Annotated in this window: 46 protein-coding genes and 1 other annotated feature; of the genes, 20 read left to right on the top strand and 26 right to left on the bottom strand. The window is 52.2% G+C overall.

Annotated elements, in window-relative coordinates; genetic code table 11:
• The 7 genes from G462_RS23085 to G462_RS0116250 all read right to left on the bottom strand — a co-directional run.
• On the bottom strand, window positions 1–214 hold a 214-nt coding region (locus G462_RS23085; RefSeq protein ID WP_035478045.1), incomplete at its 3' end, for an IS4/Tn5 family transposase DNA-binding protein.
• A gap of 140 nt (window positions 215–354) precedes the next feature.
• Window positions 355–1,080 carry an amino acid ABC transporter ATP-binding protein gene (locus G462_RS0116225; protein WP_035478046.1) on the bottom strand — a complete coding sequence of 242 codons (726 nt, stop codon included), beginning with the start codon at window positions 1,078–1,080 and terminating at the stop codon, window positions 355–357.
• Between the two features lie 19 nt (window positions 1,081–1,099).
• Window positions 1,100–2,047 (bottom strand): amino acid ABC transporter permease, encoded by a 948-nt coding sequence (locus tag G462_RS0116230; RefSeq protein ID WP_026959928.1) that lies wholly within the window; start codon window positions 2,045–2,047, stop codon window positions 1,100–1,102.
• A 72-nt stretch (window positions 2,048–2,119) separates the two neighbouring features.
• Complete coding sequence (locus G462_RS0116235; protein ID WP_026959929.1) at window positions 2,120–2,914, bottom strand: transporter substrate-binding domain-containing protein; 795 nt, start codon at window positions 2,912–2,914, stop codon at window positions 2,120–2,122.
• A gap of 402 nt (window positions 2,915–3,316) precedes the next feature.
• Entirely contained in the window at window positions 3,317–4,978 is a 1,662-nt protein-coding gene (gene asnB, locus G462_RS0116240) for an asparagine synthase B (RefSeq protein WP_026959930.1), read from the bottom strand.
• 143 nt (window positions 4,979–5,121) lie between these two features.
• Window positions 5,122–6,753 (bottom strand): cation:proton antiporter family protein, encoded by a 1,632-nt coding sequence (locus G462_RS23090; protein ID WP_051326805.1) that lies wholly within the window; start codon window positions 6,751–6,753, stop codon window positions 5,122–5,124.
• Between the two features lie 14 nt (window positions 6,754–6,767).
• Window positions 6,768–7,517 carry an HAD-IIA family hydrolase gene (locus G462_RS0116250; RefSeq protein WP_026959931.1) on the bottom strand — a complete coding sequence of 250 codons (750 nt, stop codon included), beginning with the start codon at window positions 7,515–7,517 and terminating at the stop codon, window positions 6,768–6,770.
• Window positions 7,518–7,642: 125 nt separating this feature from the next.
• Between G462_RS0116250 and G462_RS0116255 the strand changes: the two genes are divergently transcribed.
• From G462_RS0116255 to lpxM, 3 genes are all read left to right on the top strand, one after another.
• Window positions 7,643–8,650: an adenosine deaminase gene (locus G462_RS0116255; protein WP_211234232.1), complete on the top strand. Its 1,008-nt coding sequence runs from the start codon at window positions 7,643–7,645 to the stop codon at window positions 8,648–8,650.
• A gap of 57 nt (window positions 8,651–8,707) precedes the next feature.
• A complete protein-coding gene (locus G462_RS0116260) occupies window positions 8,708–9,037 on the top strand; it encodes an antibiotic biosynthesis monooxygenase family protein (RefSeq protein ID WP_026959933.1) in 330 nt (109 codons plus the stop codon).
• Between the two features lie 158 nt (window positions 9,038–9,195).
• Window positions 9,196–10,143 carry a lauroyl-Kdo(2)-lipid IV(A) myristoyltransferase gene (lpxM, locus tag G462_RS0116270; RefSeq protein ID WP_035478050.1) on the top strand — a complete coding sequence of 316 codons (948 nt, stop codon included), beginning with the start codon at window positions 9,196–9,198 and terminating at the stop codon, window positions 10,141–10,143.
• 27 nt (window positions 10,144–10,170) lie between these two features.
• Here lpxM and G462_RS0116275 read toward each other — a convergent pair whose 3' ends face one another.
• The 3 genes from G462_RS0116275 to G462_RS0116285 form a co-directional block, all read right to left on the bottom strand.
• On the bottom strand, window positions 10,171–10,860 hold the full coding sequence (locus G462_RS0116275; protein WP_035478053.1) for a DUF2982 domain-containing protein: 690 nt from the start codon (window positions 10,858–10,860) through the stop codon (window positions 10,171–10,173).
• Between the two features lie 70 nt (window positions 10,861–10,930).
• Window positions 10,931–11,224: a DUF1244 domain-containing protein gene (locus tag G462_RS0116280; protein WP_026959936.1), complete on the bottom strand. Its 294-nt coding sequence runs from the start codon at window positions 11,222–11,224 to the stop codon at window positions 10,931–10,933.
• Between the two features lie 5 nt (window positions 11,225–11,229).
• Window positions 11,230–12,219, bottom strand: a complete 990-nt coding sequence (locus G462_RS0116285) for a DUF2333 family protein (RefSeq protein WP_026959937.1) — start codon at window positions 12,217–12,219, stop codon at window positions 11,230–11,232.
• Window positions 12,220–12,498: 279 nt separating this feature from the next.
• On the opposite strand from G462_RS0116285, the gene G462_RS0116290 reads away from it, so the two are divergent.
• Window positions 12,499–13,035 carry a hypothetical protein gene (locus G462_RS0116290; RefSeq protein WP_157378654.1) on the top strand — a complete coding sequence of 179 codons (537 nt, stop codon included), beginning with the start codon at window positions 12,499–12,501 and terminating at the stop codon, window positions 13,033–13,035.
• 53 nt (window positions 13,036–13,088) lie between these two features.
• Window positions 13,089–13,499 (top strand): hypothetical protein, encoded by a 411-nt coding sequence (locus G462_RS0116295; RefSeq protein ID WP_026959939.1) that lies wholly within the window; start codon window positions 13,089–13,091, stop codon window positions 13,497–13,499.
• Between the two features lie 31 nt (window positions 13,500–13,530).
• On the opposite strand, the gene G462_RS0116300 is transcribed toward G462_RS0116295, so the two are convergent.
• Window positions 13,531–14,853, bottom strand: coding sequence for an MFS transporter (locus G462_RS0116300; protein ID WP_026959940.1), 1,323 nt, complete (start codon window positions 14,851–14,853; stop codon window positions 13,531–13,533).
• Between the two features lie 270 nt (window positions 14,854–15,123).
• On the opposite strand from G462_RS0116300, the gene G462_RS0116305 reads away from it, so the two are divergent.
• A complete protein-coding gene (locus G462_RS0116305) occupies window positions 15,124–22,104 on the top strand; it encodes an Ig-like domain-containing protein (protein ID WP_026959941.1) in 6,981 nt (2,326 codons plus the stop codon).
• A 210-nt stretch (window positions 22,105–22,314) separates the two neighbouring features.
• Here the strand turns inward: G462_RS0116305 and hisIE are convergent, their stop codons facing one another.
• From hisIE to hisG, 8 genes are all read right to left on the bottom strand, one after another.
• Window positions 22,315–22,932: a bifunctional phosphoribosyl-AMP cyclohydrolase/phosphoribosyl-ATP diphosphatase HisIE gene (hisIE, locus tag G462_RS0116310; protein WP_026959942.1), complete on the bottom strand. Its 618-nt coding sequence runs from the start codon at window positions 22,930–22,932 to the stop codon at window positions 22,315–22,317.
• Window positions 22,929–23,702, bottom strand: coding sequence for an imidazole glycerol phosphate synthase subunit HisF (hisF, locus tag G462_RS0116315; protein ID WP_026959943.1), 774 nt, complete (start codon window positions 23,700–23,702; stop codon window positions 22,929–22,931). The genes hisIE and hisF overlap by 4 nt, the downstream gene beginning before the upstream one ends.
• The gene (gene hisA / locus G462_RS23095; RefSeq protein ID WP_051326806.1) at window positions 23,702–24,460 is read right to left on the bottom strand and encodes a 1-(5-phosphoribosyl)-5-[(5-phosphoribosylamino)methylideneamino]imidazole-4-carboxamide isomerase; all 759 of its coding nucleotides are present in this window, start codon (window positions 24,458–24,460) and stop codon (window positions 23,702–23,704) included. The genes hisF and hisA overlap by 1 nt, the downstream gene beginning before the upstream one ends.
• A 1-nt stretch (window position 24,461) precedes the next feature.
• Window positions 24,462–25,070: an imidazole glycerol phosphate synthase subunit HisH gene (gene hisH / locus G462_RS0116325; RefSeq protein WP_026959944.1), complete on the bottom strand. Its 609-nt coding sequence runs from the start codon at window positions 25,068–25,070 to the stop codon at window positions 24,462–24,464.
• 8 nt (window positions 25,071–25,078) lie between these two features.
• Window positions 25,079–26,149, bottom strand: a complete 1,071-nt coding sequence (gene hisB, locus G462_RS0116330; RefSeq protein ID WP_026959945.1) for a bifunctional histidinol-phosphatase/imidazoleglycerol-phosphate dehydratase HisB — start codon at window positions 26,147–26,149, stop codon at window positions 25,079–25,081.
• Window positions 26,150–26,214: 65 nt separating this feature from the next.
• Entirely contained in the window at window positions 26,215–27,273 is a 1,059-nt protein-coding gene (gene hisC, locus G462_RS0116335; protein ID WP_026959946.1) for a histidinol-phosphate transaminase, read from the bottom strand.
• Window positions 27,273–28,559, bottom strand: coding sequence for a histidinol dehydrogenase (gene hisD / locus G462_RS0116340; RefSeq protein WP_026959947.1), 1,287 nt, complete (start codon window positions 28,557–28,559; stop codon window positions 27,273–27,275). Before hisD ends, hisC begins: the two co-directional genes overlap by 1 nt.
• Window positions 28,560–28,561: 2 nt before the next feature.
• Entirely contained in the window at window positions 28,562–29,461 is a 900-nt protein-coding gene (hisG, locus tag G462_RS0116345) for an ATP phosphoribosyltransferase (protein ID WP_026959948.1), read from the bottom strand.
• A gap of 18 nt (window positions 29,462–29,479) precedes the next feature.
• Window positions 29,480–29,608: a sequence feature (His leader region), on the bottom strand.
• A 172-nt stretch (window positions 29,609–29,780) separates the two neighbouring features.
• Between hisG and G462_RS0116350 the strand changes: the two genes are divergently transcribed.
• The 7 genes from G462_RS0116350 (at window position 29,781) to rnd (ending at window position 36,884) form a co-directional block, all read left to right on the top strand.
• Window positions 29,781–29,987 (top strand): hypothetical protein, encoded by a 207-nt coding sequence (locus tag G462_RS0116350; protein WP_026959949.1) that lies wholly within the window; start codon window positions 29,781–29,783, stop codon window positions 29,985–29,987.
• Between the two features lie 75 nt (window positions 29,988–30,062).
• Entirely contained in the window at window positions 30,063–31,973 is a 1,911-nt protein-coding gene (gene yoaA / locus G462_RS0116355; RefSeq protein WP_026959950.1) for a DNA repair helicase YoaA, read from the top strand.
• A complete protein-coding gene (gene tsaB / locus G462_RS0116360) occupies window positions 31,960–32,652 on the top strand; it encodes a tRNA (adenosine(37)-N6)-threonylcarbamoyltransferase complex dimerization subunit type 1 TsaB (RefSeq protein ID WP_026959951.1) in 693 nt (230 codons plus the stop codon). The genes yoaA and tsaB overlap by 14 nt, the downstream gene beginning before the upstream one ends.
• Before the next feature lie 63 nt (window positions 32,653–32,715).
• Window positions 32,716–32,988, top strand: a complete 273-nt coding sequence (locus G462_RS23100; RefSeq protein ID WP_035478060.1) for a hypothetical protein — start codon at window positions 32,716–32,718, stop codon at window positions 32,986–32,988.
• Window positions 32,989–33,005: 17 nt separating this feature from the next.
• Window positions 33,006–33,881: an alpha/beta fold hydrolase gene (locus G462_RS23105; RefSeq protein WP_084405099.1), complete on the top strand. Its 876-nt coding sequence runs from the start codon at window positions 33,006–33,008 to the stop codon at window positions 33,879–33,881.
• 176 nt (window positions 33,882–34,057) lie between these two features.
• On the top strand, window positions 34,058–35,719 hold the full coding sequence (fadD, locus tag G462_RS0116375; protein ID WP_026959952.1) for a long-chain-fatty-acid--CoA ligase FadD: 1,662 nt from the start codon (window positions 34,058–34,060) through the stop codon (window positions 35,717–35,719).
• A gap of 46 nt (window positions 35,720–35,765) precedes the next feature.
• Window positions 35,766–36,884 carry a ribonuclease D gene (rnd, locus tag G462_RS0116380; protein ID WP_051326808.1) on the top strand — a complete coding sequence of 373 codons (1,119 nt, stop codon included), beginning with the start codon at window positions 35,766–35,768 and terminating at the stop codon, window positions 36,882–36,884.
• A gap of 1 nt (window position 36,885) precedes the next feature.
• On the opposite strand, the gene minE is transcribed toward rnd, so the two are convergent.
• From minE to minC, 3 genes are read right to left on the bottom strand one after another with little or no spacing between them, the layout of a single operon-like run.
• The gene (gene minE / locus G462_RS0116385) at window positions 36,886–37,146 is read right to left on the bottom strand and encodes a cell division topological specificity factor MinE (protein ID WP_026959954.1); all 261 of its coding nucleotides are present in this window, start codon (window positions 37,144–37,146) and stop codon (window positions 36,886–36,888) included.
• A 3-nt stretch (window positions 37,147–37,149) separates the two neighbouring features.
• Window positions 37,150–37,962 (bottom strand): septum site-determining protein MinD, encoded by an 813-nt coding sequence (minD, locus tag G462_RS0116390; RefSeq protein WP_026959955.1) that lies wholly within the window; start codon window positions 37,960–37,962, stop codon window positions 37,150–37,152.
• Window positions 37,963–37,987: 25 nt separating this feature from the next.
• Window positions 37,988–38,680: a septum site-determining protein MinC gene (minC, locus tag G462_RS0116395; RefSeq protein WP_026959956.1), complete on the bottom strand. Its 693-nt coding sequence runs from the start codon at window positions 38,678–38,680 to the stop codon at window positions 37,988–37,990.
• Window positions 38,681–38,790: 110 nt separating this feature from the next.
• Between minC and G462_RS23110 the strand changes: the two genes are divergently transcribed.
• Genes G462_RS23110 through G462_RS0116415 form a run of 4 tightly spaced genes read left to right on the top strand, consistent with a single transcriptional unit; the run spans window position 38,791 to window position 41,181 of the window.
• A complete protein-coding gene (locus tag G462_RS23110; protein ID WP_035478065.1) occupies window positions 38,791–39,087 on the top strand; it encodes a YcgL domain-containing protein in 297 nt (98 codons plus the stop codon).
• On the top strand, window positions 39,084–40,052 hold the full coding sequence (locus G462_RS0116405) for a lytic murein transglycosylase (protein ID WP_211234233.1): 969 nt from the start codon (window positions 39,084–39,086) through the stop codon (window positions 40,050–40,052). Before G462_RS23110 ends, G462_RS0116405 begins: the two co-directional genes overlap by 4 nt.
• 1 nt (window position 40,053) lies before the next feature.
• Window positions 40,054–40,725, top strand: a complete 672-nt coding sequence (locus G462_RS0116410; protein ID WP_026959958.1) for a fumarylacetoacetate hydrolase family protein — start codon at window positions 40,054–40,056, stop codon at window positions 40,723–40,725.
• Complete coding sequence (locus tag G462_RS0116415; protein ID WP_026959959.1) at window positions 40,726–41,181, top strand: YcgN family cysteine cluster protein; 456 nt, start codon at window positions 40,726–40,728, stop codon at window positions 41,179–41,181.
• A gap of 74 nt (window positions 41,182–41,255) precedes the next feature.
• Here the strand turns inward: G462_RS0116415 and dsbB are convergent, their stop codons facing one another.
• The gene (dsbB, locus tag G462_RS0116420) at window positions 41,256–41,774 is read right to left on the bottom strand and encodes a disulfide bond formation protein DsbB (protein ID WP_026959960.1); all 519 of its coding nucleotides are present in this window, start codon (window positions 41,772–41,774) and stop codon (window positions 41,256–41,258) included.
• Window positions 41,775–41,997: 223 nt separating this feature from the next.
• On the opposite strand from dsbB, the gene fadR reads away from it, so the two are divergent.
• Window positions 41,998–42,711, top strand: coding sequence for a fatty acid metabolism transcriptional regulator FadR (gene fadR, locus G462_RS0116425; protein ID WP_026959961.1), 714 nt, complete (start codon window positions 41,998–42,000; stop codon window positions 42,709–42,711).
• Between the two features lie 7 nt (window positions 42,712–42,718).
• On the opposite strand, the gene G462_RS0116430 is transcribed toward fadR, so the two are convergent.
• From G462_RS0116430 to G462_RS0116440, 3 genes are read right to left on the bottom strand one after another with little or no spacing between them, the layout of a single operon-like run.
• Complete coding sequence (locus G462_RS0116430; RefSeq protein ID WP_026959962.1) at window positions 42,719–44,218, bottom strand: SpoVR family protein; 1,500 nt, start codon at window positions 44,216–44,218, stop codon at window positions 42,719–42,721.
• 7 nt (window positions 44,219–44,225) lie between these two features.
• Window positions 44,226–45,494: a YeaH/YhbH family protein gene (locus G462_RS0116435; protein WP_026959963.1), complete on the bottom strand. Its 1,269-nt coding sequence runs from the start codon at window positions 45,492–45,494 to the stop codon at window positions 44,226–44,228.
• An 18-nt stretch (window positions 45,495–45,512) separates the two neighbouring features.
• Window positions 45,513–47,435, bottom strand: a complete 1,923-nt coding sequence (locus G462_RS0116440; RefSeq protein WP_026959964.1) for a PrkA family serine protein kinase — start codon at window positions 47,433–47,435, stop codon at window positions 45,513–45,515.
• Window positions 47,436–48,120: 685 nt separating this feature from the next.
• Here G462_RS0116440 and G462_RS0116450 point away from each other — a divergent pair.
• Together G462_RS0116450 and G462_RS0116455 are read left to right on the top strand one after the other, a co-directional pair.
• A complete protein-coding gene (locus G462_RS0116450) occupies window positions 48,121–48,387 on the top strand; it encodes a DUF4212 domain-containing protein (RefSeq protein WP_026959965.1) in 267 nt (88 codons plus the stop codon).
• 12 nt (window positions 48,388–48,399) lie between these two features.
• Complete coding sequence (locus G462_RS0116455; protein ID WP_026959966.1) at window positions 48,400–50,106, top strand: sodium:solute symporter family protein; 1,707 nt, start codon at window positions 48,400–48,402, stop codon at window positions 50,104–50,106.
• Window positions 50,107–50,452 lie beyond the last annotated feature (346 nt).

Here is a 50,452-nt window from a genome sequence, read left to right on the forward strand (position 1 = left end):
CTGCGATAGCATCAGGGGATATGCGGTCATTACGAATGAAGCGGTAAGCCCCTTCCATATCGGCGGGTGAAATAGCCAGTTTAGACACAGCGACTCCGGGTTGGCTGGCAAGTGAAGCAGCTAGCGATATAAGCCTTTGAGTACGTCTGGGGTCATTGAGCTCTGCCTGACTAAACTGCGCTTGTGCCCACTCCATTGGGTTTGAACTGTCCATCGTAACCATCTCATTGAGAAATCTAAATGATCTGATCACAAGGTGAGGATTGAGTTCAAAAAAAATCCCCGAACGATGTTCGGGGATTTGTGTATAAGAGACAGCCGTTACGGTGGCTTTTTCAATCCTTTTAGGTGGCTTTACAGCACCATCGACAGGAACTGGCGCAGGCGTGGGTTCTCTGGGTCATCAAAGAACGCCTCTGGCGTTTCATTCACCAACAGCTCGCCGTCTTCCATAAACAGTACCCGGTCGGCCACTTCACGGGCAAAGCCCATTTCGTGGGTCACCACCACCATGGTCATGCCTTCAGCGGCTAAGCCTTTCATAACGTCCAATACCTCGCCAACCATCTCGGGGTCGAGCGCCGACGTGGGTTCATCGAACAACATGATGTTTGGCTTCATGGCCAAGGCGCGGGCGATTGCTACACGCTGCTGCTGACCACCGGAGAGGTGCGAGGGGTAGTTGTCCATGCGATCGCTTAGGCCAACGCGTTTTAGTAGATCACGGGCATCAGTTTCGGCAGTGGCGGCATCGCGCTTTGCAACTTTAAGTGGCGCCAACATCACGTTACCCAAGGCGGTCTTGTGCGGGAACAGGTTGAAGTTTTGGAACACCATGCCCACTTCTTCACGCAGCTTGTTGATATCGGTGCTTTTGGCGTACATATCGGTGCCATCGACGGTGATACTACCGCTGCTGATGGTCTCTAACTGGTTGAGCGCCCGCAAAAAGGTTGACTTGCCCGAGCCAGAGGGGCCGACGATAACCACCACCTCACCGCGGTGCACGGTGGCACTCACGTCTTTAAGTGCATGACAGCCATTGGGGTAAATCTTGTTGATCTTGTCGGCAACGATCATGTCATTGCCTTGATAATCTCTAGTCACTGGCTGACAACCTCTTTTCTAGTCGTTGAATGGCCCAAGACAAGCTACTGGTCAGCAGCAAGTAGAGCAGGGCGACGGTAAACCACACCTCGAAGGGGGCAAAGCTGCCGCTAACTACTTCGCGACCGGCTTTGGTCAAATCGGTAATCGAGATCACCGATACCAGTGATGAATCCTTGATCAGGTTGATAAACTGACCGGCCAATGGCGGCAGGGTGCGCTTGAATGCCTGCGGTAGGATCACGTAGATCATCGCTTTCGGGTAGCTCATACCCAGCGAGCGGGCCGCTTCCATCTGGCCTTTGGGTATCGACTGAATACCGGCACGGACAATCTCTGCCACATAGGCAGCGGTAAACAGTGAAAGGGCAATCACACCGGCAACGAAACGCTCAAGGTCGAACACGGTGCCAATGAAGAAGTAAACGATAAAGATCTGAACCAGCAGTGGGGTACCACGGATAAGCTCGACATAGGCGATGGAGAGCTTCTTAACCGCCGGATTCGACGAGATGCGCATCAGGCCGATAATCAGGCCGAGTACGATGGCAAACAGCAGTGACCACAGCGAGATCTTAATGGTGACTATCAGGCCTTCGGTGAGCGGGCCAATGCGCCACTCTTCCAGCGATGCTAAGCGATCGCCTTCGAAGATCAGGTCGCCTTCATAGACCAGCAAGTCTTCGTATTCGCTGAGATCGACCAGCACATCACCGGCCAGCGATTCGAGTACTAAGTCGCCCTCGGCATTGCTGACAATGTTGCCGTCTTCGGGGGCGGTAACCGCCGATGCTTGGTTATTAACGATGTAAGGAACGACGCGTTGCCAGTTCCAGTTGTAATCAATCTTCTTGCCGGAGAGAAACACCAAGCCGCCAAGGGCAACCAGGATCAGGACAAAAAGGGCGTTCCAGCCAAGGTTTTTGTATTGGGTCTGCATATATGACTCTGGTAAAACACGTGCTGGCGAACCGTACAACACGCTCCGGTTCGCCGTAGAAGGTCAATGGGTTTATTGAACCTGCTCTAGCCACGCATCATCTTTGAACCACTTATCATAGATGCGATCGTAGGTTCCGTCGCCGCGGATTTGGCGCAGGTAACCGTTCAGGAAGTTCAGCATGTCAGGATCGCCCTGACGGATTGCCCAGCCAAGAGGCTCGAAGGTGAATGGCTGATCAAGGTGAACCAGCTGACCTTTGTTCTCAGCATCATAGATGGCGTTGTAGGGAAGGTCATACACGAAGGCATCGGCCTTACCGTTAATCACTTCCAATACCGCTTCTGACTGAGTCTCATAAAGGTTTAGTGTAGCTTTTGGAATGTAACGCTTAATCGCGCCTTCACCGGTGGTACCCAGCTTGGTCACAATGGTGTACTCATCGCTGTTCAGGTCGCGGTAGCTGGTGATTTTGCCTTCCAATTTAGGGCTAAGTAGGATGGTTTGGCCGATGGTTACGTAAGGGTCGGCGAAGTTCACCTGCATGTTACGTTGTGGGGTAATGGTCATACCGCCCATGATCATGTGACACTTACCGGTAAGTAGGGTTGGAATAATGCCATCCCAAGCGGTGTTAACCGGTACGTACTTCACGCCCATCGCGCGTGCCATTTGGCGGCCCAGGTCGATATCGAAACCGATGTATTGGCCGTTTTTCGCAGTCATCTCGAAAGGCATGTAACCGGCGTCAAAACATACGCGCAGTTCGCCTTCTTTGGTGATTTCTTGAAGTAGGGTGTCTTGTGCGAAGCTGCTGGCACTGATCAACGCCAGCGCAGCCGCTGCGGTGCGGATAAATCCTTTCATAATAATCCTTGTTTTTACTCTTTTTTTTGTTGTACCTAAAGCTCTGCAAAGGCCTGCTGAGACAGTGGTAACATGTTGTGTTGCGTGACTTTTATAGCAGAATTAGTCGTTGCTGGGTAGGGTTATCAGGGCATGCGAGTGTTAATTGAATGTAAAGTGCGCAAAGAGATTCAGTAATGTAGCTTGTCAGTAGCTTGTGGTGTCTTCGTTTAGCTTTTATCGAGGTGTTGCAAGGGTGTTAATGCGCTTCGACAGCAATTATTCAAGATGCTGCCTACTTACCACGAGCGAGAGTTCAGATAGCTAAAAGCAGGGCGGCTCGCCGCGGTTTACCTTCGGCAATCACTGAAAGTAAAAAACCAGCCCGTAGGCTGGTTTTTGCATGCTAACTCGATGCTTAGTCTAGTAAGCGTCGTTGTGTACGGAGGCTGCGCGACCTGAAGGGTCAGCGTTGTTTTGGAAGGCTTCATCCCACGCCAATGCTTCTGGCGTCGAACAGGCCACAGACTTGCCGTGCGGCACACACTTAGCGGCAGAGTCTTGCGGGAAGTGCTCTTCGAAGATAGCACGGTAAAAGTAGGCTTCCTTGGTGTCAGGTGTGTTGATTGGGAAGCGGAATGCCGCATTCTCCAGCTCAAGGTCTGACACTTCCAGCTCAACCAACTCTTTCAAGCTGTCAATCCACGAGTAGCCCACGCCGTCAGAGAACTGCTCTTTCTGGCGCCAAGCCACGCTGTGTGGCAGGTACTGCTCGAAGGCTTCGCGCAGGATGTGTTTCTCAATCTTGCCGTTGCTACACATCTTCGCTTCAGGGTTGAGGCGCATTGCCACGTCCAAGAACTCTTTGTCGAGGAAAGGTACACGACCTTCGATGCCCCAAGCTGCCAGCGACTTGTTGGCGCGCGCACAGTCAAACATGTTTAGTTTGCTTAGCTTACGCAGGGTTTCCTCGTGGAACTCTTTCGCGTTCGGTGCTTTGTGGAAGTACAGGTAGCCGCCGAATACTTCATCGGAACCTTCGCCAGAGAGTACCATCTTGATGCCCATCGCTTTGATCTTACGCGCCATCAGGTACATCGGGGTGGATGCACGGATGGTGGTCACATCGTAGGTTTCGATGTGGTAGATCACGTCGCGCAGTGCATCGATACCTTCTTGCACGGTAAAGTGGATCTCGTGGTGTACGGTACCCAAATGCTGAGCCACTTCTTGTGCAGCAATAAGATCGGGTGAGCCTACCAGGCCAACTGCAAACGAGTGCAGTTGTGGCCACCAAGCGCCGCTTTGGTCGTCGTCTTCAACACGCTTGTCGGCGTAGATCTTGGTAATTGCCGAGATAACGGATGAATCCAGGCCGCCAGATAGCAATACGCCGTAGGGTACGTCACACATCAGCTGGCGCTTCACGGCGGCTTCCAGCGAGTCGCGTAGCTCGTCTACTGAGGCTTCGTTGTCTTTAACGGCATCGTAAGACATCCAGTCACGCGCGTAGTAGCTGGTGACTTCGCCATCTTTGCTGTACAGGTAGTGGCCCGGAGGGAACTCCGTGATGGTTTTACAGATAGGCGACAGCGCCTTCATCTCTGAGGCAACGTAGAAGTTACCGTGCTCATCGTAGCCAGTGTATAGCGGGATAATACCGATGTGGTCGCGGCCAATCAGGTAGGCGTCTTCTTCGGCATCGTACAGGCAGAAGGCGAAGATACCGTTGAGATCATCTAAGAAGGCAGGGCCTTTCTCTTTGTACAAGGCCAAGATGATTTCACAGTCAGACTCGGTGGCAAACTGGAAGTCTACATTCAGATTCTTCTTTAGGTCCTTGTGATTATAAATCTCGCCATTTACCGCCAGTGCGTGGGTCTTTTCTGGATTGTAGAGGGGCTGAGCACCGTTATTCACGTCGACGATAGACAGTCGCTCGTGAACCAGAATTGCATTCTGGGAGGTGTAAATCCCTGACCAGTCAGGCCCGCGGTGGCGCAAGCGTTTGGACATTTCCAGCGCCTGCTTACGCAGCTCGCTGAGGTCGCTTTTTATATCAAGAACACCAAAGATGGAGCACATAGAAATCCTTTTTTACTCTAATTTTTACAACTAAACGAAGGTGCATCACTGCACCATTCGTTGGAACCTTTCAATTTGCCAAGATTTGCAGATTTTGCAAGCTTTAGCGCGATAAAAATGGGGTTTTTACTGATTTCAGTCAGTTAAGCCCGAAAGCGTACGTTTTCACCGGCTTGCTTGTCCCCTTGGGGGCTTTTTTCGGAGGATAACAGTTCGTTATAGACGTGCTCAGCAAAGCCCGCACCCGCCTCGTTGTAAAGGTTGAATACTTCGTCGGCCCCTAAGCGCCGTAATTTTTTAGCTTCATCCGCAAACTGACATATCGCCGCAATTTTCGCATTGAAATTGCCTTTTTTGAGCTGTTTCAGCGCATATTCGTTACCGTGGTGGTGAGGCATGGCGAGTAGTACTAGCTTCAACTCTGAGCTGGGGTGAAGCTTTTCCCAGAAGTCGGAGTCGGTTGCGTCCCCCTGAATCACTGCGCGGCCTTGATTGATCTGTCGCTCGATTTTGTCCAGATCGGTGTCAATACCGATCACCAGATCAGGGTAGTGTTGCTGCATCAGATCGTAGGCACCTTCACCGATGCGCCCCATCCCAAGAATAACGACCTGCATCTGGCCCAGTTCAATCGGCTGATCTTCAATGTTCAGGCGCTTACGTTGCAAGCGGCGCAGCACCGGCAACAGCCATTGGTAGACCTTATCGGCGTTCTTGTGGATTGGCGCAGAGATCATAAAGCTGATACTCACCGCCATCGCCAGAGCCGCCATCCACTCGCCCGGTAGCCAACCCAGTTTCACGGCAATCGCACTGACAATCAGGCCAAACTCGCTAAAGTTACCGAGGCTTGCAGCCCCGAGGAAGGCGGTACGCGAGCGCAGGCGGAAGAACATCAGCAGCAGCATATACGCGGTGTTTTTTACAAATAGCAGCGCACACAAGATCAAGGCAATACCGAAGGCATCCCAGCTCGGTGGGTAGCTCAATCCAATCGACAGGAAGAAGGCAACCAGCATGATCTCTTTAAAGCTGAACAAGGCCTTAGCCATGTAGTTGGCGCCAGAGTGGCTCGCCAGCAACATGCCCATGACCAGCGCACCGATGTCTGATTTGATGCCCACCAACTCAAACAGTTGCGCACCCACCACCAACGCCAAGAAAAAGCCCAAAACGATTTGCAGCTCGCCGTGGCCGACCCGATCAAGCAGCCGATAAAACAGCGGCCTTAGTGGCCACAAGAACAGCAACAGCGGCGCGTAAAGGGTGGGTAGCTTACCGGTACTGGCAGCCAAGAACACCACAGCAAAGATATCCTGAATAATCAGGATGCCAATGGCGACCCGCCCATACAGCGCGTTCATCTCACTTTTATCTTCCAGCGCTTTTACCGCAAATACGGTCGAGGAGAAGCCCAAGGCAAACGCCAGTAGGTAGATGGAATGCTGTTCTAATCCGCTGGTCAACGGTAGCTCAGCAAAGCGAAACGCCATGAGGCACAAACTAAAGAATACCAAGCTGCCGAGCATATGAAGACTGGCAGTGCCGATCACCTCTTTCTTAAACAGTGAGCGGATGTCGAGTTTCAGGCCAACCGTGAACAGCAGCAGAGTTACGCCTAAATCGGCGGCGCTGTTCACCAACTCCATCTCGCTGAAGCCTGCATAGTGCAAGATAAAACCAGCGCTTAGAAAACCGATTAGTGGTGGTAGGTGGAGCAAGTGGGCAGCATAGCCCGCTAAAAAGGTGATAGTGATAAGTAGAGAGACTTCCATTCGCGTGCGGCTACCTACAGAAAATCAATGGCAGCTACGTTGGGTAGCACGTGGTTGGGGCGGAAGGGGACCGCTTCGATATCAGCTTCATTGCTGACACCGGATAGCACCAGAATAGTCTCAAGACCTGCCTGAAAACCTGCCAGGATATCGGTTCGCAGGTTGTCGCCGATGATCACAGTTTGCTCGGCGTGGGCGCCCATCTTATTCAAGGCGGCGCGGATGATCCAGGCACTAGGCTTGCCGACATAAAAAGGCTTGCGGCCGGTGATCCGCTCAATGGGCGCACACAGCGCGCCGCAGGCTGGGCTCATATTTGGCCCATGGGTATCGGGGTTGGTGGCAATAAACTGCGCCCCCTCTGCAACGAACTTGGCAGCCAACTGAATCATATTCCAATTGTAGTTGCGGGTTTCGCCCACCACGACAAAGTCAGGGTTGATATCGGTAATCGTGAAGCCGGCGCTGTAAAGCTCGTGGATAAGCGCGCCTTCACCGATCACATAGGCTTTGTTGCCCGGTTGGCGTTTAAGAAAATCAGCGGTCGCCATTGCCGAGGTATAAAAACACGAGTCGGGGATCTCAAGGCCAGCGCTGGCAAAGCGATTATGCAGGTCCTGCGGGGTTTGTGCGGGGTAGTTGGTGAGTATCACTAACTTGACCTGCCGCTCGAGCAGGCCTTGTATAAATTGGTCTGCTCCCTTAATCAATTGGTTGTCGTGGAGCAACACTCCATCGATGTCGCAGATGACCGATTTCGTCATGGCTTTATCCTAGAACCTTAGCTGTTAACATTAGAGTAACGTAGCGCAATGCAATTGAGCCAGTGAAAGTTTGTGAAAGCCCCGCACAATACGCGGCGATCTCACTGATTTTAAAGGAGTGGATTATGCAACTGGAAGCGTTTATCAAGCAACTGCCAAAAGTTGAACTGCACGTTCATCTCGAAGGTACCCTCGAGCCTGAGCTGATGTTTGAGCTCGCCAAGCGCAACAACATTAAGCTGCCCTATGCCTCGGTGGAAGAGGTCAAACAGGCCTATCAGTTCACCGACTTGCAGAGCTTTTTAGATATCTACTATCAATCTGCTCAAGTACTTTGCACCGAGCAAGACTTCTTTGACTTGGCCATGGCTTACTATCAGCGCTGCCATGAGCAAGGCATTGTTCACACTGAAGTGTTTTTCGACCCGCAAACGCATCTACCTCGAGGTGTGGCTATCGAAACGCTGTTTGCAGGCCTGTCTCGTGCAAAGCAGGTGGCTGCCCAGCAGCTGGGCGTAAGCGTCGAGTACATCCTGTGCTTTCTGCGCCACCTTAGTGAGGAGGATGCCATCGATTGCATGGAGCAGGCTCTGCCTCACGGAGAACACTTTATTGGCGTGGGCCTCGATTCGTCCGAGTCGGGTAACCCACCCGAGAAGTTTGCCCGTGTATTCGCCATGGCGCGCGAGCAGGGGTTTAAGTGTGTCGCCCACGCCGGAGAGGAAGGGCCTGCGGAGTACATTAAAACTGCGCTGGATATGCTGAAGGTCGAGCGTATCGATCACGGTGTGCGTTGTATCGACGATAGCAAGGTGCTCGCTGAGTTGGTTGCCAAGCAAGTGCCCCTGACGGTCTGCCCCTTATCGAATGTTGCGCTCAAGGTGGTCGACAAGCTCGAAGACCATCCTTTGCCACAGATGATAGAGCAGGGCTTGCTGGTCACCATCAACAGCGATGATCCTGCTTATTTCGGTGGGCAACTAGAGCAGAACTTAACCGCCTGTGCCCGCGCATTTGGCTGGGATAAACAAATGTTAGCAAAATTGAGTATCAACGCAGTTATTTCCAGTTGGGCAAGGTTAGAACAAAAAATTCTATATATTCAACAAATTAATCGCCTGCTTACAATCTAAAGCAGCTAGACTTACAACAAATGCTTAATCTGTTATTAACAAAGTCAGGAGCGACATATGTTTGTTGTATTTTTCAGATGGAAACTGCGCGAAGAGATGATCAAGGAGTTCAAAGAGGGCTGGTCTGAGGTCATCCATGTGAATATTGATAAGTTTGGCGCGCTGGGTTCGCGCCTTCACAAGGCCTCCGATGGCACCTGGGTCAGCTACTCGCAGTGGCCTACCAAGGACCATTGGCTTCGCTCCAAGGAGAGCGAAACCTTGGTACAAGACGCCCGCGCCAAGATGCGCAAAGCCATTCTGTGGCAAGACGAACCTCTGTTAATGGCACCACAGATCGACCACTTCGTCTCCAGTAAACTCGAAGCAAACGGCTCGTTCGCTTAATTCTTTAGTACACGTTGTTTCCGCGTTTGGCTAAACCCGTTCACAGGTTTAGCCAAACGCGGCTGTGCGACTAGGTGTTGCTTTGCCTCCGATAATCTTGCTTTCGTGCTGCGCTGAAGTAAACTGTGCGGCTTGTTCAAGCAGTGCAAAGCACAACGATGATAAAATATAAGCACCCTGTTTTTACACTTCCTTTCGACTGGCGCTGGCTAGCTCCCAAGTTCTGGGGCACTTGGCTGACCGGTGGTCTGATTATCCTATTGGCGTTTGTTCCCCCTAAAGTGCGTGATCGCATCGCGGTGGTCATAGCTAACCAACTGTTTGAACGTAAGTTCCTTAAAAAGCGTCGCGCGATTGCCGACACCAATCTTAGCCTGTGTTTTCCCGAGATGAGCAGCGAACAGCGGGTTGAGTTGATGCGCAAAAACACCCACATTTTTGTGCAGTTAATCTTAGGGATTGGCGAGTTGATAGCCCGATCGCCAAAGCACCTGCATCGCCGCATCCGGGTTGAGGGCGAAGAGAATGTCCGCGAGATCCTCGATAACAACGAGCATTTTGTGGTGTTACTGCCGCACACCTACCCGGTTGATTATGCGGGGCTGTATTTTGCTTCCCAAGGTATTCCGATGTGCACCATGTTCAAGAAAAGTCGTAACCCGGTGGTCGATTGGGCGATGCTCAAGCAACGCACCCAATATGGAGGCTTAATCTTTGAACGCAGTGCCGGGCTTAAAGCATTGATGAAAGCGATCCGCGAAGGTTACGGCTGTATCTACCTGCCCGATGAGGACTTGGGCCCTGATGCTAGCATCATGACCCCGTTTTTTGCGGCTGATAAAGCGACCATTCCGGTGCTGGGCAAGGTCGCTAAAACCACTAATGCTAAGGTCCTTCCGGTTTACGCTGGGTATGATGGCGAGAAGCATGAGGTAGTGCTGTACATCCACCCGCATATTTCAAACTATCCAACTGGTGACATTGAGCAAGACACTCTATTGATGAATCAGGAGATTGAGAAGTTGGTACAACGTTCACCCGAGCAGTACATGTGGACGCTTAAGTTACTAAAAACGATGCGCGGTACTGATAAGCGACGCTATTAACCTCCACTGGAACTTACTTTTTACTAATTACTGGGCCTCTTCTCTGAGTGCTTCGTTGCGGTAGCGATTGAGCATCGCCACGAAGTCTTTGGCATCCCGGTCCAACGAGCCTTGGTCGATGAGCAAATCGTAGCCGGTTAGCCGGCGCATCTTGTTCATACGATGGGCAAACATGGCGGTCAGTCCGGTGTAGATCTTACCATTAGCGGCAGTGAAGTAATCATCCTCGAGCAGTTGGTCGCTAAGCGATGCCTTCGAGCAGTTCAAGCACTCGTTTCGCAGCGCAGCCAACAAGGCGCTGCGTTGTTCGGTGAGAAGGTGCGCGATTAAGCGCGGTGAGATGGTGTCGAGTAGCACCTGGTTGTCTTTCAAACGAAGACCCACGTAATGCATTTCCTTCCAGTCCAAGCCTTGTTGCAACTTAGGTATGTCTGCGCGCTGCAGGTTGTCCCACTTAACCACCCAGCCACCATATCGATGATGGAACTGCATATGATCAAAACACATGATTACTGAGTAGCGTGGTTGGTAGATTTTGTCGGCGCCTACCCGAATAGCCAGGTAAGCGGCAAAGAACAGGAGTGACGCAACCAGCGATACCATCATCAGCTCTTGATAGAGAATAATAATACCGCTGGTAAACAGTAGGGCACTGCCCCAAATTAACGTTTTAGCGTGGTTCGACGCAAAACTTCGAACGCGAACAGTTTTTGGCATACTCAGGCCTCCGTTTAACACTGCTTACGCAAGGCAATAATGTTAAGACTAGACCGAGACTGAATAAAAACTACTCCTTTTCTGACTGTCGCTTCTCAAAAGCGGCAAGTTGCTCAGCGGTTGCGGGGCGTTGAAATCTGTCTTTCCACTCGGAGTAGGGCATGCCATACACATGCTCGCGCGCTTGCTCGTAGTCCAGCGCTACGCCGCGCTCTTTGGCTTCGGCGACCATCCACTTGGCCAGACAGTTGCGACAAAAATCTGCCAGTATCATCAACTCGATGTTTTGCACCTCTTTATGGTTGTCTAAATGACTGAGTAGGCGTCGAAAGGTGGCGGCTTCGATGGCTTGTTGTTGGTCCATGATACCTATCCTCGGGTAAGCAGGTTGTTGAGGTTGATGATGGCAGCGTTGGCGCGGGAGATGTAGTTGGCCATAACCAGGCTATGATTGGCCATTAGACCAAAGCCGGTGCCGTTGAGGATCATCGGACTCCAAACCGTGTCTTGGGTTGCTTCTAGTTCGCGCACGATTTGGCGTACCGCTACCGTGGCGTTTTTCTTCTCTAACACGCCACCAAAGTCTTGCTCAATAGCTTTGAAAAAGTGGATCAACGCCCAAGCCTCACCGCGCGCTTCGTAAAATACGTTGTCAATTTGCCACCACGAGGTCTTGATCACCTCTTCGCTTGGCGCGAAGGTGCTTTGGGTGGCGCCTTGCTCACCCGCCAAGCTAGTGTTTACCCGACTGCGGCCAACTGCTGCGGCAAGGCGTTGCGACATACTTCCCAAACGTGACTGTACCTCACCTAGCCATACCACCAAGTTATCAGCGCGGGCATAAAACTGGGCGTTGGGGTCGTTGGGATCGGCCAGCTGGGTGCGATAGGCGCGTAGCGCCTCGATGCCGTCGCGGTACTCCGCTTCTGCTGACGGGAACTGCCAGCTACTATGGTCAATGTTGAACTTAGGCTGAGCAATTTTTAGCTGAGCATGTTCGGTGGACTGGGCCTGTGAGCGGCTGAAGTCTTTGCGCATAATTAACGCTAGATCTCGGACCTGATTAAGTGCGCCTAGCTCCCAGCTGGGCATATTGTCCATTAGTACACTCGGAGGCATCACATCATTACTGAGGTAGCCGCCGGGCTTGCCCAGCAAGGTCTCGGAGACATGAATCAGTGCCGTCACCGTGGCATAGCCGGTAACTGGATCAAAGCCTTCTTCTGACGCTTGTTGTTGGCTCAGCGTCTTAATATCGGTGATGTCGGGCTCGATACTCCAGTAAACCGCCAGTAGGTAGTTAAACAGGAAGATAGCTAGCACGATGCCAATGATTTTGCGCTTGGTTAGATGGAACATTCAGGCGTCCTTGTGTTGCATCATAGGGGATACGGTGGTGAAACAGACCGTGGAACAGCTTCAAGTGTAATCAAAGGCTTAAGGCATAGCCAACGTAGAACTTGCGGTTGTGTACATGCCGAGCACTGGTGAGCGATGCCAGCCTGCTCCTACAGCGTAGATCAATTTTTGCTTAATTTGTTAATCAGTCTTGAAGCTGACATCTGAGTCGCTTATTCTCTGGGGCGCGATGAAAGGATGCATCATTATTTTTGGGCTGTAGATAATGGTGGATTAACAGTGAACTGCAGAAAAACACTACTTGCTTTACCTTTTTTGGCTTTGGCGCTTTGCCAATCCGGCTTTGCTTCCGCAACCAGCGACAACTATGACCCTTATGTGGGGCTGCTAATCGATTACCAACTTGCCGATCAAGATATGCTGGGCGTAACGCTAGCGGTTAGCCACTTTGATCGCAACTTTCCGCGTTGGGGCTACTATGCGGGTTATGCCAGAGGCAAAGATGAGAAGATTGATCATTCTGATTACGATGATTATAAGATCAAGAATCAGATGTATCGCTTTGGCTTAAGCTACTCGGTTCACCCCAGAATCACCGCATTTGGTGGGCCGGTATTGCATCAATACTCCCATCACTACCGCGACAAATACACCGCGCTTTGTACTGATTGCGAGGCTCGTAGCTACCATGATAAGTACAAGGCTTGGAGCGGCGAAACCGGCATTCGGGTAAACATTAGCGATAGCGTGCTACTATCTGCGAGCTATAACTGGGCAGTGGACAATGTGATGCTAAGTATTGGCTTTCGCAACTAAGCTACCGATGCCCTTGGTTGGATATCTCAAAGCATAAGTTTAAAGAGGATTGGATGAACGGATTGAAGTGGCTGTGTGCTTTGGGATTGGTGGTTGGCAGTAGTGCGCTGGCTAAACCAATAGAAGAGGACCTGTGTCGCCACCTGAGCGGTGATTGGCACGGTAGCGCCAGCTATCCCGAGCTAGACATGCAGCAAACCTGGCAGGCAAGCTACCACCCAGACGGTCGTTTGGTATTAGTCTTTACCAGCGAGCATCAAGGGGCAGTGAGTGAATCTCAAGAAGTTGGGGTTTGGCATTGCTATCGAAACCTGCTGCGTAGTATTCATGCGCCGGAGGGTTCAGAAGATGGCATGGAGCCCATGTACTACCATCTGCGTCGCGCCAATCAACAGCAAATCCACTATGTGAGCGTCAGCGACAACGTGTTTTTCGGCAAATACTTCGTGGCGTATCGCGACTGAGCAGCTGTGCGCCACTTAGTCGATGTACAAGCTACTGGGCGTTGGTCGAGGGCTGGCGGCTATCGAAGGGAACCCGCAGCAGAAGTAGTGCTCCTATGACAAAGAAGGCCAGTACTAGGAGTATGCCTTGCTGTCTTCCCAGCGCATCTGAGACCAGTCCAAAGCTCATCCCCAGCAGTGTTGCTACCCGGCTAAACATGCCCCAGAAGCCAAACATCGCAGCGCTTTGGCCTTTTGGAGACAGCAGTCCCACCACCGCGCGGCTGGCACTCTGGGTGCTGCCGATACCGCCGCCAGCAACCAATGCAATCACAAAGAACAGCTGTTGCTCGCTGACCGAGAACAGCCCACTTAGTGGGGTGAGGAAGTAGATCCCCAACACGCCTGCCATCCACCATAACAGCGTTGCCAACACCGTGTTTTTAGGGCCGATAAAAGCTTCCAGATAACCAAACGCAATGGCGCCACCCAGAGCACTGAACTGTAGCAAGATAAACAGTTGGGTAAGCGCCGCTGGGCTGAGCTCGACCACATCCACTGCGTAAATCCCGACAAACTTAATAATCACAGCGACGCCCGCCGAGTAAACAGTAAAGGCCATGAAGAACTTAAACAGCTGTGGCGCATCTTCAATCACTTCGCGGTAGTGGCGCAGTCGCTGGGTCGATAAGGCTAATAGCTGCTTCCAGCTCATCTTTTCGAACTCAGGGTGGGGGTGATAGCGGTCTTTTACCAACAGAAAAGTGGGTAGTGAGAAGATCACGTAGTAAAGCGCAATCGCTACCATCGCCCATTGAACTTGGCTGACATAGCTGGCGGTCGCGCTGTCTGGATCGGCGGTAACAATCCCAAAGTTAACCAAGATGATGCTAAGCAGCCCGCCTAGGTAGCCAATCCCCCAGCCAATCCCCGACAGGCGCGAGATATTCTTGTCGTTCGAGATATCGGTTAGTAGCGCCCCGCAAAAGGCTTCGCTCATCATCCATGGCACGTTACTGAGCACAATCAATGCGATGCCCAGCCAGACTTGTCCGGGAGCCACAAAAAACAGCAGCGCGGTAAACACGCTGCAGGCGAGGGTGCACACCAACAAATACGCTTTTTTATTGCCTGAATAATCACACAATACGCCGACCAGCGGAGAGATTATCAAGGTAATCACCGTTGAGATGGCAATCGCCAGCGACCAATAGCTATCGCGCAGTACCGCCCCTTCGGGCACGATGACATTGACGAAAAAGACCGAGTAAACCAGCGAGATCACCACAGTGGTGTAGGAAGAGTTGGCGACATCGTAGAGCGCCCAACCGAGCACTTCGCGTCGGGTAATCGGTTCGCCATAGCGGTTTAACATGGGTATTCCTTAAAGGATGTTTAGCTTCCAGATTACGATATTAATATTACAGATAGGGGCGTGATTACCAGCCTCGCAATGTTATGACCGGACAGTTGAGCACATATTACCTGTCTAACATGCCGCAATATGGGTCATTGCCATAGCATTCAATCGGTTAGTGTCTATCTGTGAAGATATTTTGATAGTGCTCAATACTACCTTGACCTTCTGAACACATAATAAAAATCAGTTATAGCTTTGATAAATCAGGATAAGGAAATCACAAAGATGTTTCAGCAACGATTCTTGCTTTACGTTGTATTTGTGGTGGCATTTGCGCTTACGGGATGTGGGGGCAGTGGTGCAGAGGAGGAATTAGCTCGTGAGACACATCGTCAAGTCGATGAGATGAGTGTGGTGACGTTACGAGCTGAGGATGGAACCGACTACATGTGGCAGCAGCTTGATGGTCATGCGGTTACCGCTGAGCGTTGGGATGGTCAATCGCTAACTTTCATCGCTCCAGAGACAAATAGTGAACTGGTGTTACGTTTCGCCGTAGACGTTGACGGCGTTCGTCAGTTATTCGACGTGACGGTGCTTCCCATCCTTGAAGGCTGGATTGTGGATGATCCGATTGCATCTGCTTCGGTGCAAGTGTTCGGGGCTGATGGCGTGTTGCTGGGGGATACAACGAGTGATCTGAGTGGGTTTTACTCTTTCCACGGTATCACAGCGTCTGATTTGGTACGTGTAGTCGTGGAGTCTGGCTCCGGCATTACACGTGACGGGCGGCATTTTGATGCAGAGCTTGAGGCCGTCTGCGATATTAATAGTCAAGAGCGGTTCGCCTGTTATGTCACCCCCATGTCAACCTTACTGACCAAGGTGATTGACGAGGATGAGAATCTAAATTCCCCTCACGAAGCAAAGAGTGAATTAACAGAATGGTTGGGGGTGGAAACCCTCGCCGATCTGTTTGTCGAAGACCAAGGTAATACTGAAATCAATATACTCAGCGCACAAAAGGCTCGAGTAGTAATTGGCCACGGTGAGGGTTTAGATGATTGGATAGCTGGCGTGTTAGCTTACGCCGCTGCGCTCGGGCAAGGAGTGGCTCCCAGCGATACGCTGCAAACATGGTTTGAACAAGGCCGAGTCACTGGTGAACCTTTGCTGGTGGCTAATAGCATAACCAAGCATATAGATGCAGACCCGTTTGTATTATCCGTCGACGGTGGCCACGGTGGACAACGTAGCTACAAAAGCGCCAATCCAGACGTTGCTACGATTGATGAAAACGGAAGGGTACGTATAGTTGGGGGCGGACACTCTGTCCTCGAAGTTAGCGAAGCTTCGACAATGTACTTCGAACCACAAACTGCGCTGGTTGGCCTAATTGTTACGCGCCCAAACAATGTTCCCCTTTATTTCCAGACCAGCATGCAAACAGTGAGCGCAGTCGATCAAAATCTACAGTTTTTGCCAACTGGCGGCAACGGTGGAAGATTACGTTTTGAAAGTAGCAGCCCCGAAGTCGCGCAAGTTGATCAACATGGCAACATTCGAGTGATTAAAGCAGGCAAAGCAACAATTACCGCATTCGAAGAAGCAAGTCTCGGTTTTGATGCTCAAAGCGCAAGCTACGTGCTGAACGTATTACCAGCCGAGAGAAACACACTGTATTTTGACCAAAATGAAGTAAACCTTACTCTGGACACTGATACATATCACCAAGCGGTCAATGGTACTAATGATGAAACAAGCGTGTACTACGAAAGCTCAAATCTAAGGGTGGCAACGGTAAGTGCTGATGGCCGTGTTAGTGTCACTGGCGCTGGGGTTACAGTTATCAGTGCGATTGAAGCGCAGACCGACGTCTACGCACGGCAGATCGCGAGTTACCGCCTTTATGTTAGCTCAAGTCTTGGGCATGAGTTGTCAATGAGTTGCCCAGAGAATTTGCATTTGAATGGCCCCGATTTTTACCCTCAAGTGATTGGGGGAAATGGTGGACTGTTAAGCTTTAGCGTGCCTGAAAACAACGCTGTTGTTAGCGTGACACCGGAAGGGCGTGTGACAATCCTTGGTGTAGGAACTGTTAACCTACAGGTTAGTGAAGCTGCCCAAGGTGGTTACCTCGCGCAATCGGCTCAGTGTCAAATTGTGGTTTCTCGGCAAAACAGCGCAACAGTCAGTATTGACAGTATTCCCCAGAAAACAGTGGGCGATGCGCCATTCACGTTAACCTTCAGTGGAGGGCATGAAGGCCAACGTAGTTACACAAGCTCAAACGCTAACGTTGCTGGTATTGACGAACAGGGGCAAGTGACGCTTTATGGCTCGGGTGAGGTAACCTTGAGTGTCTATCTGGCAGCAACCGATACCTTCAACAGTCAAGAAGCACACTATAGTCTGACCGTGTCGAAGGGCGTCGGTAATGGCCTATCGTTGGTCTTGCCTGATAGTGTTAGTGTAGATAGCTCGCCGTTTAGCTTGTTAGTCAAAGGCGCACACGACGGAGCGTTGAGCTATCACTCTACCAATCCTCAGGTCGCCAGTATTAGCGGTGGCGGCGAAGTCACTGTTCATAATGCCGGTAATACAACGTTTGAAGTGACACAGCAGGAAAGTAATAACTTCCTCGCTCAAAGCCAAAGCATCACTCTTCGAGTCAATAAGGGCTCGGGCCAACCGCTTAGTATCATGCCGCTAGGTGAGCTTACAATTGACAGTGGTTCCTTCAACCTAAAAGTGCTGGGCGGCAATGGTGCCCAAAAGCGCTACAGCAGCAGCGATACTTCGGTAGCGCGCGTAGAAGCATCAGGCATGGTGAGTATACATGGAGTGGGGGCCGTCACTCTACAGGTGAGCGAGGCTGAAAGTGCCAACTACAAGCCCCAAAAGGCAGAGCTTACCGTGCACATAGGTAAAGGTCGGGGTAATCCTCTTTCGTTTATCTGTCCTGCAGCCACGGCGTTGCAGAGCTACACGCTACAAGCGGTAGGCGGCAACGGTGGGCAAATTAGTTATAGTATACCGACAGAGACTCGCGTGGCGAGCGTCAGTGGTCACACCTTGAGCGCTTTGGCCTTTGGTGAGGTAGCGATTACAGCCAGCGAAGCGACCAGTGATGACTACATGGGTCAAAGCGTGAGCTGTACGCTCAGCGTCGCTAGAGCAGATGCGTCACCATTAACTATCACGGCGTTAACCGGCATTACGGTAGATAGCGCTGCGCAGCAAATCATGACCAATGGTGGGAGTCACAGCGATATTCGCTTTAGTGGTGACCGCGATGAGATTGCGACGGTAAGCGCCAACGGGGTTGTCACCATCAACGGTTCAGGCAGCGTTATTATCACTGCAACTCAGACCGAGAATGAGATTTACAAGGGACAAACGGTTACCTACACCTTGGAGATCGCCAAGGGGCAGGGCCAGCCGCCAACTCTTACAGCTGTGGAAGGCTTAACATTCGATAGCCCCCAAACCTTTACCCAGCAAGCCAGCAGCGGTAATGGTGGTAATCTAAGCTTCGAAAGCAGTCACAGCGATGTGGCGCAAATTGATGCTGCAACTGGTCAGGTCACTATCCTTAAGGCCGGTTCAAGCACCATCACGGTGACGGAGCAAGAGAGCACAAATTATCTGGCGCGCAGCGCAAGTTATGAGTTGATTATTGCCAAAGGGCAGGGGCAGTCAATTGAAATCTCTCTCCCATCAGTGCCGTTTGACTATAGCCACAACACCTTTAGCTTTGTTGTAACGGTTGATCATGGCAACAACGGCACACTAACGTTCAGCAGTTCAGATGAGGATGTCGCCACCATCGAACCATCGTTTTGGGGAGGGGGGGCATTATTAATTGTTGGCGTGGGGCAGACCACGTTGACAGTAACTGAAGAGCACGAAAGTTATCACACCCAAAGCGCCACTCATCTATTGACGGTCGCTAAAGCGCCAGGAATTAAGCCAACATTCACAGAGCTCACCGGCCTAAGTTATGAAGACAAAGGAAAAAGCTTTACTCAACAGGCGAGCAGTCAAACGGGTGGCAGTTTAAGCTTTGCCAGTAGCAACCAAGCGGTCGCCAGCTTTATCAGTGGCACTAATCAATTGAAGATTAATGGCGGTGGCGATACCACCATTACGGTGAGCGATGATGGTGGCGCCAACTACGAAGCGCGCGAAGCGGGTTATGTTTTGTCAGTTGCGAAGATCCAAGGCGCTGCGCCAAGCGTAATACCACTCATTGGGCTGAGTTACGATGACCTTTACCAAACCTTTGTGCAGTCGGCCAGCGCTTCTAATGGCGGTACGTTGCTGTATTTCAGTCATAGCCCAAAGGTGGTGACCGTTGATAGGGTAACCGGTGAGCTCACCGTTCGAGGCATTGGCACAGCTTCCATGGAGATCGTTGAGACGGCAACCGATGACTACGACGCGAGTAGTCTTAAATATGAAATAACAGTTGCCAAAGGTCAAGGCCAGCCGCCAGCACTCACTCCCCTCAGTGGCCTGAGCGTGGATGATAGAAATGACGAGCACACCCAGCAAGCAAGCGCTGGTAATGGTGAAAGCCTGAGCTTTAGCAGTAGCAACCAAGATGTAGCCCGTATTGATGCTCAATCTGGCATTATTCAAATACTCAAAGCAGGTGACACCCAAATTACGGTGACCGAACAGGAAGGGCAGTATTATCTAGCGCGAGACGCCAGCTACATGCTTAACATAGCAAAAGGCAGTGGCAATCCCCTTGAGCTGAGCTGCCCTTATGCGGTTGAAACTGAAATACATACCTTGCACGCCAGCGGCGGTAATGATGGCACCATTACTTACAGCGTGCCCCATCCCAATGACGTGGCCCAAATCAGTGGCAAGCAAATCACTGCCTTAACCCCAGGGGCGGTGGTAGTGACGGCCCATGAGGCCGAAAGTGATAGTTATCATGCTCAAAGCGCCCAGTGTGAGTTCATTGTCTATGCGGCGGGCAGCGAGGATTTGTCGATTAATGCGCTTAGCGGTATCTCGGTTGATAGTGAGCCCGTGCAGCTTACCACCCGTGGGGGCAATGGGGCAGAGGTGAGCTTTAGCACCGATAGTGATTGGTATGCATCGCTCGACTCTGATGGCTTACTAACCACCCATCACGCCGGCACGGTTGTGATCACCGCATCTCAAGGCCAGAGCGGTGTATATCCAGCCGAAAGTGCAACCTATACATTGGAGGTGGCAAAAGGTGAAGGCACTAAGCTGGTGATAGATGATCCCGGAAAACTCACGCTAAACAGTAACGGCTTTGTTCTTTGGACAGAGGGCAATCTTTCTCGAACAGCGCGAAGCTATATAAGCTCAGATCCCTCAGTTGTTACGATTAATGACAAGGCCTGGGTAGTAATCCAAGGGGCGGGGCAAGCGCTTATTACGGTGACGGAGCCTGAGTCGGATGACTATAAGGCACAAGAAGCAAGCATTTCCCTCGTTGTTGAGGCTGTGCCGAGGGTGCTTAGCGTATTTACAGCAGGCTATGGTGTTGCTGCGGCGCTGCACGACGATGGCTCGCTCACTACTTGGCAAGATGGATATGGCAACTTCGAAAGCGCGGACAGCAGTGGCAGCGCAGTAAACTCGGTGAGTGGCACGTTTAACCCCGATAATCCGGTGATATCGGTGACGCCAAGCTATGATGCCTTTGCGGCATTACACCAAGATGGCAGTGTTACCTGCTGGGGCGATGAGGACTATGGTGGGGACTGCAGCGCCACTGTAGTGGACGCTAGTAGCTCTGCCGTTGGTGTAGTCAACCCCGTGATGGCGATTTATACCACCGGTTCGGCTTTTGCTGCCTTACACAGAAATGGTGCAGTGACGGCATGGGGCGATAAAGACGATGGCGGCGATTGTAGAGCGGAATGTTCTAAGCTCATTGGCGCGGATCCGGTGGTGGTGATCCATTCCAATCGGGATGCGTTTGCAGCCCTTCATGCTAGCGGTTCGGTAACCACATGGGGTGATGACGCAAGGGGCGGTAATAGCAGCGATACCGCCGTTGATGCTAGCAGCGCTCTGTTTACTTCACCCGTTAGGGCTATTTATTCAACGTATGGTGCGTTCTCCGCGCTACATGCGAATGGCTCAGTGACCTCTTGGGGTTTCGGCCGCGCTGCGGACAACGACGACATGTGGGACGCGGTGCAAAGCTCAACCGATGTAAATCACGACACGACTAATAACCCTGCGATAGAACTCTATTCAATGAACGGTGGCGTTTTTGCGGCTGTACATAAAAATGGCGCGATAACCTCATGGGGGAATATCCCCGACTTCTTATCGACACAGAGTAAAGATACAGCGGTTGATCAGGGCCATGATGACTTTGACTCAGAAAACCCCGTCATTGACGTGCGCACCGTCAAAGGTGAGTTCGCTGCTTTGCATAACGATGGTTCGGTGACTCTCTGGGGGGGGAGAAATTATGCGACATCAAGAGAGAGTGTTCAGAAGCGTCTTGATGACAGCGGACCTGTGGTCACTATTTACTCATCCTCTAATGCATTCGCGGCGCTACATGTGGACGGAAAAGTCACCGCCTGGAACGAGTGGGGGATAGAGTCGACTTTAAACAGTTCAGGGGTAAATTCTGAAGACCGTCCCCCTGTTGTGTCAATTTACCTCTCGGACTATGCATCCGCCGCCTTGCACCGAGATGGCTCGGTAAGCACCTGGGGAAACTCGTATTATGGTGGTGACAGTAGCGGCACATCTGTCGGTGCGCCCGGGGACAATCCCGTTACAGCGATTTATCCGCTGAAGTCTGGTTTTGTCGCCATACATAAAGATGGCGCGCTATCAATCTGGGGGGCAGGGCCTGAGATGAGCCCGGAGGTTGCGGAACGCCTGGGCAGGGCCTTTGACGCGCTCTCTGCCTCGGGTGATCGCGATGCTACGGGCAACGGTATCAGTATTAATGATGCCATTGATGGCTGTGAGCCACCTTATCTCATCATAGGCCTGCAACCTTGCCTGGATCCCGGCCGGCTCGATAGCAATGGTGACGGCATTTCTGATCGGCATTATAGCTTGGTTGAGGGAGGCGGAGCGACTGCAGTATATAGCCATGCTGGAGATTGTTTACCTGATATGGATGCAGACTGTGACCCGCGCAGACCCAAGCAACGCAGGCCTAATGAGGAATACGACCGCCTAGGCTTTGTCGAGGACTGGGTGTTGCCAGCAAATGAGCGTAATGTTCCATTATTTGAGTAAGTCGCAGAAGGGCACGGAGCTACATAGTTTCGTGTCCGCACTGGTCTAGCATGTTCGCCTATCGCGCACATTCAAGCCGAGTCATTGAGCAAATGTTCTGGTGTTGGCTATGTCGTTTGAGCTTGTCGCTGCGATAGTGGCTTAAACCATCTGCCGACAGATGGCGAAGGGCGGTTGGCCATCTTCGCCATTGCTTCATCTATGTTCGGATCAACGATGGCGATTAGCCAAACACTCAACCACTTCAGCGAAGCTTACCTCTTGCTTCTCTAACAGCACCAACAGGTGATACATCAGATCGGCGCTTTCGTTGATCAGCTCTTCACGGTCGTTAGCCATGGCGGCCAGCGCCACTTCTACGCCTTCTTCACCGACCTTTTGGCTAATGCGCTTGGTGCCCTTGGCGAATAGCTTAGCGGTGTAGCTTTGCTCTGGATCGGCGCTCTTACGCTCGTGCAACACTCGCTGTAGATCGGCGATAAAGGTCAGGTCCGGGTCTTTATGGCCTTCGAAGCAGGTTTCATTGCCCAGGTGGCAGGTGGGGCCAATAGGGTCAACCGCAACCAGCAGGGTATCTTTGTCGCAGTCCAGCGTGATGCTTTTAAGCTGTAGCACGTTGCCAGAGGTTTCACCCTTGGTCCACAAGCGCTGCTTAGTGCGCGAGAAGAAGGTGACTTGCTTGGTGTCGATAGTTTTAGTCAAGGCATCTTGGTTCATATACCCGAGCATCAAAACCTTGCCGCTGTGGTCGTTTTGCACCACGGTCGGGATCATTCCATCAACTTTGTCCCAGTCGATTGCTTGTTGTAGTTGTTCTAACTGGCTCATAGTCGGATCGCCACCTCTTGTTGTTTCAGGAACTGTTTTAGCTCACCGATGTTGATAATACTCTTGTGGAACACGCTGGCGGCGAGGGCGCCGTCAACGTCGCTTTGGTTAAAGGCGTCGGCAAAATGCTGCATCTCGCCGGCTCCGCCGGATGCGATGAGCGGCACCTTACAGATCTCACGAACCCGCGATAGCTGCTCTAAATCGTAGCCTTGGCGCACGCCGTCTTGGTTCATTACGTTTAGCACGATCTCACCTGCGCCGCGCTCTTGCACCTCTTTCACCCAATCAAAGGTGTTCCAAGTGGTGGTCACGGTGCGTTTCTCATCGCCGGTAAACTGCTTAACCTGATATTGTTTTGTTTCTTCGCAGTAGTAGGAGTCGATACCGACCACAATGCATTGTACGCCAAACTTGTCGGCCAGCTTGGTAATCAGGCTGGGATCGGCCAGGGCAGGGGAGTTAATCGATACCTTGTCAGCGCCGTGTTGCAGGGTGCGGTTGGCATCGTCGATGGTTTTGATCCCGCCCGCCACGCAGAAGGGAATATCGATCACTTCGGCCACGCGGCTTACCCAGCTTTTGTCGACTACTCGGGCATCGGAGCTGGCAGTGATGTCGTAGAACACCAGCTCATCGGCGCCTTCTTCCGCATAGCGCTTAGCCAGTGGCACAATGTCGCCCATCACTTCGTGGTTGCGGAACTTCACGCCCTTAACCACCACGCCATCTTTTACGTCCAGACAGGGAATTATCCGTTTCGCTAGCATTAGCCTTGGCCTCCTACTAACTCTTCACCGGCCAGGCAGGCAATCGCCTCGCGTACTGTGAATTTACCTTCAAGCAAGGCACGGCCAACGATAACGCCAGAAACGCCGCTACCCCGTAGGGCTGCAATATCGTCTAACTTGCCGATGCCGCCGCTGCTTTGCCAGTGCACCTCAGGGTAGAGAGCGCATAATTCTTGGTAGAGCTCAACGTTGGAGCCGACCAAGGTGCCATCGCGGCTGATGTCGGTACACAGCACGTGCTTAAGGCCTGCCGGCTTGTAGATATCAAGGAGCTGCTCAATGCTGACGCCGCTGTCTTCCTGCCAGCCTGAGATGGCGACAAACTTATTGCCTTGGGCGTCGATGTTTAGATCCAGCGCCAATACAATGTGCTCGGCGCCGTATTTGCGCATCCAGCCTGCTACCATTTCTGGCTGCTTCACCGCGGTGGAGCCAACCACCACGCGCTGCGCACCGGCGTCGAGCAGGTCAATCACGTCTTGTTCGCTGCGCACGCCGCCGCCGATTTGGATCTTGGCTGGGGTATTAGCAAGTAGCTCACGGATCACGTCTAGCTGACGGGCGTTGGTGTCTTTGGCGCCATCTAAATCAACCAAGTGCAGCCAGTCAGCGCCTTGCTGGTTGTAGTCGTTAAACTGGCTCTGTGGGTCGTCGCCGTAAACGGTTTTTTGTGCGTAGTCGCCTTGGTAAAGGCGTACGATTTTTCCATCAATCAGATCTAATGCTGGGATGATCATCTTACATCTCCAAGAAATTCTTAATCAGTTGGGCACCGGCCTTGCCACTGCGCTCAGGGTGGAACTGCACGCCGAAGAAGTTATCGCGGCCCACTGCAGCGGTGAAGGCATTGCCGTAATCACATTCCGCTAGGGTGTGCTCGCCAACCGGCAGGGCATAGCTGTGAACAAAGTAGAAGTAGCTGCCCGGTTCGATATCTTTAAACAGCGGGTGATCGCTTTGCGGTTGGATCTGGTTCCAGCCCATATGCGGTAGGCGCTGACCGGGGGCGGGCTCCATCAGACTAACGGTGCCGGGCACCAGGCCCAAACATGGAACAGGCTCATCCGCTTGCTTCGCACCGCCTTCGATGGAGAACTCTGCCAGCATTTGCATGCCTAGGCAGATCCCAAGTAGCGGTTTATCCACTTGCTTGACCAGCTCAATCAGGCCGCGTTGGCGCAGGTTTTCCATGGCCTCGGTGGCAGTACCTACGCCGGGTAGGAACAGCTTGTCGGCGCCAAGGATGTCTTCGCGCTCTTTGGAGATCACCACCTTGTAGCCCAAACGCTCAACGGCGAATTTGACCGAGCTTAGGTTGGCACAACCGGTATCAATAATGACTATCATCGTTTCTCCTACAACATGCCTTTGCTGCTAGGCAGGGCATCGCCAGATTTAATAATCGCTTGGCCCAGGGCGCGGCCGAATACTTTAAATAGTGCTTCTACCATGTGATGGGTATTCTTGCCGGTGGTCTCCAGGTGCAGGGTACAAGCCATGGCATCGGAGAGTGAGCGGAAGAAGTGCGGCACCATCTCGGTGGCAAAATCGCCGATATTCTCGCGTGGGAAGTCGGCGTTAAACTCAAGGTGGGCACGGCCGCTAAGGTCGAGGGCACATTGTGCCAGACACTCATCCATTGGCAGAACAAAGCCAAAGCGGCCAATGCCACGCTTATCGCCAAGGGCTTCTTTTAACGCATTGCCCAAGGCAATGGCGGTGTCTTCCACGCTGTGGTGATCATCGATGTGGTAATCACCAACCACTTTAGCCTGTAGCTGAAAGCCGCCGTGGGTGGCGATTTGATCAAGCATGTGATCAAAAAAGCCAAGGCCGGTGTCGATTTGATTGCCGCCGGCGTTGTCCAAGTCGACCGCAATCTTGATTTGGGTCTCCTTGGTGTTGCGCTCGATGGTCGCCTTGCGGCCAAGCTGGGTAAGGCGGCGCTCAATGGCAGGCCAGTCCATGCTTTCGCGGTTGTACTGAATGCCCTCCAAGCCCATGTTCTCGGCCAGCTGCACGTCGGTTTCGCGATCACCAATCACAAAGGAGTTGGCAAAGTCGATCACGCCGCTGCGCAGGTAGCCTTTAACCAGCCCTAGGTTGGGCTTGCGGCAGCTGCAGTTATCTTCTGGGAAGTGCGGGCAAATCAACACCTCGTCGAACACCACGCCTTGCGAGGTGAAGATGTCCATCATGTAGTTTTGCGCCAGCTCGAAGTCGGCGGTGGGGAAGCTGTCGGTACCCAGGCCATCTTGGTTGCTAACCATGACCAAACGGTAACCGGCAGCTTGTAGCTTAAGCAAAACAGGGATCACCTGTGGCTCAAGTTTGACCTTCTCGAGGCTGTCTACCTGCTTATCGGTGATGGGCTCATCGATAAGGGTGCCATCGCGGTCGATGAATAGAATTTTCTGTGTGTTCACAACGTGAGTCCTTGTTGCTTTATTCTGTTCTTATAATGTGGGCCTGGTTTATTAGGCCCATGCCGTTACAGGGCGTCCAACTCGCGCAATGCAGTCAGAGTTTGCGCCATCTCGCTGGCATCACCGATGCTGATTCGAATGCAGCCCTCTAAGCGCGGTTTGTTGGCGAAGTCTCGTAGTACAATACCGCGCTCGCCCATGGCCTTAAACACTGAAGCTGAATCGCTAAAACGCGCCAGCACATAGTTACCGGTAGCCGGGAATACCTCGCTCACCATCTTTAAGCCGCTTAGGGTGTCGACCGCTTCGCTGCGCAGGCGGTTAAGCTCGTTCACTCGACTGCGCATCACATCCAGCCCCTCGGCGCTGAGCGCTTGAGCGGCGATATCGGCGATGGGGCGTGGCACCGGGTAGGGGGCGATCACCTTCATCATCAGTGCGATTACTTCTGGGTCGGCCACCGTAAAGCCGCAACGCAGACCTGCTAGCGCAAAGGCTTTGCTCAGGGTGCGGATAACCACCAAGTTCGGGTAGCGCTTAATCAGCGGCACCACGGTTTGTTCGGGGATAAACTCGATGTAGGCTTCATCGACCACCACGATGGCTTTGTCGCTTTGGGCTTCGAGCACTTGGCAGAGCTTGTTGTGGTCGAGCATATTGCCGGTTGGGTTGTTCGGTGCGCACAAAAAAATCAGCTTGGCATCAGCCTGACACAGCCCGTCGTAATCCACGTTGAACTGCGCATCGAGCTCGAGTTTAGCGATCTCAACGCCAATGGTTTCAGCGCTAACGGTATACATGCCGTAGGTGGGTGGGCAGATCAGGATGCGATCAACGCCCGGCTCACAGAAGGTGCGAATAAGCACCTCAATCGCTTCATCGGCGCCGCGGCTGGCCAGCACTTGGCTGCTGTCTACGCCAGCATAGTTGGCGTAGCCATCAATCAAGGCTTCCGGCTGAAACTCTGGATAGCGGTTTAGCTCGTTATCGCTTAGCGAAAAGGCTTGGCAATCGGGGCTTTCGTTGGCGTTCAGCCATACTTCACCGCTGCCGCCGATACGGCGCGCACTTTGGTAGGGCGTCAGCTTTTGCACGTTGTCGCGTGCCAGTTTTTCCAAAGACATTAGCGTTCCTCCCCAAGGCGCAGGGTAAGCGCACGGCGGTGTGCATCCAGCCCTTCGGCATTGGCTAGCGGTACGACCGCATCGCGCAGCCCTTGTAGGCCTTCGCGGCTAACTTCCTGCACGGTGTAGCGCTTCATAAAATCAGCGGTGCCCAAGCTGTTGTAGTTACGGGTATAGCCATAGGTGGGTAGGGTGTGGTTGGTGCCACTGGCATAATCGCCCACCGACTCCGGCGTGTACTCGCCCAAGAAGATGCTACCGGCGTGCTTGAGCTTAGGCAGCAGCGCCCGTGGCGCCTCGGTTTGCACGATTAAGTGCTCCGGACCGTACTCGTTGCTCACCTCAATGGCTTGCTCGATGGAGTCCACTAACACTGCGGTGCTGTGCGACAGTGCTTGGTCGGCAATGTTGCCACGGCTGAGTAGCGCCAACTGGCGCTCTAGCTCGGCATTTACTGCGTCGGCTTGAGCTTGGCAGTCGGTAACCAGAATCACCTGAGAGTCAGGGCCGTGCTCGGCTTGCGATAGCAAATCGGCGGCGACATAGGCAGCATTGGCGTTGGCGTCAGCAATCACCAGCACTTCCGATGGGCCTGCGGGCATATCAATCGCCGCGCCAGCGTGGTCTTTGCTGACCTGCTGTTTAGCCTCGGTCACAAAGGCGTTGCCGGGACCGAAGATCTTGTCCACTTTGGCGACGGTTTCCGTACCAAAGGCCATCGCGGCAACAGCCTGCGCGCCACCGGCGCAGTAGATTTCGTCCACGCCACACAGTGCGGCTGTGTAGACAATCTCTGGGGCAATCGGCGGCGGCGAGCACAGTACCACTTTGTCACAACCGGCAATCTGCGCGGGCACTGCCAGCATCAAGACAGTTGAAGGCAGGGGAGCTGTACCGCCTGGCACGTAGAGTCCGACTCGCTCGATGGGCGCCGAGTGCTGTTCACAGACCACTCCTGGCTGTGTTTCCAGTACCACAGTCTTTGGCTTTTGAGCTTGGTGGAAGGCTTGTATGTTGGCTTTCGCCTGAGCCACTGCGGCCTTGAATTCCTCACTGAGTCCTTGCTCCGCGTTACGTATGTCCTGCTCGCTCAGGCAAACCTGAGTGAGCTCGGTATTGTCGAAGCGCTTGGCGTACTCAATCAGGGCACTATCGCCTTGCTGACGTACTGCTGTGATAACCTCGCTTACAATGCTGCTGACATCGCCACCCGCCGCTACGGCAGGGCGCGAAAGCACGGCTTGCTTGTCATCTTGCGCCAGTTGATTCCAATTAACGACTTGCATGCTTATCTCAACATTTTCTCGATTGGCATTACCAGAATGGAGCTCGCGCCTAGCGCTTTAAGTTTCTCCATCGTCTCCCAGAACAGGTTCTCGGTGGATACCACATGCAGGGCAACTTTGTCGGTATCGCTGGCCAGATCCAGTACGGTCGGGTTCTCGCTACCAGGCAGCAGCTCAATCACTTCATCCAGCTTGGTCTTAGGCGCGTGCAGCATGATGTACTTGCTCTCTTTGGCTTCCATCATGCCTTGCATACGCAGCAGGATTTTATCGAGGAAGGCTTGCATCTCAGGCTCAAGCTGGCGCTTGGATTTGATCAGTACCGCTTGTGAGCGGTAGATAACCTCTACTTCTTTCAGGCCATTGGCTTCCAAGGTCGCGCCGGTCGATACCAAGTCACAGATGGCGTCGGCCAGGCCTGCGCGCGGGGCAACTTCCACCGAGCCGTTTAGCATACAGGTAGAGAAGGGCACGCCTTGCTCGTCGAGGTAGCGCTTTAGGATGCCGGGGTAAGAGGTGGCGATACGGGTGTTGGCCAGGCACTGCGGGCCGGTGTAATCGAACTCTTCTGGCACCGCCAGTGAGAAGCGACAGCCGCCGAAGTCGAGACGCTTAAGTACGTCACAGTCGGTGGGCTCGGCTTGGGCAGTACGTAGCATGGTTTCTTCTTCGAGTACGTTTTCGCCAACGATACCGAGGTCAACCACGCCGTCCATTACCAGGCCGGGGATATCGTCATCGCGAACCCGCAGTAGGTCGATAGGCATGTTTTCAGAGTGGGCGATCAGGCGCTGCTGACGAAGGTTGATCTTCATACCGCAGCTTTTTAGCAGGGCTTGTGAGTCATCGCTCAAACGTCCAGATTTTTGAATGGCGATGCGTAGTCGTGTTTGTTCAGTCATTGTTTTCCCTATTCTTTAAATTAAAAACCCCCGGAGGGCTGACCTTCCGAGGGTTATAAATTTGACTGTTTTAACACCACCGGAAGTTCAAATTTCACTTCCAGCAGCAAACCTCCTGAAAGCTACTCTGGATGATGATGGCGATGATGCTTCAGAAAGTTGGTGTTCATAGTTGCTGATTCCTTGCTGCGCTAGTGCGCTTAAATGTGCCGTTATCGTTACCAATCCCCGGACAAAATGCAAGCGTTTTTTAAGCCCAAAATTCAAGTAAAGCTGCGCTTGGACGATAATTATACAAAGACAGCACGTTGGGGGGCTTATGAGTCAGGATTATATCGGGCAGGTACTACCACCTAAGCCTGCAGTGCCCACACGCAAAGAGCGACCGATTAAGACCGGTGAGGTCTACAAGAAAACCGCGGCCGAAGGGCAGGCGGATGTAAAAACGCGGGTGAAGCCAAAAGGTGAGCAGCAAAAACGCAAGAAGCCCAAAGATGATGGGCATGATATTGATGTGTTTGTTTGAAGCGCGCTGACGTTTGGCGCAGGTGCTGCCGCCTGCTATAGTGTGCCGACTTAAAATCGACCCCAAGGCGCGCCCATGCAACACTTTGCCAACGATGGGCTTTTGGCAAAAAAACTCCCCGGATTTTCCCCTCGTCCTCAACAGCAAGTGATGGCAAAAGCCGTGGCCGAAACGCTGGATCAGCAACAGCAGTTGTTGGTGGAAGCGGGTACCGGTACCGGTAAGACCTTTGCGTATCTGGTTCCCGCCTTGGAATCGGGCAAGAAAGTCATCATCAGCACCGGCTCTAAGGCCTTGCAAGATCAGCTCTATAACAAAGACTTGCCACGCATGGTGAAAGCCTTAGGCGGTGGCCACCATGTGGCGCTGCTCAAAGGTCGCGCCAACTATCTGTGTATTGAACGCTTAAACGGCTTTGCCCACACCGGCTCGGGTCAGGATAGGCATACGTTGTCGATTCTCACCAAGATCAAAGCCTGGGAGCAGAGCTCAAGCAGTGGCGACATCTCCGAGCTTGGCCCGATGGCCGAGCAGGCCGATATCGCCAATCTGATTACCTCCACCAACGATAACTGCCTTGGGCGCGATTGCCCATCCTACAAGGACTGCTATCTGGTGAAGGCGCGCAACCGCGCGATGGAGGCCGAGCTGGTGGTGGTGAACCACCATCTGTTCTTTGCCGATATGGCGGTAAAAGAGACCGGCTTTGGCGAGCTGCTGCCCAATGTCGATGCCTATATCTTCGATGAGGCCCACCAGTTACCGGATATTGCTGCCACCTACTTCGGTGAGCATTTCTCCTCGCGTCAGGTGCAGGACTTATGTCGCGATGTCAATCTGGCCTACCAAACCGAGTTGCGTGATATGGCGCAGCTGGCCCGGGCTGCGCTCAAGTTAGAGAAGCAGCTTAAAGATTGCCGGCTTAACTTTGAGGGGATGCGCGATAAGGGCGAGTGGCGCCCGCTGGCTAAGCAACCTCGCTTTGTCGAGGCGATGGCCCGGTTACGTGACGATATGGAGTTCGTCTATCAAGTGCTCAAGCTAGCGCTGGGGCGCAGCGAGCTGGCGGATAGCTGCTTTGAACGTCTGGCCTCGCAGCGCGCACTGCTGGCCAAGGTGATGGATGTGGACCAAACCGGGTTTAGCTATTGGTACGAGACCACCCGTTTACACTTTTCCCTGCATCTGACTCCGCTCAATATCGCGGAGCGCTTTGCCACTGAGGCTGAAGCGCGTGAGGCAGCGTGGGTGTTTACCTCCGCAACCTTGGCGGTAAATGGCGTCTTTGATCACTTCCAAACCCAGTTGGGAATCAAGGAGGCGAAAACGGTGCTGCTCGACAGCCCCTTCGATTACCAAACACAGGGCTTGTTGTGTGTACCGCGCTATCTGCCAGACACCAAGGCGCAGCGCGCCGAGTACCTGATGTTGTCGCAGCTACAGCCGTTGATTGAGCTCAACCAAGGGCGCTGCTTCTTTTTGTGTACCAGCCATAGCATGACGCAACGCGTCGCTACAGCGCTACGTGAGCTAAGCTCGCTGAACGTGCTTGTACAAGGCGAAGGGGCTAAGTTGGAGTTATTGCAGCGTTTCACCGCCGAGGAAAACAGCGTGCTGGTGGCTACTGCAACCTTCTGGGAAGGGGTAGACGTGCCAGGGGATGCGCTATCGTTAGTGATTATCGACAAGCTGCCGTTCGCCTCGCCGGATGACCCATTGATGAAAGCGAAGAGTGAAGATTGCCGAATGCGTGGCGGGGATGCCTTCTCTCAGGTATATTTGCCGCACGCTGCTATCACCCTCAAGCAAGGGGTGGGGCGCTTGATCCGCGATCAGCAGGACCGAGGCGTGGTAATCATCTGCGACAACCGCTTGGTAAATCGCAACTATGGCGCCACCTTTGTGGCCAGCCTGCCTCCGATGCCACGCACCCGCGATTTAAAGAAAGTTGAACAATTTATTAGAGAGAAAAATGGCGACAGCTAATTTATTGGCCCTGGATACTGCCACCGAAAACTGCTCGGTAGCCTTGGATTACCAAGGCGAGCGTCTGCATATTGAAGAGTACGCGCCGCGCGATCATACCAAGAAGGTGCTGCCTTTTGTACAACAGATCCTAAGCCAGGCCGGAATTGGCTTAAGCCAGCTTGACGCTATCGTATTTGGCCGCGGTCCGGGCAGCTTTACCGGCGTGCGCATTGGTGTTTCAACCGCGCAGGGGCTGGCTTTTGGTGCTGACTTACCGATGATTGGCGGCTCAACCCTGCAAGCTATGTCGCAAGCGGTAGCTCGCCTGCATGGCGCTGAGCGTTGCCTTGCTGCCATCGATGCGCGCATGAATGAAGTGTACTTGAGCGAGTATGCCTTGGTAGATGGCCTGATGACCTTGCAAGGCGAAGAGCAAGTGATCCCGCCGGAGGCCTTGTCTGCTAGCGACGTGGCGGCCTGTGCGGTTGGTACCGGATGGCAGACCTACGCTGAGCTGTTGCAACAACGCTACCCTAATGCAATGCTCGTTGAGAACCCCTTGTATCCATCGGCACAAGATATGCTTGATTATGGTCAATGGGCCTACGCGAAGGGCAAACACTGCCCAGCCAGTGAAGCTCAGCCGGTGTACCTTCGAGATAAGGTCACGTGGAAGAAACTACCGGGTCGCGAGTAAACCGTTTCTCGCAGACTCGCTTCTGGCAGATCAATGTTAGTGCGCTGATAAAGGGAGTAGGGCATGCGCATCAATGGAGTCAACCACGGTCTACAGCCGCAGAGCCAGCCTAAGGCCCTGCCGATTGACCAAAGCAGCGAACAGCCTGCCCGCAAGGGTGGGGTGTTGCGGCCGTGGGCTCCGCATATGGAAGCGACGCTGCAAGGCGCCGCTTCAGTGCAATATGATGCAACCCCCGGTGCGGCCAACGATGCGATAAACCACTACCGTAGTGTTGATGGCCAGCTTAAGCGTCAAGAAATTAACGCCCTGTTCGGTGTGGACCTGTATGCCTAGCGCCACGTCTCCCTCTGATGTCTGATTCCTCCTCTAGCACATCCGTCAAGCGCACTGACTTCGTCACGCCCAATGGACTCGCTTGCATCGAACAGTTGGCAGATAGCGACACCTTAATCGTCGCACTGCATGGCTGGATGGATAACGCGGCGAGCTTTTTCCCACTGATGGACGTCATGCCCGAGCAGCACATTGTTGCTCTGGAGTGGCCTGGCCATGGTCACTCAGCTCATCGTGACGACTATTACCACTTCGCGGACTATGTCGACGACCTTCACCTTGCTCTTACCCATCTGGAACCCCGCAAGCCAATAGTTCTAGTAGGCCACTCCTTGGGCGCCTTGGTTGCAACGGTGTTTGCGGCCACCTTTCCTGAGCTGGTTCATGCGCTGGTGTGTATCGATGGCTTAGGGCCGCTTAGTCTGCCACTGGACCAACAAGTCGCGCATTTTCGGCGAGCGATTGAGCAGCGCCGGCAAACGCCCAAGGTAAGAGCTCTGTCCTCTGTCGACTTTGCGGTCAAAATTCGTGCGAGTAGTTCAAAACTGTCGTATGAAAACAGTCAGTTACTGGTGGATCGGGGTATACTCAAAGCCGATAGAGTTTGGCATTGGCGCCATGATTCTAGGTTGAAACTGAGCTCACCACTTCGGATGAGCGAACAGCAGGCGCAAGTGTTCTGCGAGGCTGTGCAAGCACCGCTATTGCTGTTAAGGGCTGCGCAAGGCAGTTATTTATCAGATTCAGTGTTAGCCCAACGCTCGGCATGGTTTAAACAGCTGGACGTAAGCCATGTCGGTAAGGGTCATCATCTGCATATGAGCTCAGCAAAGGAATGCGCTTTAATAATCAAACGGATGCTTAAAACATTTGAGCCACATCAAAACTTTTAACATTGCTTTTGTTAGTTAAATGTTATCGCCTTGTTATTCTCTATGCTGAGTGAAACAATCACTTTCGCACTAGAGCATTAACTCTAGGTTTGTTTGGCAAGGCTGCCATTAACAAGGTGAAACTTCACAACGCACATATAATTAGAATCAACTAATCGATCCCTGAGGAGAGCTGCGTGGATAAGATTTGGCTAAACCGCTATCCGGAAGATGTACCGGCAGACATTGATCCTGCTCGCTATCCGTCACTGCTGGAAGTATTTGAAGAAAGCGTGGCGAAAAATGCCGACCGAATCGCTTATATCAATATGGGTCAAGTGATGACCTACCGCCGCGTCGAAGAGCAAAGTCGTGCATTCGCCGCGTATCTGCAAAATGAATTAAAGCTGCAAAAAGGCGACCGGGTCGCGATTATGATGCCCAACTTGCTGCAGTACCCGATCTGCTTATTCGGTGCACTGCGCGCCGGTGTCACCGTGGTGAATGTTAACCCGCTGTACACCCCGCGTGAGCTCAAGCATCAGCTAAACGATAGCGGTGCAACCACCATCGTATTGGTCTCTAACTTCGCTCATACCCTCGAAGAAGTGGTAGCCGATACCCCAGTTAAGAACGTGATTTTGACCAGCTTGGGTGATCAGCTCTCTCCCACCAAGCGCACCTTGGTGAACTTTGTGGTCAAGTACGTGAAAAAGATGGTGCCAAAGTACAATCTTCCGGGGGCACAGTCGCTGCGCTATGTGCTCTCCAAGGGCCAACACCTGCAATACATTCGCCCTAAGGTTGAAGCAGAAGACCTGGCGTTCTTGCAATACACCGGTGGTACGACCGGCGTGGCTAAAGGCGCGATGCTTACTCACCGCAACATGGTGGCGAACTTGCTGCAGGCGCAGGCCATCGTCGGCCCTTGTTTGCGAGAGCACGAAGAGCTGGTGGTCACAGCCTTACCGCTCTATCACATCTTCGCATTGCTGGCGAACGGGCTGCTGTTCTTTATGCTCGGCTGCCAGAACCTGCTGATTACCAATCCGCGGGATATTCCTAACTTTGTGAAGGAGTTGGGAAAAGTGAAGTTCACGGCGATTACCGGGGTGAATACCTTGTTCAATGCCCTGGTGAACCATCCAGAATTCTCCAAACTGGATTTTTCGCAGCTACGGCTGTCGATGGGCGGTGGTATGGCGGTGCAAAAAGCGGTGGCCGATCGCTGGCAATCGGTAACTCATTGTCGGCTGATTGAGGGCTATGGCCTCACCGAATGTGCCCCCTTGGTCACCGTTTGTCCCTATAACCTCGAAGCTTACAACGGCAGTATTGGTCTGCCTGCACCGTCCACCGATGTAAAACTGGTAGATGAGAGCGGCAAAGAAGTGAGCTTAGGCGAAGCGGGTGAGTTGCTGGTTCAAGGTCCGCAGGTGATGCGCGGTTATTGGCAACGTGAGCAGGCCACCAAAGAAGCAATGCCTGACGGCTGGTTTGCCACCGGTGATATCGCCACGGTGGATGAAGACGGCTTCTTCCACATCGTTGACCGCAAGAAGGATATGATCCTAGTCTCCGGCTTTAATGTGTTCCCCAACGAGGTTGAAGAAGTGGTTGCCATGCACGATGGCGTGTTAGAGGTTGCGGCTGTCGGGGTGCCGCACAATGTAAGCGGCGAAGTGGTGAAGGTCTTTGTGGTGAAACGCGAAGCAAGCCTGACCGAAGAGGCGCTGTTGGCCCACTGTAAAGAGAACCTCACCGCTTATAAGGTGCCGAAATTAGTAGAGTTTCGAGAAGAGCTACCTAAGACCAATGTTGGGAAAATTCTACGTCGCGCTTTGCGTGACGAGCAATAGCCCTTAAAATAGCAGGCAAATCCTGCTTTCTTGAGGAGTGGCTGCGTTGACAGACCACAGCTACCAACTTATTGAAACAGAGGCGCAATTAGCGCCTCTGCTACGTTTACTCCAATCGCCTGAGCCGCTTTTGCTGGCGCTCGATACCGAGTTTATCCGCACCCGTACCTACTTCGCCAAATTGGGTTTGTTACAGGTGTTCGATGGCGAGACCTGTTATCTGGTCGACCCCACCACGCTAGACCTGACTGAGATGTGGCAGCTGTTACGCCGCCATCACTGGATTTTGCACGCGTTTAATGAAGATCTGGAGATCATCAATCGCTTGGCTGGTGGCTTTGGTCTAAGTGTGTTCGATACCCAACTGGGTGCTGCTTTCTTGGAGCATGGCGCTAGCATGGGCTTCCAGCGTTTTGTTGAGCACTTTTTATCGGTGCAAGTCGATAAAGGTGAAGCGCGTACCGATTGGCTGGCGCGTCCGCTTACCCAAGCCCAGCTCAATTATGCTGCGCAGGATGTGATCTATCTGCTGCCCGCCTATCAAGAGCTTAAAGCCCAGCTACAAGATGCTGGCTGGTGGTCTGCTGCTATCGAAGAGAGCCAACGCATGGCCGATGCCAAGCTGCTTAAGAATGACCCTGAGCTGGCCTATCTGGATGTGAAGAACATCTGGCGACTATCTTCGCAGCAACTGGCGGTGTTAAAGTCAATGGCTACCTGGCGCGTGCTTGAAGCCGAGCGTCGCGATCTGGCGCTTAACAATGTAGTGAAGGGCGACTCGCTGTGGGAGCTTGCACGCAAGCAGCCGAACAACTTTACCCAGTTACAAGCGATGGGGCTGCCACCGATGGAAGTGAAAATCCATGGCAACCGCTTGATAAAGCTGATTAAGCAGGGTTTGCAAACCGAGGCGAGCGATTATCCCGAGAAGGTTAAGCGGATGGTTGATTACCCCAACTATAAGCCTGCCATGAAAGCGTTCCGAGAGATGATTGCGGGTATCGCGGCGGAAAAGGGCATTCCCGAGGACATGCTGGCCACCAAGAAGCTAATGCACGAGTACTTGCGTTGGCATTGGGAAGGGCGTGTAGAGAACCAGCCACAGGTGCTATGTGGCTGGCGTAAAACGCTAATGGAAGGGCCATTAGCGGAGTTGGACGTATAGCCTAGCGGTTATCTGGCAGGGTGATGTTGAGCTCTAATACGCTGAGCTCTTCGCTGCGGTTATCCAGACTCACCTTTACATCATCCTGCTCAACCGCAACGTACTTCTTGATCACTTCCAAGATATCGCGCTGCAAATCGGGCAGATAATCCGGCCCATTGCGCTGGTTGCGCTCGTGGGCCACGATGATCTGCAGTCGTTCTTTGGCTTGCTTAGCGGTAGCTTCCGGTTTGCTCTGACGAAAATAATCCAATAACGACATGACTTATGCTCCAAATAGGCGGCTCAGTAAGCCTTTCTTTTCTTCTGTCAGAAAACGGAAATCCACTTCCTTACCCAATAAACGATCTACCGCATCACGGTAGGCCTTACCTGCATCGCTCTCATCATCGAGGATAACCGGCTCACCCGAGTTTGAGGCTTTCAGCACGGCTTGCGACTCCGGGATCACACCCAACAGCGGGATAGCCAAGATCTCTTCAACATCTTCCACGCTTAACATATCGCCTCGGTTAACCCGGCTTGGATCGTAACGGGTGAGCAGCAGGTGTTCGCGCACAGGCTCGAGCCCTTGCTCTGCACGCAGGGATTTGCTGCTAAGCATACCCAAGATGCGGTCAGAGTCGCGCACCGAGCTCACCTCTGGGTTGGTGGTGATAATCGCTTCGTCGGCGAAGTAGAGCGCCATAATTGCGCCAGTTTCGATGCCTGCAGGTGAGTCGCAGATGATGAAGTCGAACTCCATCTCGCGCAGGTTATCCAGTACGGTTTGCACGCCTTCTTTGGTAAGCGCGTCTTTGTCACGGGTTTGTGAGGCAGGAAGCACGTAAAGGTTATCGACCCGCTTGTCTTTAATCAGGCTTTGGTTGAGGTTTGATTCGCCTTTGATGACATTAACAAAGTCATACACCACACGACGCTCACAACCCATAATTAGGTCGAGGTTGCGTAGGCCAATATCAAAATCGATGATAACGGTTTTAAAGCCACTTAATGCTAGGCCAGTGCCAATGGCGGCACTGGAGGTGGTTTTTCCGACGCCACCTTTACCGGAGGTAACAACTACCACTTTAGACATGGGAAATCCTTATTTTAATGTGTAACTAAGCCAGTGGGCTAATCACTAGCTTGTCCTGTTCAATATGAATAACACTGGCGCGAGCTAAAGACTCGACCATCTGTTCATTTAATAAATAGGTACCGGCAATAGAGACTAATTCTGCTTGCAGGTCCTGACAAAAAATCTTGGCTTGTTTAATCCCTTTGGCACCCGCAATTGCGCGTCCGCGCAGCGCGCCATAGATATGAATATCACCGTCGGCGATTACCTCTGCGCCGTTACTGACCGAGCCGACGATGACCAAATCGCCGCTATCAGCATAAACTTGCTGGCCCGAGCGTACATGGCCATGCACAACTTTTGTGGCTGAGTTGGCGGATTGAGGAGCGGGAGTGGGCGGGTTTGCAGGTCGGCTCTCACTTTGCAGGGCGCCCGCTGTCATCACAGCCAAGCCCGCACTACGTGCCGAGTCCTTTTGCTGTTGGTTGCGACAAGCGGTGACGCCAACCGGAACAAAATCTTGTCCCTCGATCACCTCTTTGAGCTGGGCAAAATCTAGTTCATCATCGGCTTGTGAGACATCGACGACCACCGGTGCACAATTAAAAAAGTGGGGCGCCTTGGCAATCTTATCCATAAGTATGTTTTGAAGCGCGTCCAAGCTATTGCTGCCTAGCTTAATCACGGTAAGGGTGAAGCCAGTGCCTTTAAATTCGATATCCGGTGATGTTTGCAACTGCGGGTCCTTTCTGCTGCGCTTAGCGATGATTAGTCATGATGTTTACAAATGACTCTGTTATAGTTTTTTTGATTCAAGCCTGAGTTCCCAAGGATACTAGTTATTTGATGTTCTGTGCAGTCTATAAAAGCCTCAAAAAGCAACAAACCTATTTGTATGTCGAGAAAAAGGACGATTTCTCCAAGGTTCCTCAGGAACTACTGACATTACTCGGCCAATTAGAGCTGGTAATGTTAATGGCCAAGCGCCCGGAAAAGGATTTGGTGCAGGTCTCAATCGATGAGTTGGCAGGTTCTCTTAGCGATCAAGGCTACCACCTGCAACTGCCTCCTCCTCCGATTGACCACCTCAAACAACACCAGCAACATAAGCAAGAACAACAAAAAAAGGAGGGTAAAAGGTGATCAAACGATTCCTTTTGCTGGCGGGCTGCAGTTTTTGCCTAAACTTGAGTGCCAACGCCGATTTTCAAGCCTATATAGAGACCTTACAGCAGCGTGCTGATGAGGCCGGTATTTCCCAAGAGATCAGTCGCGCCGCCTTGGCGCAAGCCGAGTATGTGCCACGGGCAATCTCGGCTGACCGTAACCAACCCGAAAAAAAGCTCACGCTGGATGAGTATATTCCTCGCGCGGTGCCTAAGTGGAAGGTGCAGCAGGCGCGAGCGCTGTATAAGAAACACTATCCGGCGTTAGAGCAAATCGCAGAGAAGTACCAGGTTCAACCGCGCTTTGTGGTGGCCTTGTGGGGCGTAGAATCCAACTTTGGTCGCTATATGGGTAACTATAACGTGGTGTCGGCACTGTCGACCATGGCGTTCGAAGGGCGTCGCGAGGAGTTCTTCTCTAACCAGTTGATGGACGCGCTCAAGATTTTGGAGCAACAGCATATCTCCATCGAGAATATGAAAGGCTCGTGGGCGGGCGCGATGGGGCAGGTGCAGTTTATGCCAAGCTCATTCCTCGCCTATGCGGTTGACCAAAGCGGTGACGGTAAACAGGATATTTGGGGCAATACCGATGACGCCTTGGCCTCTGCGGCTAACTACCTTCATTCCCACGGCTGGAATGACGATCAGACCTGGGGACGCCAGGTTCGATTGCCAGAGAGCTTCGACCAGAACTTGTTGGGGCTAGACAAGCAACTTAGCTTGTCAGATCTGCAAGACCTAGGCGTACGCCGCATGGATGGCAATGACTTACCGCAGCGAGACTTGATGGCCTCAGTGGTTGCGCCGGATGGTATAGAGGGGAGGGTGTACTTGGCTTACGACAACTACCGTACCCTGATGCGCTGGAATCGTAGCTACTACTTTGTCTCTGCAGTTGGCTATCTGTCGGATGCTATCGCTTATCCACCGGTGATGTAATATGGCTGACTATCAGCACCACTTTTTCGACGAACGCTTAGCGCTGCCCACTCCGCAAAAAGCGGTGTGCGTTGGGCAAAACTACCTTGCACATATGCAGGAAATGGGCGGTGTGCCTGTCAGCGAAGCGATGTTCTTTATCAAACCGCTGAGCGCTTTTGTCGGTTTATCGGAGCAACTCGGAATACCCAGGAATCAAGGTGCGGTGCATTTTGAGCTGGAACTCGTGGTGTTGCTTGGCAAAGCCCTGACCAATGCCTCTGAGGAAGAGTGCCAGCAAGCGATTGTGGGCTATGCCGCAGGGTTGGACCTGACATTGCGGGACGTGCAAGCAGAGCTTAAGCAGCGTGGTCACCCTTGGGAACGGGCCAAAGCCTTCGACGGCAGTGCTGCGATATCGCCGTTTGTGCTGGTCGACTCAAAAGAGGCGTTGCGGGCGCTTGCTGAGATGGACTTGCAGCTTCACTGCAATGGCGAGCTTCGTCAACAAGGAAATACGCGGCAACTGCTGCGTTCTATTGCAACCTTATTGTCACAAGCCTCACACTGCTTTACCCTTGCGCCCGGCGACGTGCTGTTCACAGGCACGCCCGCAGGCGTAGGCCCCTTGCTGGTTGGTGATGACATCAAATTGCAGGTGGGTGAGATTTCCATGCAGACCCGAGTAGTGTAAGTGTTAGAACCCGAATTTTGGCGTAGTAAAACCCTGGCCCAGATGAACGATCAGGAGTGGGAAGCCCTTTGCGATGGCTGTGGTAAGTGTTGTCTGTCCAAGCTAATCGATGAAGATACCGATGAACTGTACTTTACCAACATCGCTTGTGTACTGCTGAACAATAAAACCTGTCAGTGTTCCGACTACCCCAATCGCTTTGCCAAGGTCAGCGACTGCGTCAAGATTACCCTCGATGATATGGAAGCCTTTCAGTGGCTGCCGACCACCTGTGCCTACCGCCGTTTGGTGGAGGGGCGTGACCTGCCGAGTTGGCACCCCTTGCTACATAAAGGTAAGAAGTCCAAGATGCATCAGGCAGGCGCTTCGATCCGCGGTAAGGTGATTTGCGAAAGTGAGCTGCGAGGCCCTGCGCAGGATTACATCGTTACCTGGCCGATTGAAGACTGCGAGTAAGCCTACTTCTCTAGCAAGTGATAAAAGAAAAGCCGCATTAAGCGGCTTTATTGTGGGCGTGTATAACTTGAAGGTTACTTCTTAAAGATGCTGACAACCGAAAGCAGGCTAAAGATAGCTGCCAAGCCGAGATAGACGGCGAACACCACAATCAGCCATTGTGGCATGGTCCAACCCATAAAGATCCAGTCGATTTCATCACAGAAGCCGTTAGGATTGAACACCGCTGGGAACCACACATCTAGCTTGAACCAGCTTGGATAGCTGGCGAAAAAGTCGCAGGTGGCAAACGGACTCGGGTTTAGTTGGTAGTCGGTATGGGTAATAGCCAGATCCAAGCCCCAGATACTGCTGGGTATCCACAGGCCGAATCCTAGCAAGCGAGCCACCCAAGTGCGAGGGAAGGTAGCGCCCAACAGCCCCGCAAACATCACGCCCATCATCGCGGTACGCTCGTAAACACACATCACGCATGGGTCTAGCTTCAGACCGTATTGGAAGAAGAGGGCGGTAAGCTCTAGCACAAAAGCGGAGAACGCCAATAACAACCATGGCCAACGTTGCTTGGGCATGTCGCTTAGAAACTGATACATCCTTATTACCTTAACATTCAGGTCAAAAAATACTCACTCGGGGCGAGCTATTGTGAAAGCCAACTTTACCCTGCGCTAAGTGCTTGTTACAAGACGTGATCAAGCTCTATTAAACAACTTTACATAGCCTTACAAAGGTTTGAGTTCAGACCAGTGCTTTTGCTTTATACAGTGCTTTGCTATTATCGCGGGGCATTAACACAGCGGTAATAGAGAACTAGGCATGGTAATAAAAGCAAAAAGCCCCGCAGGCTTTGCAGAACAATACATCATCGAATCAATCTGGAATAACCGATTTGCGCCCGGTTCCATTTTGCCCGCAGAGCGTGAGCTCTCCGAGCTTATTGGTGTGACCCGCACCACCTTGCGTGAGGTGCTGCAGCGCCTGGCACGTGATGGATGGTTGACCATTCAACATGGTAAACCCACCAAAGTGAACAATTTCTGGGAAACCGCCGGACTTAACATCCTTGAAACCCTAGCCAAGCTGGATAAAGAGCAAGTGCCCGAGCTGTTTGAGCAGCTGCTTTCTGCGCGCACTAACATCAGCGTGATCTTTATTCGTGCAGCACTGAAAAACAACCCTGAGAAGAGCCAAGAGTTGATCGCCCGTCATAGCGAGCTGGCACAGGAAGGTAAGGTCTATGCAGAGTTTGACTACACCTTGCTACATGGTCTTGCGTTTGCCTCCGGCAACCCATTGTACGCACTGATTTTAAATGGCTTTAAGGGCTTGTACGAATCGGTAGGTAGCTACTACTTCGACGACCCTGAAGCACGCCGCTTGGCCAATGACTTCTACACTCAGTTGGGCGTACTAGCCGGCTCAGGTGAGTACGACAAAACCCTGCAAGTGGTGCGTCGCTATGGTATCGAAAGTAGCGCCATTTGGCAGCGCGTTCGCCAGCGCATGCCAAATGACATTATGGAAGACTAAGTTTTGATTAGGGCGCTGGAGGACAGCGCCCTAATATTTCCACCTTCCCGCTGGGGTTCACTTGCTCAAGTACCACTTCAAAGCCCCACAATCTATGCAAATGCTTCAACACTTCATCTAGGCTATCGGCCAAAGGTATTCCCTGATGGGGGACATAGCGCAAGGTCAGCGAACGGTCGCCGCGCAGCGCGACATTGTAGACCTGAATATTCGGCTCAATATTGCTGAGGTTGTATTGGGCAGACAGCGCAGAGCGAATGTCTTGATAGCCCTGCTCATCGTGGATAGCGTCGATCTCCAGATAGGGCTTCTTATCGTCGTCGTGCAGAGTGAACAGTTTAAAATCGCGGATAACCTGCGGCGACAAATACTGAGCGATAAACGACTCATCTTTGAAGTTATGCATTGCGAAGTGCAAGGTCTCTAGCCAGTCTTTACCTGCAATGTCGGGGAACCATCGGCAGTCCTCCGGGGTTGGGTGTTCACAGATGCGGCGAATATCACGCATCATCGCAAAACCGAGTGCGTAGGGGTTGATTCCGCTGTAGTAGGGGCTGTTGTACTCCGGCTGCATTACTACTGAGGTGTGGCTATGTAGCACTTCCAGCAGTACTTTTTCGGTGATCTGCCCGTGGTCATACAGGTGATTCATGATGGTGTAATGCCAGAAGGTGGCCCAGCCTTCGTTCATCACTTGAGTTTGCTTTTGCGGATAGAAGTACTGGCTGATCTTGCGCACGATGCGGATGATCTCGCGTTGCCAGGTCTCGAGCAGCGGAGCGTTTTTCTCGATAAAGTAGAGAATGTTCTCCTCAGGGGATGCCGGGAACTTCACCGACTTCAGTGTTTCATCTTTCTGTTTGGTCGGAATGGTTCGCCACAGCTCGTTGATTTGGCTTTGTAAGTACTCGGTGCGTGCTTGTTGACGGCTCTTTTCCTCTTCCATGGAGATGGGGCTAGGGCGTTTGTAACGGTCCACCCCGTAATTCATAAGCGCATGGCAGGAGTCGAGGACTTCTTCCACTTCATCAACGCCATAGCGTGCTTCGCATTCGCTGATGTAGTTTTTAGCGAACACTAGGTAATCGATGATAGAGCTGGCGTCGGTCCAGGTCTTAAACAGGTAGTTATTCTTAAAAAAGCTGTTGTGGCCATAGCAGGCGTGCGCCATTACCAATGCCTGCATCGGTAGGGTGTTCTCTTCCATTAAATAGGCGATACACGGGCTGGAGTTGATCACTATCTCGTAGGCCAAGCCCATCTGGCCGCGCTTATAGGTTTGCTCGGTTTGAATAAACTTCTTGCCATAGGACCAGTGGTTATAGCCAATGGGCATGCCCACGCTGGAGTAGGCATCCATCATCTGCTCGGCGGTGATTACCTCAATTTGGTTGGGGTAAGTATCTAGGCGATATAGCTTGGCTACCTCGGCGATAGCCTGGTGATAATCTTCCAGAAGGTCAAACGTCCAATCCGGTCCATCAGGTAAGGGCTTGTTGGCTGACATAACTACCTCAGGCTACTTTTTTCGCAAACAGGTCGCGGAAAGTGGGCAGGATCTCTTCGGCATGCTTAACATGGCGAATGGCGAAATTGGCATACTGCTGTGACAGTTCAGCGTATTCATGCCATAGCGTTTGGTGAGCACGGCTGGTGATTTCGATGTACGAGTAGTGACGCACCGCAGGTAACAAATGCTTATCGAGAAGCTGACGACACTTGGGCGAGTCATCGGCCCAGTTATCGCCATCGGACGCTTGTGCGGCGTAGATGTTCCATTGGCTGGGAGGATAACGCTCCTCAATGATCTCCTTAGTCAGTTGCAGGGCACTTGATACGATGGTGCCGCCTGTTTCCTGAGAGTAGAAAAACTCGTGCTCATCCACCTCTTTGGCTTGGGTGTGGTGGCGAATAAACACCACTTCGATCTTCTCGTAGCTGCGGGTCAAGAACAGGTAGAGCAACAAGAAAAAGCGCTTGGCCATATCTTTGGTTGCTTGGTCCATTGAGCCTGATACGTCCATCAGGCAAAACATCACCGCCTGAGTACTGGGCACTGGTGTTTTAACGAAGTTATTGAATTTAAGGTCGAATGTGTCAATGAAGGGGATCGCGGCCAGCATCTTCTTAAGCTCTTCCACCTCCTGCTCTAAGGCGACAATATCTTGCTGGGGGCAGTGAGGGTCGTTACGCGCTTCTTCCAAACGAGTGGTTAGCTCGCGTAGGCGAGAACGCTTGCTTGCTCCCATAGCGATACGCCGCGCCAGTGAAGATTGCAGGCTGCGTACGATATTAATGTTGCTCGGCACGCCGTCATTGGTAAAGCCAGCGCGAGAGGTTTTATATTCGATAAGCTGATCGACATCGGTTTCTTGTAGGTTAGGCAGCTCCAAATCGTCGAACAGAATATCCAAGTACTCGTCTTTCGATATATTGAACTGGAACTCGTCTTGGCCTTCGCCGGAGTCGCTGGCATCGCCATCGCCGCTGCCGCTACCTTGGCCTTGTGGTGGACGCTCAACTTTGTCGCCCTTGGTGAACTGATCGTTGCCAGGCAGCACCCGCTGGCGGTCGCCTCCTTGGCCTTGATGGAAGAAGGGTTCGTTGATATCCCGCTGGGGGATGCTGATATTCTCACTGGCTTCCAGATCCTGGATGCTGCGCTGATTGACGGCATCAGACACCGCTTCCTTGATCTGTTTCTTGTAGCGCCGTAAGAAGCGCTGCCGATTGACAGCGCTTTTGTTCTTGCCGTTAAGACGGCGGTCGATGAAATGAGCCATAGGCCTTTACCTCCTTCGCTACGAGGATTTCCGTACGCGCAGGTACCACTCAGCCAGTAGCCTGACTTGTTTACGGGTGTAGCCTTTCTCCATCATACGCGCGACAAAGTCGTCGTGTTTCTTCTGATCATCCGCCGAGGTCTTGGTGTTGAACGAGATAACCGGCAGCAGATCTTCAGTATTGGAGAACATTTTCTTCTCGATAACGGTGCGCAGTTTCTCGTAGCTGGTCCAGTTTGGATTTGAACCTGAGTTACTGGCTTTAGCCCGTAGTACGAAATTAACGATCTCGTTGCGGAAGTCTTTCGGGTTGCTGATACCCGCAGGCTTTTCGATCTTCTCGAGTTCTGCGTTCAAGGCGGCTCGGTCGAACAACTGGCCCGTATCGGGGTCGCGATATTCTTGGTCTTGGATCCAGAAGTCGGCGTAGGTGACATAGCGGTCAAAGATGTTCTGACCGTACTCAGAGTAAGACTCGAGATAGGCGGTCTGGATCTCTTTGCCGATGAAGTCGACATATTTAGGAATCAAGTAACCTTTGAGGTGCTCAAGATAACGATCAGCCATCTCTTGCGGGAACTGCTCACGCTCCACTTGCTGCTCTAGCACATAGAACAAGTGAACTGGGTTAGCGGCCACCTCGGTGGTATCGAAGTTGAATACCCGCGATAGGATCTTAAAGGCAAAGCGGGTGGATAGCCCTTCCATCCCCTCATCGACACCGGCGTAGTCGCGGTACTCTTGATAGGATTTTGCTTTTGGATCGGTGTCTTTAAGGGTTTCACCATCGTAGACCCGCATCTTCGAGTACACGCTGGAGTTTTCTGGATCTTTCAGGCGTGATAGTACTGAAAACTGAGCCAGCAGCTCTAGGGTAGACGGCGCGCATTTGGCGGTATTCAGTTCGCTGTTGTCTAGCAGCTTTTGATAGATGTTTACTTCTTCATTGACGCGCAGACAGTAAGGCACCTTCACGATGTATACCCGATCAAGGAAGGCCTCATTGTTTTTGTTGTTTCTAAAGCTTTGCCATTCCGACTCGTTGGAGTGAGCCAAGATAATGCCATCAAATGGTATCGCGCTCAGGCCTTCAGTGCCGTTGAAGTTACCTTCTTGGGTGGCAGTAAGTAGCGGGTGTAGCACCTTGATGGGCGCCTTGAACATCTCCACAAACTCCATCAGGCCTTGGTTCGCACGGCACAGTGCGCCGGAGTAGCTGTAGGCATCGGGATCGTTCTGCGCGAAATGTTCCAGTTTGCGGATATCGACCTTGCCCACCAGCGAGGAGATGTCTTGGTTGTTTTCATCGCCGGGCTCAGTTTTAGCGATACCCACTTGATGAAGAATAGAGGGGTGGCACTTAACCACTTTAAACTTGCTGATGTCGCCACCGAACTCAGTCAAACGCTTGGCCGCCCAAGGCGACATTATCGGTCTCAGGTGACGTGGGTTAATCCCGTACTCCTGCTCCAAAATCTTGCCGTCTTCATTGGGGTCGAACAAGCAGAAAGGGTGGTCGTTGACCGGCGAGTCTTTCAGCTTATAAATAGGTACTTGCTGCATCAGAGCCTTTAGCTTCTCGGCTAACGACGATTTACCGCCGCCCACAGGACCGAGCAGATAGAGGATTTGCTTCTTCTCTTCCAAGCCTTGGGAGGAGTGTTTTAAGTAGGAGACAATCTGTTCGATGCTGTCTTCCATACCGTAGAAGTCGGCGAAGGCCGGATAACGAGAAATCACACGGTTCGAGAAGAGTCTACTTAATCTGGGGTCTTTGGAGGTGTCTATGGTTTCGGGTTCACCGATTGCCATCAACAGGCGTTCGGCGGGACTTGCATAGGTTGCGGGATCTTCTTTACAAAGTTGTAAAAATTGCTCTAGCGAAAGTTCTTCTTCTTGGGCCAGTTCATAGCGCTTTTGATAATGGTCGAAAATACTCATTGCCAAGGCCTCCTAAGACTACTTTACCCACATTTAGATCGTGAGTTGGCGACAAAAATTTCAAAGGGCTCAAAAATAAGTCTATACCACGGTAAAAATAACGTTCTAAAAATTAAGAAATTTTTATTTTCAGACGAGTAACTTACTGTAGCAATTGCGGTAATTACTGTTGTTTACGGTTTTTGTGGAAAACTGGATTCATCACGCCGTAAAACAATCCTCATGCCTTATTGATTAGACAGCAAAATGCTTGCTGTAAATGTGATCTAGATGTAAATAAAAGGTTGCAATTGAAGATTTGGGTGATAATTTTAGACATGTAGCTTCAAACCTTCTTGCTTTGGTCGGCGAACACTACATCAGAGGGGAGTAGTGTTGAAGGTTTTACAAGCACGTTTCCTTTAGGCTTTTGCATTGCAAAAGCCTTTTTTTTGCCCAACTCGAAAAAATCCCGTAACTCCAAGAGCTTTTGGCCATGCATCGAGTGTCAGACTTTAGTGGCAATTCTGGTGTAGAAACAGCTAAAAACCCTTTGGTTCTGTGAGCCAACTCAAATCGTCTAGCAGCCGCTATACCAAAGTCTAAGTTTCAAACGACAGTGCGCAGCTTACCTTTTTGCTGTAACAAATTATTAACCATTGAGCGGTGGGTTAATAGCCTTTCAGCTAACAAGGAGAAGGATGAAATGGCATTTCAATCTGATGAAATGGCGAGAGCCTACTGGAAAGAAAATCTCACCATCATGGGCTCACTGCTGGCCATATGGTTTGTCGTCTCGTATGTCTGCGGGATTTTGCTGGTTGATCAGCTGAACGCAATACGCTTGGGTGGCTTCAAGCTCGGCTTCTGGTTCGCTCAGCAAGGGGCGATTTATGTGTTCGTGGCATTGATCTTTGTTTATGTAGCGAAAATGAACGCGCTCGACAAAAAGTACGGCGTAGAAGAAGAGTAGGCAGGATACGAAATGGATATTCAAACTTGGACTTTCATACTGGTTGGCTTGAGCTTCTCGCTCTACATCGGTATTGCTATTTGGGCACGCGCTGCATCTACAGGCGAGTTTTACGTTGCTGGAAAGGGCGTACACCCGGTTGCCAATGGTATGGCAACCGCCGCTGACTGGATGTCGGCAGCATCCTTTATCTCCATGGCGGGGATTATCTCCTTTATTGGTTACGACGGCGGTGTGTACTTGATGGGTTGGACCGGTGGCTACGTGCTGTTGGCGCTATGTCTGGCTCCTTATCTGCGTAAGTTTGGTAAGTTTACCGTGCCTGACTTTATCGGTGATCGTTACTATTCCCAGACTGCCCGTATGGTGGCGGTATTCTGCGCAATCTTTGTCTCCTTTACCTATGTTGCAGGACAGATGCGTGGGGTAGGCGTGGTGTTCTCGCGCTTCCTTGAGGTCGACATTAACCTCGGCGTTATCATCGGTATGGCCATCGTGTTCTTCTACGCGGTGATGGGCGGCATGAAAGGGATTACCTACACCCAGGTCGCGCAGTACTGCGTACTGATTTTCGCTTTCTTGGTTCCGGCGATTTTTACCTCGCTGGCGGTGACCGGTAATGTATTCCCGCAAATAGGCTTTGGTAGCACCGTCACCGATGGCTCGGGGATGTATCTGCTGGATAAGGTCGATGGGCTCTCTCAAGAGCTCGGGTTTAATCAGTATACGGACGGCTCCAAGTCCACGGTCGACGTGTTCTTTATTTGTGCAGCACTGATGGTAGGTACTGCGGGTCTACCTCACGTAATTATTCGCTTCTTCACCGTACCTCGGGTTAAAGATGCGCGTATCTCTGCAGGTTACGCACTGATCTTCATCGCAATCCTGTACACCACTGCACCAGCGGTAGCAGCCTTTGCTCGCGTCAACATGATCGAGTCGATTAACGGACCTGAGATGAAGGGTGTAGCTGCGGAGCAGGCTCCAGGTTGGATCGATAACTGGAGCAAAACCGGTCTGGTGAAGTGGGAAGATAAGAATGGCGATGGTCGTATGTTCTACTCAGGCGATGACCGTAACGAGATGTCGATTAACCGCGACATTATCGTACTGGCCTCTCCAGAGTTGGCGCAATTGCCTAACTGGGTAGTCGCACTACTGGCCGCGGGTGGCTTGGCGGCAGCGTTGTCCACGGCGGCGGGTTTGCTATTGGTGATATCCACATCGATATCCCACGACTTACTCAAAAAAGGCTTTAAACCGGATATGACCGACAAGCAAGAGCTACTGGCTGCACGCTGTGCGGCAGTACTCGCAGTAATCTGTGCCGGTTATCTGGGTATTAATCCGCCGGGCTTTGTGGCGCAGGTAGTGGCGTTTGCCTTCGGCTTAGCCGCGTCGAGCTTCTTCCCTGCGATTATCCTTGGGATCTTCTACAAACGGATGAATAAAGAAGGCGCGATTGCCGGTATGTTGGCGGGTATCTTGTTTACCTCAGCCTACATTATCTACTTCAAGTTCATTAACCCAGCGGCCAACGTGCCAGCAAACTGGTGGTTTGGTATCTCACCAGAGGGTATCGGTACCTTGGGTATGTTGGTGAACTTCGTGGTTTCTATTGCGGTGAATAAAGTGACTGCAGAAGTGCCACAAGACGTTCAAGACTTGGTCGAAAGTATTCGCTTCCCGAAAGGGGCTGGTGATGCTCACGATCACTAATTAGTCGCAAGTTGACTAAAAAAGCACGCTTCGGCGTAATGCCAGTCAGTTAAGCTGACTGGCATTTCTTTTTAAATGGATACTTGGTGGGTTTCCGCCTGACTTCTCGAGGGTAAACTCTATCAGGCCGAGACGCCGGGAGCGTAAGCATTCGCAGTGTTTCCAGTAGTGCTGCATAGTGCTTGGGCAAGTTGCCGGGGCTACTCATTGGCAACCTGGCTAGGAAGGTGGTCACGTGCCACAAGCAGTGGCTAAAGCTTAGCCTCGTTGGCGTTAATGGCTCTTCTGCTGCACAGGCCTCTATCATCACTATTCTAATGAGATTGTAAGCCAACAGGACTCCCCA

It is taken from the genome of Aliagarivorans taiwanensis DSM 22990, from assembly GCF_000429505.1.
Lineage (GTDB): Bacteria > Pseudomonadota > Gammaproteobacteria > Enterobacterales > Celerinatantimonadaceae > Aliagarivorans > Aliagarivorans taiwanensis.

What these genes read in the sequence shown, in the direction of transcription:
- G462_RS0116225 (WP_035478046.1), bottom strand. Translation starts at nt 1,080, where the DNA reads ATGATCGTTGCCGACAAGATCAACAAGATTTACCCCAATGGCTGTCAT.
- G462_RS0116230 (WP_026959928.1), bottom strand. Translation starts at nt 2,047, where the DNA reads ATGCAGACCCAATACAAAAACCTTGGCTGGAACGCCCTTTTTGTCCTG.
- G462_RS0116235 (WP_026959929.1), bottom strand. Translation starts at nt 2,914, where the DNA reads ATGAAAGGATTTATCCGCACCGCAGCGGCTGCGCTGGCGTTGATCAGT.
- asnB (WP_026959930.1), bottom strand. Translation starts at nt 4,978, where the DNA reads ATGTGCTCCATCTTTGGTGTTCTTGATATAAAAAGCGACCTCAGCGAG.
- G462_RS23090 (WP_051326805.1), bottom strand. Translation starts at nt 6,753, where the DNA reads ATGGAAGTCTCTCTACTTATCACTATCACCTTTTTAGCGGGCTATGCT.
- G462_RS0116250 (WP_026959931.1), bottom strand. Translation starts at nt 7,517, where the DNA reads ATGACGAAATCGGTCATCTGCGACATCGATGGAGTGTTGCTCCACGAC.
- G462_RS0116255 (WP_211234232.1), top strand. Translation starts at nt 7,643, where the DNA reads ATGCAACTGGAAGCGTTTATCAAGCAACTGCCAAAAGTTGAACTGCAC.
- G462_RS0116260 (WP_026959933.1), top strand. Translation starts at nt 8,708, where the DNA reads ATGTTTGTTGTATTTTTCAGATGGAAACTGCGCGAAGAGATGATCAAG.
- lpxM (WP_035478050.1), top strand. Translation starts at nt 9,196, where the DNA reads ATGATAAAATATAAGCACCCTGTTTTTACACTTCCTTTCGACTGGCGC.
- G462_RS0116275 (WP_035478053.1), bottom strand. Translation starts at nt 10,860, where the DNA reads ATGCCAAAAACTGTTCGCGTTCGAAGTTTTGCGTCGAACCACGCTAAA.
- G462_RS0116280 (WP_026959936.1), bottom strand. Translation starts at nt 11,224, where the DNA reads ATGGACCAACAACAAGCCATCGAAGCCGCCACCTTTCGACGCCTACTC.
- G462_RS0116285 (WP_026959937.1), bottom strand. Translation starts at nt 12,219, where the DNA reads ATGTTCCATCTAACCAAGCGCAAAATCATTGGCATCGTGCTAGCTATC.
- G462_RS0116295 (WP_026959939.1), top strand. Translation starts at nt 13,089, where the DNA reads ATGAACGGATTGAAGTGGCTGTGTGCTTTGGGATTGGTGGTTGGCAGT.
- G462_RS0116300 (WP_026959940.1), bottom strand. Translation starts at nt 14,853, where the DNA reads ATGTTAAACCGCTATGGCGAACCGATTACCCGACGCGAAGTGCTCGGT.
- G462_RS0116305 (WP_026959941.1), top strand. Translation starts at nt 15,124, where the DNA reads ATGTTTCAGCAACGATTCTTGCTTTACGTTGTATTTGTGGTGGCATTT.
- hisIE (WP_026959942.1), bottom strand. Translation starts at nt 22,932, where the DNA reads ATGAGCCAGTTAGAACAACTACAACAAGCAATCGACTGGGACAAAGTT.
- hisF (WP_026959943.1), bottom strand. Translation starts at nt 23,702, where the DNA reads ATGCTAGCGAAACGGATAATTCCCTGTCTGGACGTAAAAGATGGCGTG.
- hisA (WP_051326806.1), bottom strand. Translation starts at nt 24,460, where the DNA reads ATGATCATCCCAGCATTAGATCTGATTGATGGAAAAATCGTACGCCTT.
- hisH (WP_026959944.1), bottom strand. Translation starts at nt 25,070, where the DNA reads ATGATAGTCATTATTGATACCGGTTGTGCCAACCTAAGCTCGGTCAAA.
- hisC (WP_026959946.1), bottom strand. Translation starts at nt 27,273, where the DNA reads ATGTCTTTGGAAAAACTGGCACGCGACAACGTGCAAAAGCTGACGCCC.
- hisD (WP_026959947.1), bottom strand. Translation starts at nt 28,559, where the DNA reads ATGCAAGTCGTTAATTGGAATCAACTGGCGCAAGATGACAAGCAAGCC.
- hisG (WP_026959948.1), bottom strand. Translation starts at nt 29,461, where the DNA reads ATGACTGAACAAACACGACTACGCATCGCCATTCAAAAATCTGGACGT.
- G462_RS0116350 (WP_026959949.1), top strand. Translation starts at nt 29,781, where the DNA reads ATGAGTCAGGATTATATCGGGCAGGTACTACCACCTAAGCCTGCAGTG.
- yoaA (WP_026959950.1), top strand. Translation starts at nt 30,063, where the DNA reads ATGCAACACTTTGCCAACGATGGGCTTTTGGCAAAAAAACTCCCCGGA.
- tsaB (WP_026959951.1), top strand. Translation starts at nt 31,960, where the DNA reads ATGGCGACAGCTAATTTATTGGCCCTGGATACTGCCACCGAAAACTGC.
- G462_RS23100 (WP_035478060.1), top strand. Translation starts at nt 32,716, where the DNA reads ATGCGCATCAATGGAGTCAACCACGGTCTACAGCCGCAGAGCCAGCCT.
- G462_RS23105 (WP_084405099.1), top strand. Translation starts at nt 33,006, where the DNA reads ATGTCTGATTCCTCCTCTAGCACATCCGTCAAGCGCACTGACTTCGTC.
- minE (WP_026959954.1), bottom strand. Translation starts at nt 37,146, where the DNA reads ATGTCGTTATTGGATTATTTTCGTCAGAGCAAACCGGAAGCTACCGCT.
- minD (WP_026959955.1), bottom strand. Translation starts at nt 37,962, where the DNA reads ATGTCTAAAGTGGTAGTTGTTACCTCCGGTAAAGGTGGCGTCGGAAAA.
- G462_RS23110 (WP_035478065.1), top strand. Translation starts at nt 38,791, where the DNA reads ATGTTCTGTGCAGTCTATAAAAGCCTCAAAAAGCAACAAACCTATTTG.
- G462_RS0116410 (WP_026959958.1), top strand. Translation starts at nt 40,054, where the DNA reads ATGGCTGACTATCAGCACCACTTTTTCGACGAACGCTTAGCGCTGCCC.
- dsbB (WP_026959960.1), bottom strand. Translation starts at nt 41,774, where the DNA reads ATGTATCAGTTTCTAAGCGACATGCCCAAGCAACGTTGGCCATGGTTG.
- fadR (WP_026959961.1), top strand. Translation starts at nt 41,998, where the DNA reads ATGGTAATAAAAGCAAAAAGCCCCGCAGGCTTTGCAGAACAATACATC.
- G462_RS0116430 (WP_026959962.1), bottom strand. Translation starts at nt 44,218, where the DNA reads ATGTCAGCCAACAAGCCCTTACCTGATGGACCGGATTGGACGTTTGAC.
- G462_RS0116435 (WP_026959963.1), bottom strand. Translation starts at nt 45,494, where the DNA reads ATGGCTCATTTCATCGACCGCCGTCTTAACGGCAAGAACAAAAGCGCT.
- G462_RS0116440 (WP_026959964.1), bottom strand. Translation starts at nt 47,435, where the DNA reads ATGAGTATTTTCGACCATTATCAAAAGCGCTATGAACTGGCCCAAGAA.
- G462_RS0116450 (WP_026959965.1), top strand. Translation starts at nt 48,121, where the DNA reads ATGGCATTTCAATCTGATGAAATGGCGAGAGCCTACTGGAAAGAAAAT.
- G462_RS0116455 (WP_026959966.1), top strand. Translation starts at nt 48,400, where the DNA reads ATGGATATTCAAACTTGGACTTTCATACTGGTTGGCTTGAGCTTCTCG.